A 55,209-nucleotide genomic window follows, 5' to 3' on the forward strand; every position below is an offset into this window, starting at 1 on the left:
ACTGGTACTAATAGGCCGAGGGCTTGTCCTCAGTTGCTCGCGTCCACTGTGTTGGTTCTGAAACCACGAACAACCCCGCGTTTGTCACAGAGCGTGGTGCGGTTGACAGTTTCATAGTGTTTCGGTGGTCATAGCATGAGGGAAACGCCCGGTTACATTCCGAACCCGGAAGCTAAGCCTCATAGCGCCGATGGTACTGCAGGGGGGACCCTGTGGGAGAGTAGGACGCCGCCGAACTATTTTTAGGGGAAACCCCCGCACCTTTTGGTGCGGGGGTTTTCTGCGTTCCGGGTCCTTTCCCGTACTCGGGGTCGGCCCTCTGCTTCTGCCTTCCGGGCCGGAAAGCCGGCCGTCAGCTGGGCCGTACGAGCTTCGTGTCGTACGCCAGGATCACCGCTTGCACCCGGTCCCTCGCCCCCGTCTTCGCGAGGATGCGGCCCACGTGTGTCTTCACCGTGGATTCCGCGAGGTGCAGACGCGCCGCGATCTCCGCGTTCGTCCAGCCCTGGCCGATGACGGTCAGGATCTCGCGTTCGCGGTCCGTCAGGGGCGTCAGACGGGGATGGCTCGCCGGGTCGGCGGGTGCGGCGCCCGATGCCGGGAGATGGCTCGCGTAGGTGTCGAGGAGGCGGCGGGTCAGGCTCGGGGCCACCACCGCGTCGCCCGAGGCGACCGCGCGGATGCCGGAGAGGAGCTCCTCGGGCAGCGCGTCCTTGATGAGGAAGCCGGAGGCGCCGGCGCGCAGGCCGTCGTAGGCGTACTCGTCCAGGTCGAACGTGGTGAGGATCAGGACGCGGGTGCGTTCCCCGGAGGCGACGATACGGCGCGTGGCCTCGATGCCGTCCAGGCCCGGCATGCGGATGTCCATCAGGACGACGTCCGGGTGGAGTTCGGCCGTCATGCGGACCGCCTCGCTGCCGTTGCCGGCCTCGCCCGCCACCGTCATGTCGTCCTGGCTCTCCAGGAGCATGCGGAAGCCGAAGCGCTGCATGGGCTGGTCGTCGACGATGAGCACGGTCGTCACGGTTTCTCGTTGCCCTTCACGGTTTCTCGGTGTCCTTCGGGAGATGGAGGTGGACCCGCCAGCCGCCCGCCGCGTGCGGGAGCGGGCCGGCCTCAAGTGTGCCGTCGTACAACGAGGTTCGCTCGCGCATTCCGGTCAGTCCGCGGCCTTGGCCCCTGTCCCACCCCCTGTCTCGGCCGCCGCCGTCGGGCGAGGGCTGCGGCCCGCCCCTGCCCGTGTCGGTGACGGTGACCGTGACGCCTTCGTCGGCGTAGGAGACCTCGACGGTGGCGGTCGCCTCGGGGCCGCCGTGCTTGAGGGTGTTGGTCAGGGCTTCCTGGACGACGCGGTACACGGTGAGCTGCCGGCCCGCGGCCACGCTGTCGGGATGCCCGCTGACCTTGCTGCGGACCGGCAGGCCCGCCGCCCGTACGCCGTCGATGAGCCGGGCGAGGTCGGTGAGGGCGGGCTGCGGGGAGCGCTCGGCCGCCGCGGGCGCGTCGTCGCGCAGGACGTCCAGGAGGCGCCGGAGTTCGGAGAGCGCCTGGCGGCTGGTGGTGCCGATGGCTTCGAGGGCCTGGGCGGCGCGCTCGGGTGACTTGGCGGCGGCATACGAACCGCCGTCCGCGAGGCCCGTGATGACGGACAGGTTGTGGCCGATGATGTCGTGCATCTCGCGGGCTATGCGGGTGCGTTCGGCGGCCGTGGCGAGCTGGGCCTGCTGGTCGCGCTCCACTTCGAGCTGGCGGGCGCGTTCCTCGAGGGCCCGGGTGTAGTCCTGCCGGGAGCGCACGGCGATGCCGAGGAGCGCGACGAGGGCGTACGCCCACAGGTTGGGGATGATGCGCTGGTCCCAGCTGTCGGCGGGATAGCGGATGGTGCCCACGACCAGCGGCGCCGTCATCATGAGGCCCGCCCAGCCCAGGGTGCGCAGAGGGAGGCGCAGCGCGACGTTGAAGAGGACGGCCATCTGGATCAGGGCGGCCTGGAGCATGGCGCCGCTCCAGTTGCTGACCAGGCCCATCGCCACCATGACGGCGAGGGCAGCCATCGGGTGGCGGCGCCGCCACAGCAAGGGGACCGAGAAGCCCACGCTCATCAGGAAGACCAGCCAGTCCGGTACGTCCGTGTCGGGCGCGGTGTTGCGCCAGCCGCCGCTCGCGTCGACGAGGGCGGCGAGGACGTAGAGAGCCGTGACCAGGACGTCCCAGACGAGCGGGCGGCGCCTGTCGAAGGCGCGGACCCGCTGCGTCATGCGCTGGATGAGGGGCGTGAGGGGCTGCGGCTCGGTCACGGCCTCATCCTCTCGCGCGCGGCTCTCGCCCGGTCGTCATACGTCGCGCCGCTTGAGCAGGACCGACGAGGCGGCGATGATCACGGCGGCCCAGAGGGCGAGGGTGAGCAGGGCCGTGCCGGGGGCGATGGTGTTCTCCACCCTGGCCACCGAACCGAGCGAGCTCGCCGCCTGGGCGGGGAAGTACCGGACGGCGGTGTCGATGGCGTCGAGGGGAAGCATCGCGGCGATCTCGGGCAGGATGATGACCCCGCCGACGAACGCGCCGATCGCGCCGGGCACCGAGCGGAGCAGCGCGCCGAGGCCGAGCGCGATGAGGCTGAGCAGGGTCAGGGAGGCCGCGCTCGTGGTGAGCGCCGCGAGGACGCCGTCGTCGGTGAGGGTGAGTTCCTTGTCGGAGCCGGCGAGCCAGATCTGGGCGGCGAGGAACGTCACGACGTTGGTCACGAGGGACACCGCGAAGGCGACCGCGGTGAAGATGCCGGCCTTGGACCACAGGACGCTCAGGCGGGTCGGCACGGCGGTGAGCGAGGCGCGGATCATGCCCGTGGAGTACTCGCCCGCGGTGACGAGGATGCCGAGGACGGCGAGGCAGATCTGGGAGAGCTGGGTGCCGAAGAGGGTGAAGACGATCGTGTCGATCTCGGCGTCGTCGCCGTCGTAGGTGGCTCCCATGGTGATGCCGACGGCGAGGACGAGGGCGACGCCTGCGGTGAGGGCGATCCAGGTGGAGCGGAGCGTCCACAGCTTGTGCCACTCCGAGCGCAGGACGCCCCTGGTGCTCAGCCGGTAGCCGGCGGAGGCGGTCGTGGCGGTCGTCGGGGCGGCCGAGGGCGGCGCGGGGTTCCTGGTGGGGGTGGGGCTGCTCATGCCGCGGCTCCTTCCGGCTGCGGGGCGCCCGTCGAGGCGACGTACTCGACGGAGTCCCGGGTGAGGTCCATGAACGCCTGCTCGAGGGAGGCGTTCTGCGGGGTCAGTTCGTAGAGGGGGATGCCGTGCGCGGCGGCGGTGCGGCCGATGTGCTCGGCGTCGGTGCCGCGGACGTCGAGGACGCCGGGGGTGTCGCCGGTGATGTGCACGGCGGGGGCGGCGAGCAGTTCGGCGAGGCGGCCGGCCTCGGGGGTGACGACCTTGACGGTGCCGGTGCCGGACTCGCGCACGAACCGTTCGACGGTGGTGTCCGCGAGCAGCCTGCCCCGGCCGATGATGATCAGGTGGTCGGCGGTCAGCGCCATCTCGCTCATGAGGTGCGAGGAGACGAGGACCGTGCGGCCCTCCGCGGCCAGGGACTTGAGGAGGTTGCGGACCCACAGGACGCCCTCGGGGTCGAGGCCGTTGACCGGCTCGTCGAGGATGACCGTGGCCGGGTCGCCGAGCAGGGCGGCGGCGATGCCGAGGCGCTGGCCCATGCCGAGGGAGAAGCCCTTGACGCGCTTGCGGGCGACCTCGCTGATGCCGGCGAGGCCGAGGACGGCCTCGACGCGGCTGCGGGGGATGGAGTGGGTGTGGGCGAGCGCCATGAGGTGGTGGAAGGCGGAGCGGCCCGGGTGGACGGAGCGGGCTTCGAGGAGGGCGCCCACCTCGTGCAGGGGGGCGGGGTGGCCCGCGTACTCGCGCCCGCCGATGGTGGCGCGCCCCCGGGTGGGGGCGTCGAGGCCGAGGAGCATCCGCATGGTGGTGGACTTGCCGGCGCCGTTGGGGCCGAGGAAGCCGGTGACGGTGCCCGGCAGGACCTCGAAACCGAGGTCGTCGACGGCCTTCTTGCCGGGCTTGCCGCCGTAGTGTTTGGTCAGTCCGTATGCCCTAATCATGTCTTCGATGCTGTCGGCCACGGGGGCGCGGATCGTCGGACCGGGGGCGGGACGTGGTGGCCGGGCGTAGTACCGGGGTATGACGGCGCCCCCCGAAGGACCCCGACGCGACCCGACCGCGAAACTACGATCACGGGCATGGATCACGGCATGGAACACGACTGCGTCGTACGGGCCGTCCGCGCCGAGGAGTGGCCGCGGGTCAAGGAGCTGCGGCTGGCCGCGCTGCGGGACCCGGCGGCGCCGGTCGCTTTCCTGGAGACGTACGAGCAGGCGGTCGCGGAGCCCGACTCCCACTGGCGGGCGCGGGCCGCGGGGAACTCGCACGCCACGCGTGCCCGGCAGTTCGTGGCGGTGGGGCCGGGTGACCAGTGGGCGGGGTCGGCGACGGTGCTCGTCGAGGAGCCGGCGTCGCAGGACATCTTCAGCAAGGAGATCACGCGGCGGCAGGCCCACCTCGTGGGGGTCTACGTGCGGCCCGAACACCGCGGCAGCGGGGTGACGGAGGCCCTGTTCGAGGCGGCGCTCGCGTGGGCGTGGTCCCTGGAGGGGCTTGAGCGGGCGCGGCTGTACGTCCACGAGCGCAATCCGCGGGCGATGGCCTTCTACCGGCGGTTCGGCTTCGTACGCGGCGCGGGTGTCGCCCGGTTGCCGGGCGACCCCCCTGCCGAGGAGTACGAGATGGTGCTCGACAAGCCCTGATACGGGGGCCTCAGACGAGGGGCAGTTCGCTGTCCGGCCAGCGGGATCTGCCCTGTTCGCGGGAGCGGAGCAGGGCCAGGGTCGGCAGGCCCTGGTCGGCGCCGGTCAGGAGCAGTTCGGGCAGCTGGGGCAGGGGGGCGACCGCGGCGGCGTCGTCGAGGACGAGGGTCATTGGTGGGTCGAGCCGACCGGAGGATGACCGTTCGGCCATGCGCCGGCCGTGCTCGACCACGCTGGAGGCGAGTGCCGTGAGGAGGGGCATGGCACCCGGGCCCTGGCGGGACTTGGGATCCTCGATCGCCTCACCCACCACAAAAAGCGTGCCCCCTTCATGCACAAAGGAATCCAAAGTGAGCGCATCAGTTCGGTTTGGGGTGCACGATTCCCGTACGTGGACGGTGAAGAGGGCCGACAGCGCGCGGGCCGTCAACTCCTGGGCGACGTCCCGTCGTTCCGGATAGGCGGTGAGGGCGGCCTCCAGTTCGCCGGCGGCCCCCGACGCGGCCCTGGGGTGCGTACGCAGGATGCGTACCGCCTCCTGGACCTGCGTGCCCTGCGACCAGCGGTGCACGTTCTTCATCGGCTTGTCGCCCACCGCGGCGGCGTGCAGGAAGCTGCGGAGCAGGAGTTCCGCCGTGTCGGCCATGGCGGCGTCGAGGCGGGCGGCCGGCCTGATCGGGGCGAGCAGGGCGGCGGCGCGCTGGGCGGCCGTGGCCTTGTCCTCGCAGCCGGAGGTGGGCGACCAGTGCATGCGGGCCGGGGTGTCGCAGAGGTGCGAGGGGTCGTACAGGAGGACCGGGCCGAGCTTCGCCCGCGCGTCCTTCGTCTCCTCCCACAGGGTGGGGTCGGAGGTCATCACCAGCGCGGCCCCCTCGGCGTCCCGCACGGCTTGCAGGGCGTGCGGCCGCCGGGCGTCGGGGCCACCGAGGACGAGGGGGGAGCGGGGGAGGGGGACGGCCGCCGCTGCCGCTGCGAGCGGAGCGGCCTCCGCCGCCGGGACGGCCTCTACGGGGGTGGCGACCGGGGCGGTGACAGGGGGCGGGGCGGCCGGCGTCTCGACGGCGGGAGCCACGGGAAAAGCGACCGGTGCCTCGGCGGCCGGGGCGGGAAGCGGGGCCTGCGGGGGAGCGACGGGGGCCCGAGTGGGACCGGCCGGGGCCTGCGCGGGACCGGCGGCCGGAGCCGCCGCAACCGCTGAAGCCCCCGCACCCGAAGCCGCATCCGCACCCGGAACCGAACCAGCGCGCGCACTCGCACCCGCACCTGCGCCCACACCCGTGCCCGCCCCCGCGGCCCGCCGCGCCGCCGCGTCCGGGCGGCGGGCCCTGCGCACCGCGCGCCACCGCGTGAAAGTGCCCACCACGAACACGGTCAGCACGAGGAGCACCATGAGCTGCCCGATGAACAGCCCCCAGAAGAGCCCGTACCCCGAGAGCTGTTCCGCCGGCGTCTCCGGCCAGGCGCCCGCGAGGTCCTGCGGGTTGCCGATCAAGTGGCGTACGGCGAGCGGCGTATGCCCGAAGGTCACGTTCTCCGGCCACGCGCCGTGCGCGAAGCGGCCGCCGAGACCCGTCGAGGACCAGGCGAGCACGGTGGAGCCGAGGAGGAAGCCGAGGAGGCCGAGCAGCAGCGCGTCGGGCACCCCTCGTTCGCTCCGCGCGCCCCGGCCGGGACCGCCGTGTCCGTAGCCGCCGGAACGGCCCCGCTCCCACTCATCCCGCATGCTGCTCCATGTACGCCGCCCGCTCCTCCGCCTCCAGCTCCGCCGCCCGCAGGGCGTCGTCGGCGAGGCGGTCGGACGACGACTCGGTCATGGCGCGGTCCGTGAAGACCAGCGGCCGTTCCGTCTCCGTGATGAGGTGCTTGACCACCTGGACGTTGCCGTTCACGTCCCAGACCGCGATGCCGGGCGTGAGGGTGGGGATGATCTCCACCGCCCACCGGGGCAGCCCGAGCACCCGTCCCGTCGCCCTCGCCTCGTCGGCCTTCTGGGCGTAGATGGTCCTGGTGGAGGCCATCTTGAGGATCGCGGCCGCCTCCTTGGCCGCGGCCCCGTCCACGACGTCGCTCAGGTGGTGGACCACCGCCACGAACGACAGGCCGAGGCGCCGGCCGAACTTCAGCAGTCGCTGGAAGAGCTGGGCGACGAACGGGGAGTTGATGATGTGCCACGCCTCTTCGACCAGGAAGATGCGCTTCTTGCGGTCGGGCCTGATCCAGGTGTGTTCGAGCCAGACGCCGACGATCGCCATGAGGATCGGCATGGCGATGGAGTTGCGGTCGATGTGCGAGAGGTCGAAGACGATCAGCGGGGCGTCCAGGTCGATGCCGACCGTGGTCGGGCCGTCGAACATGCCCCGCAGGTCACCGTCGACCAGGCGGTCGAGGACCAGCGCCACGTCGAGGCCCCACGCCCGTACGTCGTCTATGGCCACGTTCATGGCCTCGGCCGACTCCGGTTCCGGGTGGCGGAGCTGCTCGACGATGTCGGTGAGGACCGGCTGCCGCTCCACGATCGTCTCGTTCACGTACGCGTGCGCGACCTTGAGCGCGAAGCCCGAGCGCTCGTCCAGGCCGTGCCCCATCGCGACCTCGATGATCGTGCGTAGCAGCGCGAGCTGGCCGGTCGTCGTGATCGACGGGTCCAGGGGGTTCAGCCGGATGCCCATGTCCAGGGCGGCCGTCGGGTCGAGCCGGATGGGCGTTATCCCCAGCTCCTGGGCGATGAGGTTCCACTCGCCGACGCCGTCCTCGCCCTGCGCGTCCAGGACGACGACCTGCCGGTCCTTGAAGCGCAGCTGCCGCAGGACGTACGTCTTCTCCAGCGCCGACTTGCCGTTGCCCGACTCGCCGAGCACCAGCCAGTGCGGCGCGGGCAGCTGCTGCCCGTAGAGCTGGAAGGGGTCGTAGATGTACCCCTTGCCGGAGTACACCTCACGACCGATGATCACGCCCGAGTCGCCGAGGCCCGGCGCGGCCGTCGGGAGGTAGACCGCCTGGGCCTGCCCCGTCGACGTACGCACCGGAAGCCTGGTCGTCTCGACCTTCCCGAAGAGGAAGGACGTGAAGGCGTCCGTCAGGACGGTCATCGGATCCCGCATCGCAACAGCCTGCCTCTACGTCGATACCGTCTAGCGTCGGATGCCGGTCGCGAACGGCAGCGTGTTGACGAAGGCCCTGTGGTGCTCGCGGTCGCACCACTCCAGCTTCAGATACGACTTGCCGGCGGACGCCCTTATGGTGCGCTTGTCGCGCGCGAGGGCCTCGGGGGAGCGGGAGGAGACCGTGATGTAACCGACCAGGTTGACGCCGGCCGCGCCGCTCGCCAGGTCCTCGCCGCGCTGGTCGAGGCGGGAGTGCGAGGCGATGTCGCGGGGGTCGACCGTGCGGTTCATCTTGGCCTGGCGGCTGGCCTCCGCCTCGTCGTTCGTCTTCTCGGTCAGCATCCGCTCGATGGCGACCTCGGTGGGTTCGAGGTCCATGGTCACCGCGACCGTGCGGATCACGTCCGGGGTGTGCACGAGCAGCGGGGCGAGGAAGTTGACGCCGACGGGCGTCATCGGCCACTCCTTCACCCAGGCCGTGGCGTGGCACCAGGGGGCGCGGGTGGTGGACTCGCGGGTCTTGGCCTGGAGGTACGTGGCCTCCGTGGCGTCCAGCTCGGCCGGCCAGGCGTTGCGCTTCGTCATCGCCTGGATGTGGTCGATGGGGTGGTCCGGGTCGTACATGGAGTGGACCAGCGAGGACAGCCTGCCCTGGCCGAGCGGCTGCCGTACGCGGATGTCCGCCTCCTGGAGCCGCGAGCAGATGTCGGTGAGCTCGCGGGCCATGACGACGGCGAGCCCGGCGTCCTTGTCGAGCTTCCTGCCGCCGTGCGGGCGGGCCGCGCGGGCCATCGCCTGGGCCTCGGCGGCCAGCTCGCGGGAGTAGTGCATGCAGGCCACGAGGTAGGCGCGGTGCTGCTCGCTGCTGGTCGACACCATCGACTGGAGCTGGTCGTAGGAGTCCTGGAGCCAGGGCAGCGCGCGGTCGTCGCCGCGCACCGCGACGTCCTTGGCGTGGGCGTCGGGGTCGGCGGGCAGCGTGCGGGCGAGCATCTGGAGGCGGGTCACGAAGCCGTCGCCGTTCGCGACGTGCTTCAGGAGCGTCCCGAACCGGTCGACCAGCGCCTCCTGGTCCTCGGAGTCGCGCAGGCCGACGCCGGGGCCCTCGATCTCGATGGCGGCGGTGACGGTCCGCCGGTCGGCGTGGAGCAGCACGGCGATCTCGTCGGGGCCGAACGGCGCGGCCAGCCAGCTGATGCGGCCGATGCCCGGCGGCGGCCCGACCTCGACCTCGCGTCCGTCGAGCGCGACGCCGGCCTCGGCGGCGCCGGAGCGGTAGGTGCTGCCGCGCTTCAGGGACCGCTTGTAGCTGCGGTTGATCTCGAACCACTTGTAGAAGGTGCGGCCCTTGTACGGGACGTAGACCGCCGCGATGGCGAGCATCGGGAGGCCGGTGAGCAGCACGATGCGCAGGGACAGGACGGGGACGAGGAGCCCGCACATCATGCCGAGGAACGCCCCCACGATGATCAGGGCGATTTCCCCGGTCTCGCGGTTCTTGCCGACGATCGCGTTCGGCCGCGCGCGGCCGATCAGATACGTGCGGCGGGGCGCGACCGGCTGGGACACGTGGGACTGGGTCGTCAACGCCCTTCACCTCCCGTGCGGTTGGAGCTGCTGGTGCCTGGACCGCCGCGGCTGCCCGCGTGCGGGGTGTCCGTCGCGCTCTTGCGCGGCGGTGGTGCGGCGGAGGGCGCGGGCCCGCCGCCGTTCGCCGAGCCGCCGGAGGGGCGGCCGCTGTGGGCGGCGACGCCGCCGCCGACGGGGTTGGCGGGCCGTGCCTGGCTGGTGCCGCCTCCTCCGCCGTTCCCCCGGGAGCTGTGGGTCTTGATGCCCTGGGAGACGAGGGACGCGGGGGAGCTGATGACGGCGGCGGCCTTGTTCTCGGCGCCGCGCATGAGGCGGTTGTTGCGGGAGTTGGCGATGTCGTCGCCGAAGCCCGGAACGAACCGGTAGATCATCGCGCTGGCGAAGATGGCGAGCAGGATGATCGAGAGGCCGGAGACGACCGCGGAGAAGGAGTCGGGCCCGTCGTCGGCGGAGAGCGCCCCGGCGAGGCCGAGCACGATCACGATGATCGGTTTGACCAGGATGACCGCGATCATGATCCCCGCCCAGCGGCGGACGTGCGACCACAGGTTCTTGTCGACGAGGCCCGCGTAGACGACCGTGCCGAGGAGCGCGCCCACGTACAGCAGCGCGGCCCTGATCACGAGCTCCAGCCACAGGACGCCGGCGGCGAGGATCGACACGAGCGAGACGACGATCAGCATGATCGGGCCGCCGCCGATGTCGTCGCCCTTCTTCAGGGCCTCGGAGAACGTGCCGAAGAACTGGTCCGTCTGGCCGCCCGTCGCCTTCGCGATGACGTCCGACACGCCGTCGGCCGCCGACACGACCGTGTACAGGATCAGCGGCGTGAACGCGGAGGCGAGGACCGTTAGCCACAGGAAGCCGATGGCCTCGGAGACCGCGGTGGTCAGCGGCACGCCCCGCACCGCGCGCTTGGCCACGGCGAGCAGCCACAGGAGCAGGGTCAGGATCGTGGACGCGGCGAACACGACGGCGTACTGCTGGAGGAACTTGGAGTTCGTGAAGTCGACGCTCGCCGTGTCCTTCACGGCGTCGGAGAGCTTGTCGATGGTCCACGAGGCGGCTTCGGCGCAGCCCTTGGCCAGGGAGCTCAGCGGGTCGGCGCCGTCCGTGATGGGCGGCTCGGTGGGGTACTCCCCGCCGCCTCCGTCGTCGGAGCCGCCTTCTTGGCCTTTTTCGCAGTATTTCTTGGCGGGGCCGACGATGAGGTCACACCGGTCGTCCCCCGGGTCGGGGGCGGCATACGCACGGGACGCCAGCAGGACCGCCGCAGCCTGGACGGCTGTCACGGCGGCGGTGATTTTCAGCGGGCGACGACTACCGGGCATACGTGAACCCTCCGTACTCCTTGACGGCCTTCGCGATCTCGTCAGCCGTGGAGATCTTGTTGTCGCCGTTCACGGGAGCGGGGCCGTCCTTCGACCGGAAGCTCTCGACCTTCCAGTCGTCGTCCGCCCAGCGCAGCTTCAGCGTCAGCGTGAACCAGTCGTTGCTGACCGGGTTCGTCGTCTTCTCCCCGGCGGTGCCGAACGCGCCGGTGCACCAGACCTCCACCGTCGCCGCGCCGTCCGCGTAGTCGGTGACCTTGGTGCCGACGGGCACGGTGCGGGAGACGTACGTCTGTCCGGGAGCGGCGTCGCCGTTCTCGTCCAGGCCGACCTTGTCGAGGAACTCCTTGGAGTACGTCTTGTCGAACGTGTCCTCCAACTCGCTCACCTTGTCGGTGACGAAGAGCTGCTTGACGATCTCGGCCCGCCGGTCGGGTTTCAGGATGTCCGCCGAGACCAGCGAGACGGCGTAGTTGGACGCCGCGCTCTGCGCCCCCTGCTCGTCATGGCCGAACCCCGAGGGAATCCCTCCGTTCTTGCCCTCCACCGGCTTCTCCCCCGAAGGGGCCGTCGCCGCCGCGTCCGGCTTCTTCTCGTCGCCGGTCGCGCCGTCGGAGCCCCCGTCGCCCCGGTTGGCGAAGGCGATCGCCGCGATCAGCAGGACCACGACGCCGACCACTGTCACCAGGCTCCGCGAGGACGTCCGCCCCGGGCGGGACGTTCTGCGGATCTCCCCCTCCCCCTCGGGAAGCCTCGTCCTGGTCTCCCCCGAGCCGCCGAAGGGCCCGCTGTTCCGCTCGTCGTCGAGACTCATGCCACGTACGCCCCTTCGACCTCTCGCGTGACCGTCACCAAGGACACGTATGACGGTAGCCGTGCTGGTTCCCGCGTGGACGCGGTGTGGTGACTCGACATCAGGGAGCAGCAACCTCTGCCGGTGGGCACGACGGATGGATGAAGGAGGAGGGGACGTGGGGGAGAAGGGGAGGAGGGGGAGGGGAGACGTGGGGGATGGGGACGGGGACGTGGGTGGGGGGCGGGGGCGCTAGACCGCCATGCCGTACACGATGGTGAACAGCGTGCCCAGGGAACCGATGATGAAGACACCGGTCAGGCCCGCGATGATCAGGCCCTTGCCCTGCTCCGCGCTGAACGTGTCGCGCAGCGCCGTGGCGCCGATGCGTTGCTTCGCCGCGCCCCAGATGGCGATGCCGAGACAGAGGAGGATGGCGACCGCCATCACGACCTCGATCATCACGCGTGCTTCGTTGCCCAGGTTCCCGAAGGGCCCCCAGTCGGGGGCGATCCCGCCGATGATGGTGGTGATGTCGCCCTTTTCGGCTGCCATAAGCATGTGTAACTCACCGCCCCTAGTGGGTTGTTCTGGCACCTCTGCCTACCTCGGCGCAGAGGACAGTTCATTCTCGCCGACGATCGGGCCCGCGTATGCCGCCTTGGCGCCATTCGTTGGCTGATTCGTGCGTTTCCTCGTACGTGAGGCCTGGTCACTCTGTGTATCACGCGGTAGGACCCCGGGCAATGACGGACCGGCGTGGCCCCTGACCAGGAGTTAAGTAAGTCCGAGCCCAGCGGTCCCACGGGTCACGAAGGAGCAGTCGGTGTAGCGGTAGGCCGTGCTGAGCGTCGCGCCGTCGGCTCGATTGCGTACGGTGGCCCGCTTGTAGAGGAAGTGGTAGTCGCCCGCGGGTAGCCGCAAAGTGGTCCTCGGGTACTTCGATGTGCCCGCGCGGCACGCCTTGTCGCCCGCGGACCTGGTCGGGCAGGTCCGGCAGGACGCGCACGCCTTGAGCTCGACGGCGCCGGTGGTGGGGCCGATGTAGAGCACCTCCAGCTCGCCGGGGCCCAGGTTGGCGAGGACCAGCTCGACCTCGCCGCTGCCGCCGGGGCGGGACGGGGGCAGGCGGCGGCCTGCGCTCGGGCGTTCGGCCGCGATCTCGGCGGCGACGGCGATGTCCTCGGCGCGGTCGTGCCTCTTGTCGGCCGGGTAGTCCTCGGCGAAGCCGTTCAGGGTCTCGGCGGCCTCGGTGAAGCGGCCGTCCTCGAACTCGTCGACCCCGCAGGCGTAGACGCCTCTCCGCACGGCCCGATCGGCGGACCCGCGCAGGGCCTCGCCGTCGACCTTCCCGGCGGGCAGGGCGTCCGCGGTGGCGCCGATGGCGCGCAGTTCGTCGACGGCGGTGCAGGGGGCGGAGCCCTTGAGCGCGGCCTCGCGGCTCGTGACGGCCGCGCGGAGGGCGGGCCCGACCTCGCCGGCCTGGCGGGAGTCGGGGAAGGTGCGGAGCAGCGTGCCGAGGGCGTCCGCGTCCGCCGTGCGGCCGAGGCCCGCGACGCCGCACTCGTAGAGCGAGGTGGCGAGGCGGTCGTCGGGCCAGGCGGCGAGGGCGCCGAGGCGGTCCTTGCCGTAGGTGGCGGGGACGCCACCCGGGTGGGCATCCTCGCCGCCGGCGGTCCGGTTCTCGGCGGCCCGGCCCCCGGCGCCCCCGGCCGCGAGGTCCTGTCCCCCGACGTCCTGTCCCCCGACGCCCCGCCCGCCGACGCCCCCAGCCGCGAGGTCCCGCCCCCCGGCGCCCCCGGCCGCGACGTCCCGTCCCCCGAGGCCCCGTCCCCCTGGGTCCCGTTCCCCTGGGTCCCGCCCAGTCCCGCCCCCGCTGCCGGCGTAACGCCCCGCCGCGGCGTCCCCGTTCGGCTGCTCCATGGTCGGCTCCTCCCCCGGCCGTGCGTGCGCGGTGTGCCGCTCCGGGCGGCGGTCGCATGCCGTGCGACTCCTACGGTCCGCGCTGACGGCGAGGGCGTCAATCAGGCGTCCGGAACGAGCGCGCCCCCTGTGACCAGTGCGTCTCTCTGGGCGCTAGGGGGCGCTCCGGACGCTCTGGACGCAGGGGGCACTGTGCGCCGCTCAGCCCGCGGGGGAGTCGCTGACCTTGCCGACCGGGCCGACCGAGAGCTTCGGGCCCGAGGCCTCGCCGCTCACCGGGAGGGAGCCCGCGGGCCAGGCGACGGCGACGGTCTTCGTCTCGTTCGGCGGGGTCACCAGGAGCTTGGCGATGCGCACGCCGGAGCCGCCGCTGTTGTTGACCGGGAACGTGATGTTGAAGGCCGCGGTCTCGCCGTCCTTCAGGATCTCGCGGCGCGCCTGCTCGCCGTTGCGGTCGACGGACATCGTGTCGCCGTCGGCGGTCCGCAGGTCGACGCCCGCGTAGCCGTTGATGGCGCAGTCCCGGCCGCCTCCGTTCTTGAACACGACGGTGACGATGCCCTCCTCCTTGCCCGTCGTGTTGTCGGCGGCCGTGACCTCCAGCTCGTCGCTGCGGCAGATGCCTACCTCGCCGTTCTCGTTCGACCCGGTCCCCGCCGCGGTGCCCTCGGAGCCGTTGCCGGAGGAACCGGACCCGGGCCCGGAGCCGTTGCCCGCGGAGTCCGAACCCTTGTCCGAGGAACCGGAGCCGCCGTCCTGCCCGGAGTCCGCCGAGGCGCTCGCCGCGGGCTCGGGCCGCGGCCCCGCCGTGTCCGAGCCGTCGTCCCCGTTGTCGCAGGCGGTGAGTGCGAGCGTCCCGAGGAGCGCGAGGCCGGCGAGCAGGGTCTTCGAGGCGGTCTTCGAGGCGTGCGTGAGCTTCATGTCTGGTCCCCCGTGAGGTGCGTTCGTCTTGTCGGTACGAGGCCGTTGTCCGCGGCCCGCCAACAGAGAATCGCGTGGCGGTGGACGAGGACAAGGATTGCCGCCCGATCAGGGACGCTGGAACGCTCGCACGGCTCTGACCTGCGGAATCGACCATTCCCTGGGACGCCTCGGTGGGACGCGGGCCACGCGCGCGGCGTGCGGCGCACGGTGCCGCGCCCCCTTCGCGCGCGCCTCGCACCCCCGTGCTCCCGTGCCCCTGCCATGCGCCCGCGGGCGCGCCGGTGATCTGTGAATGATCACTGCCACTTCCGTCCGCGCCCTCTACACTGAGCGGCGGCGTAATCCCGGTCGGCGAGGGGTGGTTGACGGTGCGTAAGGCCTGGCTGATCGCCTCCCTCGGGATCGGCGGCGCCCTCAGCTTCATCGCGCTGCTCGTCCTCGGGACGTACATGGCCGCCGGGAGCCCGGCGGCCGGCGCGGGCGGCGGCGGTTCCGTGGGCCTCGCCAAGGGCGCCGTGCCCGCGACCTACCAGCCCCTCGTGCAGAAGTGGGGCAACCTCTGCAAGGCCATCAACCCCGCCCTGCTCGCCGCCCAGCTCTACCAGGAGAGCGGGTTCAACCCGCGGGCCAAGAGCCCGGCCAAGGCGGAGGGGATAGCGCAGTTCATCCCCGGCACCTGGGCCGCGCACGGCCTCGACGGCGACGGTGACGGCGACCGCGACGTCTGGGACCCCGAGGACGCCATCCCGTCCGCGGCCTCCTACGACTGCAAGCTCGCGGGCTACGTGAAGGACGCCCCCGGCGACCCCACGAAGAACATGCTCGCCGCGTACAACGCGGGGGCGTACGCCGTCATCAAGTACGGCGGCGTCCCGCCGTACCGCGAGACGCAGAACTACGTGCAGACCATCACCAACCTCGCCAAGAGCTTCGCGAAGCCCGTGGGGCGCGTGCAGCCTTCGCAGCAGGCGGCAGCCGCCATCTACTACGCGCAGAAGAAGCTCGGCACCCCCTATCTGTGGGGCGGCAACGGCACGCCCGAGCAGGGCGGGCGCTTCGACTGCTCCGGCCTGACCCTCGCCGCCTACCGCTCGGTCGACATCACGCTGCCGCGCGTCGCCAACGACCAGTACAACGCCGGACCGCACCCCAAGCGCGACGAGCTGCTCCCGGGCGATCTCGTCTTCTTCTCCGACGACCTGACCAACTCCCGCGCCATCCGCCACGTCGGGATCTACGTGGGCGGCGGCTACATGATCAACGCGCCGCGTGCGGGAGCCGTGATCCGATTCGACCCGATCGACACCCCCGACTATTTCGGCGCGACGAGAGTCACCGAAGATGGCGCGAAAGCGGCCCCCGTCAAGCCGACAGAGGTCTGAAAGAAGCCGGAAAGAGGCCGAAAAGAGGCCGGAAAAAGGTCGGCCGGAGGGGCGTGCGGAACGTGCGCCGGGGCGCGTGCACCGGGTGATGTGGCTTGAACCCTCCGTCAAAAGCACTCCCCTGAGCTGCGGCGATGCATCTCTCTTCGGTAACGTCTGGGTGATCTTTCGGTGGAGAGTGGAACGTAGGGGTGGGGACCGAGCGTTCCCTTGACTGGAGCGACCACGGGGGCTGATAGGGAATGGGTGCGCGGACGGTGCGCCCACGGGCTAAAGGACAAGGGGCCGCAGCGCCATGGCTGGACTCGATGAATCCGGGTCGAACCCCGACGTCAGCCTGCTCTACGACGTCAACGGCCTGACGCGGGACACCCCGCAGTGGCTCGACCGCGCCCTCGCGTTCGTCGGGGAGTACGGGCTGCTGATCGCTCTCGTGCTGCTCGTGGTGTGGTGCTGGTGGGGCCAGCGCAAGCGGGGCACCCTCGACGACGCCGCCTCCTCGGTCGCCGCCGTCGTCTGGGCGCCGCTCGCCGCCGGCATCGCCGTACTCGTCAACGTCCCCATCCGCGGCTTCGTGGAGAGACCGCGTCCCGCCAAGGACCACAGCGGGCTCGACGTCCTGGTCGACGGCAAGAACGACTTCTCGTTCGTCAGCGACCACGCGACGCTCGCCATGGCCCTGGGCGCCGCGCTCTTCGTCGCCCACCGCAGGTTCGGGCTCGTCGGCATCGCGCTCGCCGCGTTCGAGGGCTTCTGCCGGGTCTTCATGGGCGTGCACTACCCCACCGACGTCATCGGCGGTTTCGCGCTCGGCACCGCCGTCGCCCTGCTGCTCTCCCCGCTCGCCATGGCCGTGCTCACGCCGCTGGCCAAGGCCGTCGGGCGGTCGGGGCGCCTCGGGTGGCTGGTGCGCGACCGCCGGGTCGAGCCGGTGCCCGCGCCCCTCGGCGGCCCCGCCTCGTCCGCGCGGACCGCCGTGGACCCGGACGAGCGGGACCTGGCCGCCTGATCCGGCGAGCTGCCTGACCTTTCCTGGCCGTCAGCCTGGCGCAGTGTCAGGCCCGTCGCGGTGTCAGCCTGCCGCAGCGTCAGGCCCGGCGCGGCGTCAGGCATTCCACGGCGTCAAAGCTGCCAGGCCGTCAGGCTCGCCGCAGTGCCACGGGAAACGAACCCTGCCGGCCATCAGAGCGCCTGCGGGAAGTCGAAGAAGCGGTTCGGGTCATACCGCTTCTTCAGCTTCTTCAGGCGCGGCGCCGCGTCCCCGTAGTACGCCTCGCGCCAGTTCGTCAGCGTCGCGTCGGTGTAGTTCTGGTACGCCGCCCCCGACGCGTACCGCGCCATCGCCCCGTGCGCACCCTTCAGCCACGCCCGCGCGCCCGTGCCCGACGTGCCCGCGCGCCACGACGCGATGTACTGGGCCAGCATCCGCGAACGGCGGTGCACGAAGGCCGTCGCCGTCGGGTCGACGCGATTGACGGCGCCGCCCAGCGCGGTGAGCGCGATGCTGCCCGCGCTCGCGCCCGAGACGTTCTCGATCCGCGACAGCAGCGCGCGGATGCCCGCCGCCGACAGCGAACGGTCGAAGAAGTCCGAACTCGCCGCGTACGTCTCCCGCTGCAGCGCGCCCCGCGGGCTGCGGCCCGGCGTGGCCCCCGGCAGATGGCACTGGGCGTCCGCCGCGAAGGACGAGCAGCCCGCGTACACCTCCATGGACTCCTCGTACGTACGCCGCTTCAGGGAGACGCTGCGCGCCGACGCGCCGATCTTGTCGGCGAGGCGGTCGACGGCGTTCTGCAGTTCGCCGTAGGTGCCGAGCGAGAAGCAGGCGACGGAGACGGTCGGGGTGCCGCCGGGGCTGTTCGCCAGATGGGCGGAGGACCATATCTCGTCGGGCTGGTCCGGGCCCCACTCCTGCCAGGCCTTGATCACGGCGGCCGCCTTCGACCAGGGCCAGGACATGTACGCCGAGACGCCCTGCGGCGCCGGGTGCGTGCGGTAGGACAGCTCGGTGACGACGCCGAAGTTGCCGTTGCCCGCGCCGCGCAGCGCCCAGAACAGCTCCTTGTTCTCCGACGCGGAGGCCCGCAGCTCCTTGCCGTCCGCCGTGATCAGCTTCGCGGAGGTGAGGCTGTCGCAGGTCAGGCCGTACGCACGGGAGACAACGCCATGGCCGCCACCGAGGGTCAGACCGGAGATGCCGACGGTCGGGCAGGAGCCCGCGGGGATGGTGACGCCCTTGGCGGCGAGCGAGCGGTAGACGTCGATGAGTTTGGCGCCGCCGCCGATGGTCGCGGTGCGCCCGCTCGCCCGTGTCCTGCTCAGCTTCGACACGTCGATGACGAGCCGTCCGGTGCCGGACGACCAGCCCGCGTACGAGTGGCCGCCGTTGCGTATCGCGACCGGGGTGCGGTGCGCGCGGGCGTAGGCGAAGGCGGTGCGGATGTCGTCGGCGTGCGCCACGTAGGCGACGGCGGTGGGCTTCAGGTGGTCGAAGCGGGTGTTGTAGAGCTGCCGGGCCGCCGCCCACATCGCCTCGCCGGGCTGGACGAGGGTGCCGTCCAGGTCCCTGGCGAGCGCCTTGAGAGTGGCGGGGGAGGTGGCCGCCGCGCTGGTCGTTCTGATCGGGGTGCCGCCGGTGCGTGCCCCGCCGCCCGTCGTGGCGTCCGCGCCCGGCGCCGCCCCCGGGCCCCCGCTCGAACAGCCCGCGACCGTGGCGGCGGCCAGCGCGGCCGCCGTGCTGCCGATGAACGTACGTCGTTCCATGACGCCTCCCGTTGCTTCCCGGAGAACGAGACGGTGTGCGGGGCGGCCGGGTTCCCCGGAACGTGGGGCTCTACGTGTCCATGGTGAGCCTGTGTGCCGTACGGGGGCCCTTACGGCGCCGCCTCGTGTTCGGCGGCGTCGCTGCGGGCCTTGCTGCGAGCTCTGCGGGCCGGGCCGCGCCAGCCGCAGGAGCAGTGGGCCGCCACGAAACGGCCCTTTTCGACCGTCGTCGTGCGGTGGAGTGCGGTGTCTTCCTGATCGGCCACGCGGCCACGGTACCGACCGCGGGTGAACCCCGGGACCGCTGCGGGAAGGCCCCGCCGCCGGGGACCCGGCGTGACGGGTCAACGTACCGGTCGTTAGGGGAATCGACGGGGGATCGACGAGCGCGGACACGCTTGGGGGTACAAGCGATGGGTCAGCAGCGCAGGTGCACGGGCACAGCGGTCGCCGCGGTCGCGGTGGCGGGCCTGATGGCCGCCGCCACGGGGTGTGCGGGCGGCGGAGCGGCCGCCGACAGCGGCGGCGCCGGGGACGCCGAGGGCGCGCGGGAGGCGGTGCGGGGGGCCGCCGCGGCGCTGGTCGGCGCGGGCAGCGCCAAGGCGAGCACGTCGATGGAGATGGCCAGCGGCGGGACGCGCGTGACCATCAGGGGCGAGGGGCGCTACGACTTCGCACGGCAGCGCGGGGTGTTCGAGGTGGTGCTCCCCCAGGACGCGGTGGCCGGCGGCGTGCACCGGCCCATCACCGAGCTGCTGGCCGCGGGCGCGCTGTACATGAAGAACCGCGGGGCCGGGGTGCCGGCCGACAAGTGGGTGCGGATCGAGACACGTTCGCTCGCCGACGGGAACCTCGTCACCGGCGGCGCCACGGACCCCCTCGCGGCCGCCGAGCTGCTGCGGGGGGCGCGCGACGTGGTGTACGTGGGGGAGGAACGGGTCGGCGGCGTCGACGTGCGGCACTACCGCGGGGTCGCCGATCTGCGTGCCGCGGCCAAGGCTGCCTCCGCAGGTCAGCGCGGCGCGCTGCGGATCGCGGCGGCGAAAGGGTTCAGCAAGAAGGGGGTGCCCTTCGACGTGTACCTCGACGGCCGGGGGCTGGTGCGGAAGCTGCGGGAGCGGTTCACCGTGGCCGACGGCGACGTGGCGTCCACCACGCTGCTCCACGACTTCGGGGTGCCCGTGAGGGTGCGACTTCCGGCCGACGAGGACATCTTCGCCGGGGAGATCGCCGGTTCGTAGTCGCCTACGACTGGTGGAAATGGTCCGTCCGTGCCATGCGCGGTGTGTGGGCCGCTCCCTACTCTAGGAAGTCGGAACCGCGCCGGAGGGGACGGGGGCGCGGGCCGTGCGGATCAGGAAGAGGTGAGGAACGTGGCTCCGATGCGTGGTGGTACGGCGGTTCAGGACCACGTCGCCCTCGCCGAGATCGAGCTCTGCGGTGAACTCATCATCGCGGCGAGCGCGGCGGCCGAGCGGCTCAGCTTCGACCGGATCGACGAGGTGCTGCGGGTCCCCCGCCGACGGGAGGCCACCCCTCGCCCCGACGACCACGCCTAGCCCTCGCCGGGCGGTCCTGTGCGCCGCTGCCCCTCGCCGGGCGGCTCCTGTGCGCAACTGGGCGGTGGTCGCCCCGCCCGCCCGTTGACCGGCGGTCATGGCCCGCCCTGGATCTCGCCGCTCGACGCGGAGTGCCGGGCGGGTGGGTGGGAGAAGATGGCCGCGCAGCGGCGCACAGGCACCGCCCGCCGGGGAGAGCGCCGTCGCCCCGCAGGGCGGCAGGGAGGCCGTTACCCGCAGCGGGAGCGTCCGTTGCCCCGCAGCGGGAGCGTCACGTGCGGAGCATCCGCGCGATCGCCTTCGTCGCCTCTTCGACCTTCGCGTCGATCTCCGTGCCGCCCTTGACCGCCGCGTCGGCCACGCAGTGGCGCAGGTGCTCCTCCAGGAGCTGGAGGGCGAAGGACTGCAGGGCCTTCGTGCCGGCCGAGACCTGCGTGAGTATGTCGATGCAGTAGACGTCCTCCTCGACCATGCGCTGCAGGCCGCGGATCTGGCCCTCGATGCGGCGCAGGCGCTTGAGGTGCTCGTCCTTCTGCTTGTGGTAGCCGTGCACCCCGTGCGCGTGGTCGGAGGGCGCTTCGGGCTCCCCCGGGGTCGGCATGGCCGCGTCGGCCGCCTCGGTGGTCGTCATCGCGTCCTCCTCTGGGACTTATGTTGGGTTTCTGCAGTTCCGTATACCCCTGGTGGGTATATTCTAGCGGATTTCTCGGGGGGTGTGCTGATCACTGTGCCTGATGGGCGACACTGGAGAGCGGCCGGTTAGCCGTGGCCGGATGATGCGCCTAGCATCAGCCTGACCGCATCCAGAGCACCCCGAGGACCCCACGTGCGCTTTCGTCTGACCCCCAGGGAGACGAGCTTCTACGACATGTTCGCCGCATCCGCGGACAACATCGTCACGGGCTCGAAACTCCTCATGGAACTGCTCGGAGCGGACTCCTCCGCACGGGCCGAGATCGCAGAGCGTATGCGGGCCGCGGAACACGCGGGAGACGACGCGACGCATGCGATCTTCCACCAGCTGAACTCCTCGTTCATCACGCCGTTCGACCGCGAGGACATCTACAACCTCGCGTCGTCCCTGGACGACATCATGGACTTCATGGAGGAGGCCGTCGACCTCGTCGTCCTCTACCAGGTCGAGGAGCTCCCCAAGGGCGTCGAGCAGCAGATCGAGGTCCTTTCGCGGGCCGCCGAGCTGACCGCCGAGGCCATGCCGAACCTGCGGACCATGGAGAACCTCACCGAGTACTGGATCGAGGTCAACCGCCTGGAGAACCAGGCCGACCAGATCCACCGCAAGCTCCTCGCCCAGCTCTTCAACGGCAAGTACGACGCCATCGAGGTGCTGAAGCTGAAGCAGATCGTGGACGTCCTTGAAGAGGCTGCCGACGCCTTCGAGCACGTGGCGAACACTGTGGAGACCATCGCGGTCAAGGAGTCCTGAGCCTCGCCATGGACACCTTTGCTCTGATCGTGACCATTGGCGTCGCGCTCGGCTTCACGTATACGAACGGCTTCCACGACTCGGCGAACGCCATCGCCACATCCGTCTCCACCCGGGCGCTGACGCCCCGCGCGGCGCTCGCCATGGCCGCGGTGATGAACCTCGCCGGCGCCTTCATGGGCAGCGGCGTCGCCAAGACCGTGAGCGAGGGGATCATCGAGACCCCGCACGGCGACAAGGGGATGTGGATCCTCTTCGCGGCGCTCATCGGCGCCATCGTGTGGAACCTCATCACCTGGTACTTCGGCCTGCCCTCCTCCTCGTCGCACGCGCTCTTCGGCGGCATGGTCGGCGCGGCGCTCGCCGGCGGCATCGGCGTCATCTGGTCCGGGGTCGTCGACAAGATCGTCATTCCGATGTTCCTGTCGCCGGTCGTCGGCCTCGTCGTCGGCTATCTGGTCATGTGCGCGATCATGTGGATGTTCCGCAGGTCCAACCCGCACAAGGCCAAGCGCGGCTTCCGCATCGCGCAGACGGTGTCCGCCGCCGGCATGGCGCTCGGCCACGGTCTCCAGGACGCGCAGAAGACGATGGGCATCGTCGTGATGGCGCTCGTCATCTCCGACGTGCAGAGCGCCGACGCCCCCATCCCGATCTGGGTCAAGATCGCCTGTGCGCTGATGCTCTCGCTCGGCACGTACGCGGGCGGCTGGCGCATCATGCGCACGCTCGGCCGCAAGATCATCGAGCTGGACCCGCCGCAGGGTTTCGCGGCGGAGACGACCGGTGCGGGCATCATGTTCACCACCGCGTTCATGTTCCACGCGCCGATCTCGACGACCCACGTCATCACCTCCGCCATCATGGGCGTGGGCGCGACGAAGCGCGTCAACGCCGTGCGGTGGGGCGTCGCCAAGAACATCATCCTGGGCTGGTTCATCACCATGCCGGCGGCCGCGCTCGTCGCCGCGCTCAGTTTCTACATCGTGAACTTCGCGTTCCTGTAGCGGCCCCGGCAGCACCAGCCGTCACAGGGAAGGGCCCGCCCCCGGGAGCCAGGGGCGGGCCCTTCTTGTTGTCCCTGCGGTGGCACCGCCATGCAGCACCGCGGGGAGACCGGGGGGTGGGGCTCAGCCGAAGCGGCCCGAGATGTAGTCCTCGGTCGCCTGGACCGAGGGGTTGGAGAAGATGCGCTCGGTCTCGTCGATCTCGACGAGCTTGCCGGGCTGGCCGACCGCGGCCAGGTTGAAGAAGGCCGTGCGGTCCGAGACGCGGGCGGCCTGCTGCATGTTGTGCGTCACGATGACGATCGTGAAGCGCTCCTTCAGCTCGCCGATCAGATCCTCGATCGCGAGGGTCGAGATCGGGTCGAGGGCCGAGCACGGCTCGTCCATGAGGAGCACCTGCGGCTCGACCGCGATGGCCCGCGCGATGCACAGGCGCTGCTGCTGGCCGCCGGAGAGGCCGGAGCCGGGCTTGTTCAGGCGGTCCTTGACCTCGTTCCAGAGGTTCGCGCCCTTGAGGGACTTCTCGACGACGTCGTTCAGCTCGGACTTCTTGTACGAGCCGTTCAGCTTCAGGCCCGCCGCCACGTTGTCGAAGATCGACATGGTGGGGAACGGGTTCGGGCGCTGGAAGACCATGCCGATCGTGCGGCGCACGGCCACCGGGTCCACGCCGCTGCCGTAGAGGTCCTCGTCGTCCAGGAGGACCTTGCCCTCGACACGGCCGCCGGGGGTGACCTCGTGCATACGGTTCAGGGTGCGCAGGAAGGTGGACTTGCCGCAGCCGGACGGGCCGATGAACGCCGTCACGGAGCGGGGCTCCACGGTCATCGAGATGTCGTCGATCGCCTTGTGGGAACCGTAGAAGGCCGTCAGGCCCGATACGTCGATTCGCTTGGCCATGGGAATCACTGCTTCTTTCGGAAAGCTCTGGGGGCGGGGCGAGAGGGCGCTGGTCGAGGCATCCGGTCGGCGGAGCCGACGGGAGGGATGCCTAACGGCCCGTCTTGGGGGCCTTCCAGCGGGCTACGCCGCGGGCCGCCAGGTTGAGGATCATGATGAAGCCGATGAGCGCGAGAGCCGCGGCCCAGGCACGGTCGTACGAGGCGTCGGTGCCGGCGGCGTACTGCTGGTAGACGTACAGCGGCAGTGAGGCCTGTGAGCCGTCGAAGGGGTTCGTGTTGATCAGGGGGTTCACCCAGACCAGCAGCAGGACCGGCGCGGTCTCGCCGGCGATGCGGGCCACCGAGAGCATGACGCCCGTGGTGATGCCGCCGATCGCGGTCGGCAGGACGACCTTGAGGATGGTCCGCCACTTCGGCACGCCGAGGGCGAGCGAGGCCTCGCGCAGCTCGTTCGGCACGAGCTTGAGCATCTCCTCGGTGGAGCGGACGATCACCGGCATCATCAGGATGGCGAGCGCCATGGCGCCGGCCCAGCCGGAGTAGTCGAAGCCGAGGATCAGGATCCAGAAGCTGAGGACGAACAGGCCCGCGACGATCGAGGGGATGCCGGTCATGACGTCCACGAAGAACGTGATGACCTTGGAGAGCTTCCCGCGTCCGTACTCGACGAGGTAGATGGCCGTGAGCAGGCCGACCGGCACCGCGATCACGGAGGCCAGGAGCACCTGCTCCAGAGTGCCGATGAGGGCGTGGTAGATGCCGCCGCCGGTCTCCTCGTCGGCCACGACGCCCATCGAGTGGGTCAGGAAGTAGCCGTCGAAGACCTTCGCGCCGCGCTGCACCGTCTCGTAGATCAGCGAGGCCAGCGGAACGACGGCCAGCAGGAACATGACCCACACCAGTGAGGTGGCGAGGCGGTCCTTGGCCTGGCGGGTGCCCTCGACGGTCGCGGCGAGGACGTAGGAGCCGACGATGAAGAGGAGCGCGGCGATCAGGCCCCACTGGATGCGGCTCTCCAGGCCGGCCGCGGCGCCGATGCCGACGGCGACGGCGACCGAACCGGCGGCGACGGCCAGGGGCGACCAGCGGGGGAGGCTCGCGGCCTTGAGCGTCGCGGGGCGCTTGACGGGGGTGCGGGGCGGGGTGGGTGTCGTGGTGCTCATGCGTTGGCCCCCGAGTACTCCTTGCGGCGCGCGATGATCAGGCGGGCCGCGCCGTTGACCAGCAGGGTGATGAGGAAGAGCACCAGGCCGGAGGCGATGAGCGCGTCCTGGCCGTACTCGCTGGCCTCGTTGAACTTGCTGGCGATGTTCTGTGCGAAGGTGCCGCCGCCGTAGTCGAGGACCGAGGCGTTGATGAGGAAGTTCGGGGAGAGCACGGTGGCCACGGCGATCGTCTCGCCGAGCGCGCGGCCGAGGCCCAGCATCGAGGCGGAGATGATGCCGGAGCGGCCGAAGGGCAGCACCGACATGCGGATGACCTCCCAGCGCGTGGCGCCGAGGGCCAGCGCGGCCTCCTCGTGCATCTTCGGGACCTGGAGGAAGACCTCGCGGCTCACGTTGGTGATGATCGGCAGGATCATGATCGCGAGCAGGATGCCGACGGTCATCAGGGAGCGCGGGGCGCCGCCCTCGTACTCGAAGATCCCGGTCCAGCCGAAGTAGTCGTCGAGCCAGCTGTAGAGGCCGGTCAGGCTGGGGGCGACGACGAGGGCGCCCCACAGGCCGTACACGATCGAGGGCACGGCGGCCAGCAGGTCGATCACGTAGGCGATCGGGGAGGCCAGCTTGCGCGGCGCGTAGTGCGAGATGAAGAGCGCGATGCCGATGGCGACGGGGACGGCGATCGCGAGGGCGATCACCGAGCTCACGACGGTGCCGAAGACCAGGACCGCGATGCCGAAGTACGGCTTGCCGCCGGTGCTCACGCCGGCCGGGTCCCACTCGAAGGTGGTGAGGAAGTTGCCGGTGTTGTCGGCGAGCGCGAGGGTCGTGCGGTACGCGAGGAACAGCGCGATCGCGGCCATGATCACGAGGAGCGCGATGCCGGAGCCCCGGGAGAAGCCGAGGAAGATCCGGTCGCCCGGCCGGGTGGCGCCGCGTGCGGCGGCCTTGCTCGCGGGGGCGACGGGCTCGCGGTCGACGGGGGGTGGAGCGGGGGCTGTCGTGTTGCTGCTTGATATGTCCATGGGGTTCTCCGGTCTGCGGAGCTGCCGTGCGCGTGGCGCGGGCGCTCCGTGGCGGCGGTGCACCGGACGGTGCGGCCGGCCCGGCTCAGCGGGCCGGCCGCACTCGTTTCGCTGTTAGCTCAGGCCCGCGACGGTGGTGCGGACCTTGGAGATGATCTCGGCCGGGATCGGCGCGTAGTCGTTCTCCTTGAGGACGTTCTGGCCGTCCTCGCTGGCGATGTAGGTCAGGAAGGACTTCGTGGCCGCGAGCGTCTCGGCCTTGTTGCCCTTCTCGCAGACGACCTCGTACGTCACCAGGGTGATCGGGTAGGCGCCCTCGGCGGTCGGCTTGTAGTTCAGTTCGAGCGCGAGGTCCTTGCCCTTGCCGACGACCTTGGCCTCGGAGATGGCCTTGGAGGCGTTGTCGACGGTGGCCTTCACCGGCTCCTTGGCGTCCGTCTTCAGGTCGACGGTCTTGACGCCCTCGCCCGCGTAGGACAGCTCGAAGTAGGAGATGGCGCCGGGGGTCTGCTTGACCTGGCCCGCGACACCGGCGGAGCCGTTGGCGGACTGGCCGCCCTTGGGCTCCCAGGACTTGCCCGGCTCGTACGGCCAGGCGTCGGGGGCCGCGCCCTTGAGGTACTTGGTGAAGTTGTCCGTGGTGCCGGACTCGTCGGAGCGGTGGAAGGCCTGGACCTTGGTCTTCGGGAGCTTGGCGTCGGGGTTGAGCTTGGAGATCGCCTTGTCGTCCCAGGTCTTGATCTTGTTGTTGAAGATGTCGGCCAGGGTCTTGGCGTCCAGCGTCAGCTCGTCGACGCCGGGGACGTTGAAGCCGACGGCGATGGGGCCGCCGACCATCGGCAGGTCGATGGCCTGGCTGTCCTTGCAGACCTTCTTGGACTTCTCGATCTCGTCGGGCTTCAGCGCGGAGTCGGTGCCGGCGAACGCCGTCTGGCCCTGGAGGAACGCCGTGATGCCCGCGCCCGAACCCGTCGGGTTGTAGTTCAGCTGCACGTCCTTGCAGTTGGTCGTGTAGACCTTCCGCCAGGCGTCGACCGCGTTCTTCTGCGCGGACGAGCCCGAGGCCGCGAGCTGGCCCTTGGCGTCGTCGCACTTGATGTTGGCGTTGGCGCTGGTCTCCTTGCCGCCGTCGCCGGAGCTCGTGTCGTCGGAGCCGCACGCCGTGAGGGCCAGGGCGCCGGAGACGGCGAGGGCGCCGAGGGAGAGGGCGCGGAGCCGGTTCTTGCGCTGAAGCTTCACTTTCGGGTGTTCCTTCCGGGAGCCGCCGGCCCTTTGCTGGCGGCGTGCGATGTCTGTCTTGCGCTTCTCTGTCGTGCAAGGCCGAAATTAGGCAGAACAGGTGAAGCGGCCGACTGGCGCGAGTGAACGGGGGGTGAACCTCGGCGGTCGGCCTGGTTAGACAACGCGTGACGTAACGTACCGGAGTGGTTACGTGGAGTGGAAAACGGCGAGCAGGGCGTCGACGAGCTGCCTGTCGCGCACCTGCGTGAGCAGGTCACGGGCCTCGGCGGGCGGCAGCCACCGGACGCGGTCGACCTCGTCGCCGGGCTCGAAGTGACCGCCGGTGGCCTCGGCCGCCCAGTAGTCGACGCGCTTGGGGCGGCCCCGCACGGTGTAGTGCACCGTGGGCAGCCGGGCGCCGGGCGCGCAGCGCTGCCCGGTCTCCTCCTCGACCTCGCGCACGGCCCCCGCGAGGGCGTCCTCGCCCGGCTTCAGCTTGCCCTTGGGGAAGGACCAGTCGTCGTAGCGGGGGCGGTGGACCAGGCAGAGCTCGGGGCCGCCGCCGGCGGGGGAGCGGCGCCACAGGACGCAGCCCGCCGCCAGGACCGGCGCCCCGGGCTCGGGAGGCGTCATCGGGCACCCGCCGTGCCGTGCTGCCAGACCTGCTGGAAGGCGAAGCGCGCCGCCTCGACCTCGTGCCGCTGGTCGGCGTGGAGCACGCCGAGGGCGTACGCCGTCGCCGGGGCGATACGGGGTGTCCGCGCCGCGTGGGCCGCGGCCTGGGCGGCGGTCGCGGCCTCGCGGTGGACGTCCAGCGCGTGGCCCGCCTCAAGGACCCGGGGGTCGGGGCAGGTGTGGCCGAGAAGGACCTCCTGGGCGTACCGGTGCAGGCGCAGCAGGGAGCGGACCTTCAGCCACGGGGCGTCCTGGGCGTCCGGCGCGGCGTCCGAGGCCAGGCCGTGGGTCAGGGCGCCCGCGTTGTACGGGTGGCCCGCCTGGCCCAGGGGCAGCGCGGCGACGGCCTCCGCGAGCTCCGCCTCGGCTCCGGCCGCCAGGTGCTTCGGATCGTCCGGGGCGTCGATGAGCGGGACCTCGCTGGCCAGGACGGCGATGGTGTCCGCCACTGCGTGGAAGCGGGAGGAGCCGAGGTCCTGGAGGGCGGTGGAGTGGGCCCGCGTCCGCGCGAGGGTGAGCTGCCGCTCCAGGAGGGCGGCGGCCTTGGCGGCGCCCACCGTCAGGCCGCTGGAACCTCTGCCCGCCTCGGCGGCGCCCGGCGGCCACCCGCTCCCGCCCACCGCGCGCCCGCCCATGGTGGCGGTGGACCGGCCGCCGGGGGCGAAGCCGCCCCCGGCGGCCGTGAGCGGGGCCAGGGCGGGGCCCGGCACTGACGGTGTCCCCGAGAGGCGGTGCAGGGCGTCCAGGAGGCGGCTCAGGCGCGCGGCGCAGGCGTGCTCCTGGGAGAGCGTGGCGCGCAGCCAGGCCAGCTCGGGGCGGAGCGCCGCCGCCCACTCGGGATCGAGCAGCGGGCGGAACGTGTGCAGCGCGGCGCTGATCCTGCGGGCAGCGCGGCGCAGGGCGCGGGCCGCCTCGAGGGACTCCTCCGCGCCCCGCGCGTCCGTCGTGGACTCACGGTGCAGCCGCAGCGAGCGCAGGAACTCCGTGGCCTGGCCGCGCAGGTAGACCGGCAGGGCCTCGTCCGCCGCCCCGGTCGTCGCCACTGTCATCTCATGGTGTTGCTGTGCCACGCCGGCGCCTCCGGGCGTCTATGAGCATCTCCTGTACGTTGCGCAGCGGCTGGCCTTCCGGATCCAGCGAGTGACGGGTCCAGTTGCCGTCGGCGCCCAGGTGCCAGGAGGCCGTGGTGTCCGACATGCCGGTCTCCAGGAGCCGGCTGAGGGCCGCGCGGTGCGCCGGGTCCTGGACTCTGACGAGCGCCTCGATGCGGCGGTCGAGATTGCGGTGCATCATGTCGGCGCTGCCGATCCACACCTCCGGCTCGCCCCCGTTGCCGAAGGCGAAGACGCGGGAGTGCTCCAGGAAGCGGCCGAGGACGGACCGGACGCGGATGTTCTCCGAGAGCCCCGCGACGCCGGGCCGCAGCGCGCAGATCCCGCGCACCCACACGTCCACCTCGACGCCCGCCTGCGAAGCGCGGTACAGCGCGTCGATGACGCCCTCGTCGACCATCGAGTTGACCTTGACGCGGACGTAGGCGGGGCGGCCGGCGCGGTGGTGCTGCGCCTCCTTCTCGATACGGGCCACGAGCCCGTCGCGCAGGGACTTGGGGGCCACGAGCAGCCGGCGGAAGGTCTCCCTGCGGGAGTAGCCGGAGAGGCGGTTGAAGAGGTCGGAGAGGTCCGCGCCGACCTCCGCGTTCGACGTGAGGAGGCCCAGGTCCTCGTAGAGCCGTGCCGTCTTGGGGTGGTAGTTGCCGGTGCCGACGTGCGAGTAGCGGACCAGGGAGTCGCCCTCCTGGCGCACGACCAGGGAGAGCTTGCAGTGGGTCTTCAGGCCGACGATGCCGTAGACCACGTGGCACCCCGCCTCCTCCAGCTTCCTCGCCCACTTGATGTTGGCCTGCTCGTCGAAGCGGGCCTTGATCTCGACGAGGACGAGGACCTGCTTGCCGGACTCGGCGGCGTCGATGAGCGCGTCGACTATGGGGGAGTCGCCCGAGGTGCGGTACAGCGTCTGCTTGATGGCGAGGACGTCCGGGTCGGCCGCCGCCTGCTCCAGGAACGCCTGCACGGAGGTGGAGAAGGAGTCGTAGGGGTGGTGCAGGAGCACGTCGCGCTCGCGGAGGGCGGCGAAGATGTCGGGCGCGGACGCCGACTCGACCTCGGCGAGGTCGCGGTGGGTGCCCGCCACGAACTTGGGGTACTTCAGCTCGGGCCGGTCCAGCTTGGCGATGCTGAAGAGCCCGGTGAGGTCGAGCGGGCCCGGCAGCGGATAGACCTCGGCCTCGCCGATCTTCAGCTCGCGCACCAGGAGGCTGAGGACGTTCGGCGCGATGGACTCCTCGACCTCCAGGCGCACCGGGGGCCCGAAGCGGCGCCGCATCAGCTCCTTCTCCAGGGCCTGGAGGAGGTTCTCGGCGTCGTCCTCCTCGACCTCCAGGTCCTCGTTCCTGGTGAGCCGGAACATGTGGTGCTCCTGGATCTCCATGCCCGGGAACAGCTCCTGGAGATGCGCGGGAGCGGCGATGACGTCCTCTATGGGGACGTAGCGCTGGGGCGAGGCCTCCAGGAAGCGCGAGAGCAGCGGCGGGACCTTGACGCGGGCGAAGTGCTGGTGCCCCGAGACGGGGTTGCGCACGACGACGGCGAGGTTGAGCGAGAGCCCCGAGATGTAGGGGAACGGGTGCGCGGGGTCCACGGCCAGCGGCGTCAGGACGGGGAAGATCTGCTGCCGGAAGAGCGTGAAGAGGCGGGACTGCTCCTTGTCGGTCAGCTCGTGCCAGCGGACCAGCTGGATGCCCTCGTCGGCGAGGCCGGGCGCGACGTCGTCCTGGTAGCAGGCGGCGTGCCGGGCCATGAGCTCGCGGGAGCGGTTCCAGATCAGTTCGAGGACCTCGCGGGGCTGGAGCCCCGAGGCCGAACGGGTGGCGACGCCGGTGGCGATGCGGCGCTTGAGGCCCGCCACGCGGACCATGAAGAACTCGTCCAGGTTCGAGGCGAAGATCGCGAGGAAGTTCGCCCGTTCGAGGAGGGGGGTGTGCGGGTCCTCGGCGAGTTCGAGCACCCGCTCGTTGAAGGCGAGCCAGCTGCGCTCCCGGTCGAGGAACCGCCCCTGGGGCAGCCCTTCGCCGTTGTGCCCCGGCTGGGCGTCCTCGTCGTAGGAGTCGAGGTCGGCGTCGATGTCGGGGGCGAGGTCGGAGACGGTGGCGGCGATGGTGTGCGGCCGGTGCGCGGCTATGGAACCGACGGAGGGCTGGGCGTGCTGTACCTGTCCCGGCGTGTTCTGCTGGCTCATGGAGCCATTCTTCCGCGAGGACCCGCCGATAGGCGCGTCGGAGAGCGCGGGAGTGAGACGGCGCTTCCCCTTCTTCGAGGACGGCTTCGCGTCCTCCGAGGACGGCTTCGCGTCCTTGGGGGACGGCTTCCCGTTCTTCGGCGACGGGTCGGGCACGGCGGGCTGCATTGCCCGAGCCTCGCAAGGCAGTCTGAATCAGCGGTTACGGCGACATGACGTGCGGGACATGGACCGAAGGCCCCCGGGGGTCCCGGCGGCTCCCGGCGGGGGCCTTCGGTGCGATTCCTCCCCTGACGGTACGGGTCAGGCGGCGCGGCGGCGCAGGACGCGGAAGGCGGCGTACACGACGGCCGCGGTGAGGGCGAGGAGGATGCCGGTCTCCATCAACTGGGTGTGCCAGAAGTGGGATCGGGGGTGGTACTGCATGTACCAGCCGGTGACCTCGGTGTCGTCGGGGCAGGAGAAGCCGGGCTGCGGCTTCGGCAGGCACTGCCCCACGTAGAACCGGTCACCGGCGGCGTTGGTGACACCCTGGTCCATGGAGAAGGAGCCGGCGGGGTACTGGTCGGGAAAGGAATGGTCGGCGGACACGGGTCCCGTGGCGGTCCGTACGGGCGCCAGGCGCCAGCGGACGTTGCCCATCCCCCACAGGAGGAGGCCGGTGACGAGGCCGGTGGCGGCCATCGCGGGCAGCGTGCGCCGCACGACGAACCCGATGAGCGTGCCGAGGGCCACGGCGAACAGGGAGTACGCGACCAGGGTGGGGCCGGTCGCCTCGTAGACGCCCCGGTCGGCCCAGTGGAGGTTCGCGCGGTGGCCGAGGGCCTTGGAGGCGCCGAGCCGGAGGGCCCCCATGAGAACGAGCGTCACGCCGAGGGCGATCGCGGCGGCCGTGGTCAGCCGTGAGGCGAGCCATCGTGCCGGGGAGATGGACTGGGTCCAGGAAAGCGCGTACACCCCGCTCTCCATCTCGCGGGCGATGTACGGGCCCGCGACGAAGGCGCCGATGAGCACGGGCAGCAGGAGCAGCGCGAGGGCGCCGTTCTCCATGCTCGCGTAGAGCAGTTCGCGCGCGCTGGCGAAGCCGAGGAACGTCTCGCAGGACTTGTCCGCCAGGCAGTCGCCCACGGGTTCCGGATAGGCGTCGGCCGCCCAGCGGAGCCAGCCGGTGTAGACGAGCGCCGCCAGGAGAGCGGCGCCGCTCGTCCACAGCGTCGTCCGGTGCAGCCGTATGTCCACCCAGCGGGGACCCCGGAGCGTCGGCAGGCTCATGCCGTCACCCCCTGCGCGGGACGCGCCGTCGTGCCCGGCGTCAGCAGGACCGGTGCGTCCGGGGAGCGGAGATGGGCCAGCAACAGTTCCTCCAGGGATGGTTCTTCGACGTCCCAGCCGTCGCCGAGGGGGCCCTCGGGGCGGATCAGGGCGGTCACGCCGCGCCCGGTGGCGCGGGATTCGACGACGGTGTGCGGGGCGAGGCCGGCGACGGGGTGCGCCCCGGTCACCAGGGCGTGTGCGGTGAGCAGGTCGTCGATGCCGCCGCCGAGCCTGACCCGCCCGTCGGAGACGAGGAGCAAGTGGTCGCAGGCTTCGGCGAGTTCGCCGACGATGTGCGAGGACATCACGACGGTCGTCCCGTGCTCGGCGGCCTCGGCCATGAGCGTGCCCATGAGCTGGTGGCGCGCGAGCGGGTCGAGGTCGGCCATGGGCTCGTCCAGGAGCAGGAGCTCGGCCCGCTTGCCCAGCGCGAGGGCGAGCGCGACCCGGGTGCGCTGCCCCCCGGAGAGCGTGCGGACGCGCGCCGCCATGTCGAGCCCCGCCCCGGCCACGACGCGCTCGGCCGCGGCCATGTCCCAGCGCCCGACGTTGAGTTCGGCCCCGAGCCGCAGCGTGTCGGCGACGCTGAGCCGCGGATGCAGCGGCTTGTCCTGGGCGACGTACGCCACGCGGGCGCGGGCCTCGGCGGGGCCGGCGCCGAGGACGGTCAGCGTGCCCGCGCTGGGGCGGCCGAGCCCGGCGGCCAGGGCGAGCAGGGTGGACTTGCCGGCGCCGTTGGGGCCGACGACCGCGCAGACGCGCCCCTCGGGCAGCCGGAACGTGCAGTCGCGCAGGGCGTGGCGGTGCCGGCCGTACTGTTTGCTCAAGGCGTGCGCCTCGATGGCGGTGCCGGTCATGCGGGGTCCCCCTCGGTGGCTGCTGACGGTGCGAACTGTTCTTCCAGTACGGCGCTGAAGAGCGCCGCCACGTCGTCCTTCTCCAGGCCCGCCGCACGGGCCCGCGCGGCCCACTCGACGAGCTCCCCCCGCAGCGGCGAGTCCGCCGGTGCGCTGCCCAGTGACTTCCGCACGAAGGTGCCGAGGCCGCGGCGGGCCTCCACCAGGCCCTCGCGCTCCAGCTCCCGGTAGGCCTTCAGGACGGTGTTGGGGTTGATGGCGGTGGCTTCGACGACCTCGCGGGCCGTGGGCAGCTTGTCGCCGGGTTCCAGCAGGCCGAGGCGGAGCGCCTGGCGGGTCTGCTGGACGATCTGGAGATAGGTGGCGACGCCACTGCGCCGGTCGATGCGGAACTCGACCACTGCTGCACCACCCTTTCACTAATTGAGTAGTGAAAGGGTGGTGCAAGAAGGGGGCGGCGTCAAGTGACGCCGCCCCCTTCGGGTCTTGGCCGGCCCCGCGCTCGGCGGAACGGCGCGGTCAGGTCTCCGTGCGGTACATCAGGTCCGTCTCGTGGGTGACGAAGCCGAGGCGTTCGTAGACGCTGACGGCCGCCTTGTTGTCCGCGTCCACGTAGAGCATCGCGGTCGGCAGGCCGGCCGCCGCGAGGTGGCGCAGGCCCGTCGTGGTCAGGGCCTTGCCGAGGCCGCCGCCCTGGGCGCCGGGGCGCACGCCGACCACGTACACCTCGCCCAGGCGCTCCTCCTCGTGCACCTTCGTCCAGTGGAAGCCCACCAGCTCGCCGTCGGCCACGCGCTCGGCCAGGAAGAAGCCCGCCGGGTCGAACCACGGCTCGGCCTTGCGGTCGTCCAGGTCGCGCTGGGTGAGGGAGCCCTGCTCGGGGTGGTGCGCGAAGGCCTCGGCGTTCACCGCGAGCCAGGCCGCGTCGTCCCGGCCGGGGACGAAGGCGCGTACGGAGACGCCTTCGGGCAGGACCGGCTCCGGCAGGTCCAGGTCCGCCAAGGGGCGCCGCATCTGCCGCAGTTCGCGGAAGAGGGTCAGGCCGAGCACCTGCGCGAGGTGCCGGGCCGCGGAGTGCCCGCCGTGCGCCCAGACGCGCAGCCGCCGTCCGGACTGCGCGAGCAGCGCCGAGCCGAGCGCCCTGCCGTGGCCGCGCCCGCGATGCGAGGGGTGCACGACCAGCTCGGCCGCGGGGGCCTCCACGGGGTCGGTGTCCTCCAGTTGCGCGTAGCCCACGAGGGTGTCGCCGACGCTGAGCAGCAGGTGCCCGACGCCCTCGCGCGCGCCGCCGCGCAGCTGGAGCCGGCCCTGCTCGGACACCGCCTGCTGGCCGTCGTTGCGCGCGGCCTCCGCGAGGAGGGCGAGCACGGCGTCGGCCTGCGCGGAGGTGAGCGTGGCGAGGGTGTCGATCTTCCGGAGTGCGGCGGGCGCCGGGGCCTCGGCGGGGCGGTCGTCAGTCATACCTCAGACGGTAACCGGCGCGGATGCCTTTGCGGGGGTCCGGGCCCGGCGGCGCCCGTCGGCGCCCGGCGGCGGCTCCGGGGTCGCTTTCCCTGCCGCGCAATCAGGCTGTGACCCGTTACCCCCTGTTGCGCTACGCGCGTTGACTCTAGGCTGCCGAGCGTTTCGTATCTCTCCGCTCCGACCCCCGGGGGAACGCGTGTCCGCCAGATCCACGAACCGACGGCCCAGGCGCCGTGCCACCCGTGTCCTCGCCGCGGCGGCGGGGCTCGCCACCGCGGGGGCGCTGGTCGCCGCGTTGCCCGCGAGCGCGGGACAGGAGCACGCGGGCCACGGCAAGGGCGGCAAGAAGCGCACCGTCGATGTGCAGCTGCTGTCCTTCAACGACTTCCACGGCAATCTGAAGCCGCCCGCGGGCTCCTCGGGCCAGGTGACGGAGAAGCAGGCCGACGGGACCGAGAAGAAGATCGACGCCGGCGGCGTCGAGTACCTCGCGACCTCCCTGCGCACCGCCCGCAAGGCGCACCCCTACAGCGTGACCGCGGCCGCCGGCGACCTCATCGGCGCCAGCCCGCTGCTCTCGGGCCTCTTCCACGACGAGCCCACCGTCCAGGCGATGAACAAGCTGGACCTGGACGTCACGAGTGTCGGCAACCACGAGTTCGACGAGGGCGCCAAGGAACTGGCCCGCATCCAGAACGGCGGCTGCCACCCCAAGGACGGCTGCTTCGAGAAGGACGGGCGGGGCAAGGACAAGAAGTTCGAGGGCGCGGACTACCCCTACCTGGCGGCCAACGTCACGGACGAGAAGACCGGCAAGCCGATCCTCGAGCCCTACCACGTGTGGAAGCACAAGGGCGTCAAGATCGGATTCATCGGCGTGACCCTTGAGGGCACCCCCGACATCGTCTCCGCCGAGGGCATCAAGGGCCTGAAGTTCCACGACGAGATCGAGACGGTCAACAAGTACGCCGACATCCTCGACAAGCAGGGCGTGAAGTCCATCGTCACACTCATCCACGAGGGCGGCGTGCCCGCGAGCCAGACGTACGACTACGACTGCGACTCCCCGGCCGCCGGCGACGGCGTCTCCGGGCCGATCACCGACATCGCCAAGGGCATCACGCCCAAGGTGGACGCCCTGGTCACGGGCCACACGCACAACGCGTACGTCTGCACGATCCCCGACCCGGCGGGCAATCCCCGCATGGTGACCTCGGCGTCCTCGTACGGCAAGCTCTACACCGACACCACGCTGACGTACGACCGCGGGACCAAGGACATCGTCCGCACCAGCGTGAAGTCCGCGAACCACGTCGTGAGCCGCGAGCAGGCCAAGGCGCCCGACATGACCTCGCTGATCTCCCGCTGGGACAAGCTGGCCGCGCCCATCGCCAACAAGGCCGTCGGCCACGTCTCCGCCGACATCCCCGGCCGCGGCGCCACCACCCCCGAGTCCCCGCTCGGCGACCTCATCGCCGACGCGCAGCTCGCCCACGCCAAGTCCCTGGACCCGGAGGCCGATCTGGCCCTGATGAACCCGGGCGGCATCCGCTCCGACATCGTTCACAAGGCGAGCGGCAGCGAGGGCGACGGTGTCGTCACCTACGGCGAGGCGTTCACCGTGCAGCCGTTCAGCAACACGGTCAACCTCGTCGACCTGACCGGCGCTCAGCTCATCACCGCCCTGAAGCAGCAGGTCAGCGGGGCCAACACCGACTCCCCGAAGATCCTGCAGATCTCGGACGGCTTCACGTACACGCTCGACCTGACCAAGACCGGCGCCGACCGCGTCGTCGCCGACTCGGTCGAGCTGAACGGGAAGGCGCTCGACCCGCAGGCCACGTACCGCGTCGCGCTCAACTCCTTCCTGGCCGGTGGCGGCGACGGGCTCCCCGAGCTCGGCAAGGGCACGAAGCCGCTGGTGGGCGCGGACGACCTGAAGGCGTTCAACGACTACCTGAGCGCCAACTCCTCGGCGGACAAGCCCCTCGCCCCGCCGAAGGCCGACCGCATCACCGTCGTGAAGTGACCGCTGCGAAGTGAGCGCTCCGCAGTGAGCGCCGTGACGTGACGTAGATGACGTCCCGGTGAACTCCGGCGCCTTGACCAGGGGCGGGGCCGGCTCAGTAAGCGGCCGAAACCGATGCTTACCGGGAGTCAGGCTTGGGGTGGGGTGTGAACGTATGGTGAGATCGGCCGATGCGTTCCCCCCACCGCATAGCCACGCATCCTCCGGGTGCCCCTTTTGACCGCACCGACGTCCCTCCCGGCCCCGACGGCCGCAGACACGACACCGCGCCGCTCCCGGCCGCCACATACACCAATCCGTACGAGGAGCTGGCCGCCCTCGCGCCCAGCCCGCTGGAGGATTTCCTCCACGAGGACGAGGCGTCCAAGGGGGCGGACGACGACGACGCCTGGTCCCCGCCCAACCACCGCCGGCGTCGCCGCGGCCGTCGCCGCAGCCGCTTCGCCGGCCTGCCGATGGCCGCGAAAGCCGTGGTCGCGCTGGTCGTCCTCGCCGCCTTCCTCGCCCTCGGCGACCGCTGGGCGCTGCTCTACGCCGAGCACGAGGCCGCCGACCGGCTCAAGGACCAGCTGAAGCTGAGCGCGGCGCCCGAGGTCGACATCGAGGGCTTCCCGTTCCTCACCCAGGTCCTCGACAAGCGCCTGGACCGGGTGAAGGTGACCGTCCCCGACGTCGCGGCCGACCGCGTCTCGCTCGCCAAGGTCTCCGCGACCGCCAGCGACGTCAGGATCGACGGGGACGGGCCCACCTCGGTCAAGGGCGCGCGGATCGGCGCCATGGACGGCGAGGTGCTGCTCTCCTTCGAGGACCTCAACCGCGAACTGGGCGCTTCCCAGGTCACGTTCACCGGCCAGGGCCGCGACCGGGTCCTCGCGCGCGGCACGCTGCCCGTGGCGGGGCACGACCTGAAGCTGCGCGCCGACGCCCGCATCCAGCGCAACGGCGACCGGGGCATCTCCACCGACATCGGCGGCATGAGCCTCCAGCTCGGCGATCTGGCGACGTACCGCCCCGGCACGCGCGAGAAGGAGGGCCTGCACCTGTCGAAGCGGTCCGCCGACCGCGTCGCCGAGGAGACGGCGAAGGCGAAGGCGCTGCTCTCCGTCCCCGCGATCGTCGAACGGCTCGGGGTCCCGCAGAGCGTGGTCCGCGAGGCGCTGAGGAGCGACACCAAGCTGAACGAGCTGACCGGTTCCGCCCGTTTCGTCGACGACGTGATGAGCCTCAACCTCATCGACGTCGCGATGGGCCACCCCTGGCTGCTCAAGAAGCTCGGCCTCGACCCCGCCCTGCTCAAGGGCCTCGCCGGACTCACCCGCCCCGTCCTCGCCGACCGCCTCACCCTCGCCTTCCGGCTCCCGGAGCCGCCCGGCGAGGGGATGATGACGCTGCGGGACGTGACGGTGGAGAAGGAGGGCATCCGCGTACGGCTGACCGGCGCGGGGCTGGGCATCGGGGGCTAACTTCCGGGGACCGGGCGTCCGTCCCGCAGGGCGAGGCGCCGACCCCGGAAGCCGGACCGGAGCCGCCTGTCGTGGCTGACGATCACCAGCGTGCCCCGGTAGGCGGCGAGCGCGGCCTCCAGCTCCTCGACCAGGGCGGGCGCCAGGTGGTTCGTGGGCTCGTCCAGGAGGAGCAGGTCCAGGGGGCGGGTGACCAGCTCGGCCAGTTCGAGGCGGCGGCGCTGGCCCACCGAGAGGGCCCGCACCGGCAGGGCGAGGTCCGCCTCGCGGAACAGTCCGAGGGCGAGCAGCTCCTCGCGCCGTTCGACGCCGAAGACGGAGAGCGCCGACCGCCCCTCGTCCCAGCGTGCACCGTCCTGCCGCAGCCTGCCGACCCTCGCGGGCCGGCGGACCTCGCCGCACTCGGGGGCCAGGTCCCCGGCGAGGAGTGCCAGCAGCGTGGACTTGCCCGCGCCGTTCGGGCCGGTCACGAGCAGCCGTTCGCCCGCCTCGATCCGCAGCGTCCCCTCGACCGCCAGCCGTCCCGGCACCCGTACGCCGGTCAGCTCCACCGGGCCCGCGGCCTCCCCTTCGACCGGCGCCTCGAAGCGCAGGGGGCGCGGGGGCGGCGGCACCGGCCGCTCGGTCAGGCGGCGCAGCCGCTCGCGGGCGCTGCGGATGCGGCCCATCGCGCCGTGCGCCCGCGACCTGGCCCGGAAGGCGCCCGCCCCGCTGAACGCGCTCGGGGCCTTGCGGGGGATCGCCGAGAGCAGCCCGATGTTGGACTCGGCGAGCCGGGTCTGCCGGGCCACCTCGGCGCGCCACTCCTCGTACTCCCGGGCGTGCCGGGCGCGTTCGGCGGCCCGGGCGGTGAGGTAGCCCGCGTAGCCGTCGCCGTAGCGGCGCACGGAGCGCGTGTCGCCGTCCACCTCCAGGACGGCCGTGGTGACCCGGTCGAGGAAGGCGCGGTCGTGGGTGACGGCGATGACCGTGCCGCGGTGGGCCCGCAGCCGGTCCTCCAGCCAGCGCACGGCCTCGTCGTCCAGGTCGTTCGTCGGCTCGTCGAGCAGGAGCAGCTCCGGCGAGGACGCCAGGGTGGCGGCCAGGGCGAGGCGTGAGCGCTGCCCGCCGGAGAGCGTGGCCAGCGGGCGGGCGCGGTCCAGCGGCTCCCGCTCGCCGAGGTGGCGCAGCGTGATCTCCACGCGGCGGTCGGCGTCGTGGCCGCCGCGCGCGTCGAACTCGGCGGTCAGGGCGGCGTACCGCTCGTACGCCGCCGTGTCCGCGCCTTCGAGGGACGTCTCCGCGGCCCGGATGCGCCGCTCCAGGGAGCGCAGTTCCGCGAGGGCCACGTCGACGGCGTCCCCGGCGGTCGCGGCGCCCGGCAGTTCGAGCGCCTGGGCGAGGTAGCCGGTGCCGCCGGGGGCGGCGACGGTGAGGGCGCCGTTGTCGGGCAGCTCGCGTCCGGCGATGAGGCGCAGCAGCGTCGACTTCCCCGACCCGTTGTCCCCGATGACCCCGGCCCGCTCGCCGGGCCGGACGGTGAGGGAGACCCGGTCGAGGACGACACGGTCCTCGTAGCGCTTGGTGACGTCGGTGAGGACGAGCTGGGAGTGGGCGGGGGCGGAGGTCGTCGCGGGTGCTGGGAACAAGTGGGCGGCCTTTCGTCGGCTACGGGGGACTCGCGAGCCATGCGAGACGGCGCGTCTCGTACGGCGATGGGTCGACGGTAGCGACTGGGGCGCGGTTTGGCAAGACGTATCGTCTCGTTGGGGTGGGGCGGCGTCAGGGCAGGTCGCTCGGGGGCGGGGTCGCCGCCCCCGGCAGCCGCACCGTCGCCACCGTGCCGCCGCCGTCGGCGGGGCCGAGCGTCACCTCGCCGCCGGACTGCCGCACCGTGCGGGCCACGATGGACAGCCCGAGGCCCGAACCCGGCAGGCTCCGGGCCGACGGCGAGCGCCAGAAGCGGTCGAAGACGTGGGGCAGCTCCTCGGCGGGGATGCCGGGGCCGTGGTCGCGCACCGTCAGCTCGCCGTCCCGCAGGGCGACTTCGATGGCGGAGCCCGCGGGGCCGAACTTCACCGCGTTGTCGAAGAGGTTGACCACCGCGCGCTCCAGGGCCGCGGGCTCCCCGCGGACGTACCAGGGCGCGATGTCCGCCTCGAAGGCCAGCTCGGGGCCGCGCAGCCGGGCCCGCTCAAGGGCCGTGTCCACGATGTCGTGCAGGGCGATGACCTGCACCTTGCCGCTCGCGTGGCCCGCGTCGGGGCGGGACAGCTCCTGAAGGTCGCCGATCAGCGCGGCAAGCTCCGTCATCTGCGCCTTGACCGAGGCGAGCAGGGCCCTGCGGTCGTCGGGCGGGATGGCCCGGCCCGTGTCGTCGCTGCGGGCCAGCAGCTCGATGTTCGTGCGCAGGGAGGTCAGCGGGGTGCGCAGCTCATGGCCCGCGTCGGCGATGAGCTGCTGCTGGAGGTCGCGGGACGTGGCCAGCGACGCGGTCATGGAGTTGAAGGACGCGGAGAGCCGGGCGATCTCGTCGTCGCCCTCCACGGGGATGCGCAGACCGAGGTCCTCCGTGCGCGCCACGTGCTCCACGGCCTCGGTGAGCCGGTCCACCGGGCGCAGGCCGGTACGGGCCACCCAGAGGCCGGCCGCGCCCGCGCCGACGATGCCGACACCGCCCACCACCGACAGCAGCAGGGTGAGGTTGTCGAGGGTGTCGTGCATCTCGGTGAGGGGACGGGCCGTGGAGACGGCGTACGCGGTGCCGTCCAGCGGGTAGGTGAGCACGCGGTACTCGGTGCCGTCGGCGGCGGTCGCGTCGTGGATGGTCGCCGGTGACTCGCGGCGGGCGATCTCGGTGTCCACCGGTTCGAGCCCGATGCTCTGCTCGCCGAAGACGACGCAGCTGCCACCGCTCTGGTCGACCACCTGCACCGTCTGCTCCAGCAGGTTCGGCGCGCCCTCGTTCTGCTTGACGATCGTGCGGCGGCACTGGCCGTGATCGTCGACCATGCCGCGCACCCAGTCCTCGGTGACGGGCCTCTCGTTCAGCGAGTCGTCCAGCGAGTCGACCAGCGCGTCCCGCACCACGAACCAGCACACCGCCGCCGCCAGGGCCACCGCGACCGCCACGGCCGTGGCGACGAGCAGCGCGAGCCGGGAGCGCAACGGCAGCCCGCGGAACCGTCGTACGGGGCTGCTCACTCGCCGCCCCGCAGCACGTACCCCACGCCCCGCACCGTGTGCACGAGGCGCGGCTCGCCGGCCGCCTCCGTCTTGCGGCGCAGGTACATCACGTACACGTCGAGGGAGTTGGACGACGGCTCGAAGTCGAAGCCCCAGACGGCCTTGAGGATCTGCTCGCGGGTGAGGACCTGCCGGGGGTGGGCGAGGAACATCTCCAGGAGGGTGAACTCCGTACGGGTCAGCTCGACCGTGCGTCCGCCGCGGGTGACCTCGCGCGTCGCCAGGTCCATCCGCAGGTCGGCGAAGGCCAGGGTGTCGCCCTCCTCGGCCCGGCCCGCGCCGGCCGCGTACGAACTGCGGCGCAGCAGGGCCCTGATGCGGGCGAACAGCTCGTCCAGCTCGAACGGCTTGACCAGGTAGTCGTCGGCCCCGGCGTCGAGGCCGGTGACGCGGTCGCCCACGGTGTCACGGGCGGTCAGCATGAGGATCGGGGTCGTCGAACCGGTGGCGCGGAACCTGCGCGCGGCCGTGAGGCCGTCCATACGCGGCATCTGGATGTCGAGGACCACGAGGTCGGGGCGGTACGCGGCGGCCTTGTCGAGCGCGTCGGCGCCGTCCACGGCGACCTCCGTGCCGTACCCCTCGAAGGCGAGGCTGCGCTGGAGCGCCTCCCGCACGGCGGGTTCGTCGTCCACGATCAGGATGCGCTGCTGCTCGCGGTCACCATCGGCGGGGCTCATCGTGGCAGTCCTCGGAGGTAGTGGTCGGGCGGGGCGGCAGGTATCAGCCTCGCACGCGGGCGCGCGCGGCGCGGCGTGTGGCGGACCGTACGGCGCCGGCGGTGGACCGGGGCGTCACGACTGCGATCCCGACCGCAGCTTGGCGAGGTCGTCCTTGACCGTGTTGACCGGGATGGCGAAGCCGAGGCCGACGCTGCCGGAGCCCGAGTCGGCGCCCGCCTGCGAGGAAGCGGGCGAGTACATCGCGGAGTTGATCCCGATGATGTTGCCGTTCATGTCGATGAGGGCGCCGCCGGAGTTCCCGGGGTTGAGCGAGGCGTCGGTCTGCAGCGCCTTATACGTGGTCTTCGACGACCCCGTGTCGCCGTTGAACTCCTGCCCGCCGAACTCGAACGGCCAGCCGCCCTGTTCCTGCTGGGGCTGCTGCTGCCCCTCGCCCGTCGACACGGTGACGTCCCGGTCGAGCGCGGAGATGATGCCGCTGGTCACGGTGCCGGTCAGGCCCTCGGGGGAGCCGATCGCGACGACCTCGTCGCCGACCTTGACGTTGTCGGAGTCGCCGAGCGTCGCGGCCTTGAGGCCCGAGGCGTCCTTCAGCTGGATGAGCGCGAGGTCCTTCTTGCTGTCGGTGCCGACGACCTCGGCGTCGTACGTCTTGCCGTCGTTCGTCCGCACCGTGATCGAGGAGGCGCCGGAGATCACGTGGTTGTTCGTGATGATCTCGCCGTCGCTCTTGATGATCACTCCGGACCCGGTCGACTTGCCCTGGCCCGTGGTGGCGCTGATCTCGACGATGCTGGGGCTGACCGCCTGCGCGACGCCGGAGACCGTGCCCCTCTGGCTCGTCGGCACGACGTCCGTGCTGGTGGCCGAGGAACCGCCGCCCTGGTCGGTGAGCGTCTGCACCGCGTACGCCGTGCCGCCGCCGACCGCCGCCGCCGCGATCGCCACGGCCGCGAGCAGGGCCGCCGGGCCCCTGGCACGGCGGCGCCTCGGGGGCTGTGCCGCCGGTGCCGCCTCCGGCGCGAAGCTCGGCGGGGGCGGATACGTGCCGTGCTGGTACGCGCCCTGTGTACCGCCGTGGTGCACAGGCGCGGACGGCTGCTGCTGGGGGTACTCGCCGCTCGGGCGGAAGGTCTCGGTCATGTCATCGAGACTGGCCCGCGTACATGAGAACTGCCTGAGTACGTCCTGAGAAGCCCGGCAGAAGTGCGTATGCCCCTTATAAAGGCGCGCGGGGGATCCCGTGACCCGGCGGTCTGCCTCGCTACTCGCACCCGCACGACTGGCGTACCACCAGTCGTGACGGGAACAGCTTCAGGCGTTCCCTTCGCGAGCCCGCGACCCGCAGGCCGTCGTCCAGGACCAGGTCCACCGCCGCGCGGGCCATCGCCGGGCGGTCGGAGGCGACCGTCGTCAGGGGCGGGTCCGTCAGGCCGGCCTCCTTGACGTCGTCGAAGCCGGTGACGGCCAGCTCGCCCGGCACGTCGATGCGCAGCTCGCGCGCGGCCCGCAGGATGCCGATGGCCTGGTCGTCCGTGGAGCAGAAGATGGCGGTGGGCCGGTCGGGCCGCGCCAGCAGCTCCAGGCCGACCTGGTACGCGTCGTAGCGGTTGTACGGGGCCTCGAACAGCCGCCCCTCCACCGACCTGCCGGCCTCCCGCATCGCGCGCCGCCAGCCCTCGATGTGGTCGGAGACCGGGTCGCCGACGGTCGGGGTGTCGGCCGTGCCGCCGACACAGGCGACGTACTCGTGGCCGTGTTCGAGCAGATGCCGGGTGGCGAGCTGCGCGCCGCCGAGGTCGTCCGTGACGACCGCGACGTCGTCGATGGCCTCGGGCCGCTCGTGCAGGAGCACCACGCGCGCGTCCCACGCGTCGATCTCGGCGGCGGCCTGGTCGGTCAGGCCGTGGCTGACGAGGATGAGGCCGGAGACCCGCATGCCGAGGAAGGCGCGCAGGTAGTGGGTCTCGCGCTCCTCCACGTAGTCGGAGTTGCCGACGAGGACCATCTTCCCGCGCTCGGACGCCGCCTGTTCGACGGCGTGCGTCATCTCCGCGAAGAACGGCTGGCGCGCGTCCGGCACGATCATGCCTATGAGGTCCGTGCGCCGGGAGGCCATGGCCTGCGCGACCCGGTCCGGGCGGTAGCCCAGCTCCTTGATCGCGGCGAGTACACGCTCGCGCGTGGCCGGGGCGACCGGCCGGGGTCCGTTATTGATGACATAACTGACAACAGCGGTCGAAGTACCCGCCAGTCGCGCCACATCGTCCCGCGTCACCTTGGCCACGCGCGCAGTCTACGCGGATGGACCCCACCGGCCCACGAGAGTTCCTACGCGGACTTCCCGGCCGGCTTCGCCGCCTGCGCCGCCCGCTTCTCGCCGCTCTCGGCCCGGGGCGTGGCGGCCTTCGCCTTCTCCTCGTCGGCCCCGCGTTCGACCTTCTCCGGGGTGACGAAGCGATATCCGACATTGCGGACGGTGCCGATCAGCGACTCGTGCTCGACGCCGAGCTTCGCGCGCAGCCGCCGCACGTGGACGTCGACCGTGCGCGTGCCGCCGAAGTAGTCGTAGCCCCAGACCTCCTGGAGCAGCTGGGCGCGCGTGAAGACCCGGCCCGGGTGCTGCGCCAGGTACTTGATCAGCTCGAACTCCTTGAAGGTCAGGTCCAGGACCCGGCCCTTCAGCTTCGCGCTGTACGTCGCCTCGTCCACGGAGAGGTCGCCGTTGCGGATCTCGGTGGGCAGCTCGTCGGCGGTGATCTGCCGGCGGCCCATCGCGAGCCGCAGCCGCGCCTCGACCTCGGCGGGGCCCGCCGTGTCGAGGAGCACGTCGTCCACGCCCCACTCGGCGGTGACGGCGGCGAGACCGCCCTCCGTCACGACGAGGAGCAGCGGGCAGCCGGGCCCGGTGGAGCGCAGGAGCTGGCAGAGGCTCCGCACCTGCGGCAGGTCGCGGCGGCCGTCGATCAGGATGACGTCGGCGCCCGGGGTGTCGACGAGGGCGGGGCCCTCCGCCGGGGCGACGCGCACGTTGTGCAGGAGCAGGCCGAGGGCGGGGAGCACCTCCGCCGAGGGCTGGAGGGCGTTGGTGAGGAGCAGCAGGGAACTCATCGCGTGGCGCCCCCGGTCCGGTGGCCTCGGTCTGTCCTGCGGTCGTGCACGTTTCGCCCGCCCATGGTTCCTCCTCGGTCCCTGCGGAGGGGGGTGCCCCCGCTCGTCGGAGCCGGGGCGTCTCGGCACTGCTTCGTACGTGTGCTGCTGTGTGCTGCGTGTGAAAGCACAAAAGGACCCGGGGGCTTCGCTGCCCGGATCCTCTGCCCAGCAGAATAGCCCACATGAGTTCCGGTCCGGCAGGTCGAGCGGCGCGATCTTCTGTGCAGCCGCTCACGCGCGCGCAGTCTCCCGTTCGGCAGCGCGTCACGCTGCGTACACAGGACGGGGTCGCCATCGAGGCCGCGTACGAGCCGGGACAGGGGGCTCCCGGAGGCACGGCGATCGTCCTCGCGCACGGATTCAGCGGGGCCGTGGACCGGCCGCACGTACGCCGGATCGCCGCCGTCTTCGCCCAGCGTGCGGCGGTGATCACCTTCTCCTTCCGGGGCCACGGGGCCTCCGGCGGGCACTCCACGGTGGGCGACCGCGAGGTGCTCGACGTGGCGGCGGCCGTGGAGTGGGCGCGTTCGCTGGGCCACGCACACGTGGTGACCGTCGGGTTCTCGATGGGCGGTTCCGTCGTGCTCCGGCACGGTGCGTCGCACAGGGGGCGCATGGAAGCGCGGGCGGACGCGGTGGTGGCGGTCAGCGCCCCCGCACGCTGGTTCTACCGGGGCACCGCCCCGATGCGACGGCTCCACTGGATCGTGACGCGGCCAGCGGGGCGGGTCGTCGGCCGCTTCGGACTGCGCACGAGAATCCACCCGCACGAGTGGGACCCCGTGCCCCTCTCCCCGGTCGAATCCGTCCCCCTCATCGCGCCCGCGCCGCTGCTCGTCGTGCACGGCACCCGGGACCCGTACTTCCCCGTCGACCACCCCCGGATGCTGGCCGCCGCCGCGCGGGAGGGCGCCGAACTGTGGCTGGAGGAGGGCATGGGGCATGCGGAGCACGCGGTCTCCGACGAGCTGGCCGGACGGATCGCCGCGTGGGCCACGGCATCATGGACGTCGGCAACCGCCGACTGAAAGGGGAGTCGCATGGTGAACGGCACCATTCGTTACTGGGCCGCTGCCAAGGCGGCGGCAGGCGTCGCCGAGGAGCCCTACGCCGCGGCGACGCTCGCCGAAGTGCTGGACGGCGCCCGCGAGCGGCACCCCGGAGAGCTCGTCCGGGTCCTCATGCGCTGCTCCTTCCTCGTCGACGGCGACCCCGTAGGCACTCGCGGGCATGAGACCGTACGGCTGGCCGAGGGCGGCACGGTCGAGGTGCTCCCGCCGTTCGCAGGAGGATGAGCACCATGTCCAGTCAGCCGTACGAGGGCCATGAGGGCCACGAGGGCCATGAGAGCCAGGTGAACCGTGAGGGCCACCAGGGCTATCAGCAGAACTACCAGCAGGGCCACCAGCAACAGGGCCCTCAGCAGGGGTACGAGGGTCAGGGGTACGAGGGTCAGGGGTACGAGGGTCAGGGGTACGGGGGCCGGCAGCACACCGGGCAGCAGGCGCATCCCGGCCAGCAGTACGCGGGCCGCCAGCAGGCCGGGCAGCAGCACACCGGTCAGCAATACACCGGGCAGCAGCACACCGGCCAGCAGTATCCGTACCCGGAGCAGCAGCAGTACGCCCAGCCGTATGCCCAGCAACAGCAGCCGCAGCAGTACGCCGCGTACCCGGAGCCGCAGCAGTACCAGCAGCCGCAACCGCAGCAGTACCAGCAGGCCCAGTACCTCCAGCCGTACGCGCAGGACCAGTACACCCAGCAGTGGGAGGGCCAGACCTGGGAGACGCAGGTGCAGCCGCCCATCGCCGCGGTGGACGTGACGGAGACCGCGTACCTGCCCGCGCAGACACCCCAGTCCCAGCCGCAGCCGCAGGCCCACGCTCCCCAGCCGCAGCCGCAGCCGCAGCCGCAACACCACACACCCCAGCACCACGCGCCTCAGCGCCAGGCGACGCAACCCCACCCCCAGGCGACCCAGGAGCCCGCGGCGGCCACCCCCGCCCCGGCCCCCGCGGACCACGGTCCCTCCTACGGCCCCGCCACCACCACCGGCAACACCCGCGTCACCGACGCCCAGCGCGCCCGCGCCGAGGGGCGCTCGCCCGTCATAGAACCGGGGATGCAGCCCGCGGCCCTGACCGCGCTGCTCGGGCTGCTGCTCGCGGGCGGCGCCGCCGCCGGGCAGTACGCGCTGCTCGTGCCGCTGGTCATCCTCCAGGCCGTGACGGCCGCGGGCTGGTTCCGGCTGAACGGCATGTGGCCCGCCCGGCAGGGCATCGCGCTCGCCTTCCTCGGCGGTGTCGTCGCCGACGCCGTGCTGCTCACCGTCGGCGAGGGGCACGGGCCCGCCGCCATCCTCGGCACCCTCGGCGTCTGGGTGCTGCTGGTGCTCGTGCTCCAGCTGCGCAGCCGCGCCGGCGCCGACGAGCGGATGTACGGGCTCATGGCCACCGTCGTCTCCGCGGCGCTGGCGATCATCGCCGCCGGGCACCTCGCGGCCGTCCCCGACGCGGTGACCGTCGGCGGCGTGGCGGTCGCCGTGGCGGTCCTGGCCCGCGCGCTCCCGCTGCCCACGCCCGCCTCCGTCGTCGTCGCGCTGCTCGCGGCCACCGGCGGCGGGGTCGCCGTCGGCGGCATGACGGACCTCGGCGGCGGCGACGCCGCGCTGCTCGCCCTCGGCGCGGGCGTCTGCGCGCTGATTGGTCACCGCGTGGCGAGCTACGACTACCCGTCCAGGTTCGTGCACATGACGGCGGGCGTCGCGCTGCCGCTCGCGGCGGCCGCCCCCGCCGTGTACCTCTTCGGCCGCGCCTTCGGCTGAGAACCCGTGGGCGCGTGCCCACACCTCGTACGCGATCGTCACAGCTGTTCGACAGGTCCCCGGCCGGGCCCGGCCGCCGGGGACCTGTCCTTTAGGCTCGCGGCATCGACAGTCGAGGCGGGGGACAACGTGGGGGAACTCCGGACATGAGCAAGCGCGCGATACGCACACTCCTGATCGTCGTGGTCATCCTGGGAGGCCTCTTCGTGGCGGCCGACCGGCTCGCCGTGAACTTCGCCGAGGACGAGGCGGCCGAGAAGCTGCGCTCGAACGAGGGGCTCAGCGAGGCGCCCGACGTCTCCATCAAGGGATTCCCCTTCCTGACCCAGGTCGTGGGCGGTGAGCTGGACGACGTCGAGGTCGGCATCAAGGACTACGACGCGAGGTCCGGCTCCGACTCGATCCGCATCGCCGACCTGAACGCCCACATGAAGGGCGTGAAGTTCTCCGGCGACTACAGCTCCGCGACCGCCGCGACCGCCTCGGGCACGGCCCACGTCACGTACGACGAGCTGCTGAAGGCGGGCAAGTCCGAGCCGGTGGACCTGCCGCTCGGCGCCAAGGGCGAGGTCGTCGGGCTCTCCGACGGCGGCAACGGCAAGATCAAGCTGGAGGTCGAGGTCAGCAGGGGCGGCACGAAGCTCCCGAAGCCCGTGTACGTGCTCAGCTCGGTCCGCGTCGAGGGCGACCGCATCAAGGTCCACGCGGACGAGATCCCGAAGAAGATCGAGGTGCTCGGCATCTCCATCCCGCTCCCCGAGGACACGGCGCGCGACGTGACGGACTTCGAGCAGAAGATCGACGACCTGCCCGCCGGCATCAAGCTGGAGAAGGTCGAGGCGGCGTCGGACGGTGTGGACATGACGGTGACGGGCGAGAACGTCAGCCTGACCGGCTGAACCACCGCCTCCGAGAGCCGGGCCGACACGGCCCGGCCCTTGTCGTGGGCACGGTCCCGGTTCCGGTCATGGGCGCGCCCGGCCCTTGTCGTGGGTACGGCCCCGGCTCCCGTCGTGGGTACGCCCGACCCCCGTCGTCGGTGCGCCCGGCCCCCGTCGTGGGCGCGCCCCGGACCCACCACGAGCACGTTCGTCCGAGGCGCGAGACGGGGGCGTCCGGCGGGCGGATGCGAGGGCGTCGGGGCCGGGCGCGGCGGGCCCCGGGGCGGCTCCGGGGTTCAACCATTCTCATATCGTGGACGATCGCGTCTCAGTATGCGGAGCGCCGGTGACACACCCGCCTCCGCGTCCCTACGATCGGCACCATGAAGCGACAGGCGGACCTCACGAAGCGGCGGGCAGTAGACCTGTGCCGCGTCGCCGCCATGCTCTGTCGCCCCTTCTAGCGGGAGCTCCGACTCCCGCTTTCCCCAGGCCCGTCGACGACGACTTCGGCCGGGCCGCCCCGTGCCACGTACGCCGCGCCTCCCCGCGCTCCTGAGCCGTACCCGCACGTCCCCTCGCAACGCCGCACCGCCGTAACTGCCCCGGAGGAGATCAGCATGAGCCGCAGCGACGTCCTGGTAGACGCCGACTGGGTCGAGGCCCACATCGAGGACCCGAAGGTCGTCATCGTCGAGGTCGACGAGGACACCTCCGCGTACGACAAGAACCACATCAAGAACGCGATCCGCATCGACTGGACCAAGGACCTCCAGGACCCGGTCCGCCGCGACTTCGTCGACCAGGAGGGCTTCGAGAAGCTCCTGTCGGCCAAGGGCATCGCCAACGACTCCACCGTCGTCCTCTACGGCGGCAACAACAACTGGTTCGCCTCGTACGCCTTCTGGTACTTCAAGCTCTACGGCCACCAGGACGTGAGGCTCCTCGACGGCGGCCGCAAGAAGTGGGAGCTGGACTCCCGCGACCTGGTCGACGGCTCCGAGGTCCCGAACCGCCCCGCCACCGAGTACAAGGCGAAGCCGCAGGACACCTCGATCCGTGCCTTCCGCGACGACGTCGTGGCGGCCATCGGCGCGCAGAACCTCGTCGACGTCCGCTCGCCCGACGAGTTCAGCGGCAAGCTGCTCGCCCCGGCCCACCTCCCGCAGGAGCAGTCGCAGCGCCCCGGCCACGTGCCGAGCGCCCGCAACATCCCGTGGTCGAAGAACGCCAACGACGACGGCACGTTCAAGTCCGACGAGGAGCTGAAGGCCCTCTACGAGGACGAGCAGGTGGACCTCGCCAAGGACACCATCGCCTACTGCCGCATCGGTGAGCGTTCGGCCCTGACCTGGTTCGTCCTGCACGAGCTGCTCGGCCAGACCAACGTGAAGAACTACGACGGCTCGTGGACCGAGTACGGCTCGCTCGTCGGTGTGCCGATCGAGCTCGGCGCCAACAAGTAAGCCTCCCGACCTCCCCCTCATCCCAGGAGTACGACATGTGTGGAGCAAAGGCCGGCGGCCCCGACGCTTCGACGATCAAGCCCGGCGAGACCACGATCCAGGGCCAGGTGACCCGCGACGGCGAGCCCGTCACCGGTTACGTGCGCCTGCTCGACTCGACCGGCGAGTTCACCGCCGAGGTGCCCACCTCGGCCACCGGGCAGTTCCGCTTCTACGCCGCCGAGGGCACGTGGACCGTCCGGGCGCTGATCCCCGGCGGCACGGCGGACCGTACGGTCGTCGCCCGGACGGGCGGTCTCGCGGAGGTCGCGATCGCGGTCTGACCCGCGACGCGCAGTGATCGGCCGGAGGGCCGCACCCCAGGGGGTTGGACGCCACTGGAACGGGGTGCGGCCCTTCGGCTACCGACGGCCCACCGGCTACCGACGGTGCTTCCCGTCCAGCTCGTCCCACCACTCGTCGGACCTCGCATCGCCATGGGGGTCCCCCGTGCTCGAGCGAAGCCGAGAGCTTGGGGGAGGATCGTCCCACCAGCGGTCGTCGGGGCCGCGCCGGTTCGCCACGACGGCGGCCAGCGGTGGGATCACCATCGCCACGACGCACATCCCGACGGCGACGGGGACCGACCACAGCCGCACCACGCCCCACGCCAGGACGAACAGGGCGACGCACGTCCCCATCATGGCGAAGTACACATGGCGCCTGCGCGCGTACATGTGTCCAGCGTACGACCGTGCGGGTTCAGTAGACGAGCGCCTGGACCCCGTCCGTCATGGCCTCCTGCACGAACACCTGCGCGCCCGCGATCCGCACGCCCGCGAGGACGTCCTTCTCCGTGATGTCGCGCCGGGCGGCGCACTGCGTGCACAGCGTGATGCGGCCCGCCGCGATGATCGAGTCGATGAGGTCCGGCAGCGGGGCGGCCTGCGGAAGCTCGAATTCCGCCGCGCGGCCCGGCAGCGCGAACCACGACGACTCGCCGGTCAGCCAGAGCGAGACCTCCACCCCGCTGGCCACGGCCACGGCCGCCACCGTGAAGGCCTGCGAGCAGCGCTCGGGGGCGTCGGTCCCGGCGGTCACCTTGATCACGAGCTTCTTCGCCATGGCCGCATCGTAAGGCCCCTCGCCAAGAGCCACGGGCGTCGCCCGACTACAGTGGGACCGGCTCTGAATACCTGCCCCGACCGCTCACCGAGGAGCACCCCGTGCTTGAGGCCTTCTTCTCCGCCCTGCTGGTTCTTGTCTGCGTCGCCGTTCTCGCCTTCGCCGGGCTCACCGTGAAGAAGCTGTACCAGGGCCAGCGCTGACCCCCACCCGTCGCCCGCACCGAACAGATCGCCTGAGCATCCCATGATCGAGATTCCGTCCGACCTGAACCCCCGCCTCGTCCCCCTCGCCTTCCTCCTCGGCAACTGGGCGGGCGCCGGCGTGACCGACTTCCCCGGCGCCGAGAAGGCGAACTTCGGCCAGGAGGTCTCCTTCACGCACGACGGGCGGGACTTCATCGAGTACCGCTCGCACACCTGGGTGCTCGACTCCGAGGGCAACAAGGTGAAGCCGCTGGAGTCCGAGTCCGGCTTCTGGCGGATCGACGAGGACCGCAAGGTCGAGGTCGTGATGGTCCGCGACGACGGGGTCGTCGAGGTCTGGTACGGCGAGCTCGCCGACAAGAAGCCGCAGATCGACCTGGCCACGGACGCCGTCGCGCGCACCGCCGCCTCCGGCCCCTACACCGGCGGCAAGCGGCTCTACGGCTACGTCAAGGGCGATCTGATGTGGGTCGGCGAGAAGCAGACCCCCGAGGTGCCGCTGCGGCCGTACATGTCGGCCCAGCTGAAGAAGGTCGTCACGCCCGAGGAGGTCGCCGACATGGCGCGCAACCTCGGCGATCTGCCGGACGACGGCATCGCCTTCTTCAAGTAGACCCGAGGGGACCTAGAATCTGGGGTGTGGCGAGCACCGATTCCGACTGGAAGAGCGACCTGCGGCAGCGCGGCTACCGGCTGACGCCGCAGCGCCAGCTCGTCCTCGAAGCCGTCGACACCCTGGAGCACGCGACTCCCGACGACATCCTCTGCGAAGTGCGCAAGACGGCGTCGGGGGTCAACATCTCCACGGTCTACCGCACCCTTGAGCTCCTGGAGGAGCTCAAGCTGGTCTCGCACGCCCACCTCGGGCACGGCGCCCCGACGTACCACCTCGCGGACCGCCACCACCACATCCACTTGGTGTGCCGGGACTGCACGGGCGTCATCGAGGCGGACACCGGGATCGCCGCGGAGTTCACCGCCAAGCTGCGCGAGACCTTCGGCTTCGACACCGACCTGAAGCACTTCGCGATCTTCGGGCAGTGCGGGGAGTGCCGCACGAAGCAGCGGTCGGAGCCGCCGGGGACGGCCGCGGAGCGCGGGCAGAAATAAAAGCCGCCGCCCGCTGGTCGTAGTCTTTGTGAACATGAAGAGCCCCCTGTTGTCCCTGCCCGGCGCCGTCCCCGCCGAGGGCGTGGACGAAGGCGTCGCCGCCCACTACGGCGACCTGTTCCGCGAGCAGCGCGCCCTCGCCGACGGCACCGGCTTCGTCGACCTCTCCCACCGCGGCGTGGTCACCGTCACCGGCTCCGACCGGCTGAGCTGGCTGCACCTCCTGCTCACCCAGCACGTCAGCGAACTGCCGGCGGGCCGGGCCACCGAAGCCCTGATCCTCTCCGCCAACGGACACATCGAGCACGCCCTGTACCTCGTCGACGACGGCGAGACCATCTGGGCGCACGTCGAGCCCGGCACCCAGGACGCCCTCCTCGCGTACCTGGAGAGCATGAAGTTCTTCTACCGCGTGGAAGTCGCCGACAGAACGGACGACTACGCGGTCGTCCACCTGCCCGCGGGCTCGATCGCCGCCGTCCCCGAGGGCGTCGTCGTACGCGAGACGCCGCACGGACGCGATCTGTTCCTGCCGCGCGCCGACCTGGAGGCCTACGCGGCGGGGAACGGCCCCGCGGCCGGTCTCCTCGCGTACGAGGCGCTGCGCGTGGAGTCCCACAGGCCGCGCCTCGGCTTCGAGACCGACCACCGCACGATCCCGCACGAGCTGGGCTGGATCGGCGCCGCCGTCCACCTGCAGAAGGGCTGCTACCGGGGGCAGGAGACCGTCGCCCGCGTCCACAACCTGGGGAAGCCGCCGCGCCGCCTGGTCTTCCTGCACCTGGACGGCAGCGAGGTGCACCTGCCGCCCGCCGGGACGCCCCTGCACCTCGCGAGCGAGGGCGCCGAGGGCCGCAAGCTGGGCTTCGTGACGACCTCCGTACGCCACCACGAGCTGGGGCCGATCGCCCTCGCGCTGGTCAAGCGCAACGTCCCGGTGGACGCGGAGCTGGTCGCGGGGGACACGGCCGCCGCGCAGGAGGTCGTGGTCGAGCCGTAGGCCGGCCGCCGGCGGCTCCCCGGCCGCCGGTCACATCTCCAGCAGGACCGTGAAGGGGCCGTCGTTGGTCAGCCCCACCCGCATCTGCGCCCCGAAGCGGCCGGTGGCCACCGTCGCGCCCAGCGAGCGCAGCCGGGCGACGACCTCGTCGACCAGGGGCTCGGCGACATCGCCGGGGGCCGCCGCGTTCCAGGTGGGGCGGCGGCCCTTGCGGGCGTCCCCGTAGAGGGTGAACTGGCTGATGACCAGCAGCGGCGCGTCGACGTCGCTGCACGACCGCTCATCGGTGAGCATCCGCAGCGACCACAGCTTCGCGGCCATCCGCGCGGCCTTCTCCTTGGTGTCGTCGTGCGTGACGCCCACCAGGACGCACAGGCCCTCGCCGCTGATCTCGCCCACCGTCTCGGGGCCGTCCTCGCCCTCGACGACCACGCTCGCCCCGTCGACCCTCTGCACCACAGCTCGCATACGGTCATCATGCCGTGCCCCGCGGCGTGGTCCGGCCGGGGCCTCGGCGGCGCTCGATCCCCCCATCTGGGGCTGATTGCGGGCACTCGCTCCCATAGCGGCCACTTCGAGTGGCACGATGCTCGCACGCGGTGCACCGCGTCGGCCGGTCGAGGGGACGGGTAGAGCACATGAGCACACCAGGTGCGGGGCAGTCGCCCGGAGGCATCATCTCGCTGCGGCGCACGGCGGTTCCGCGTCCGCCCGCACAGCGCACGACGGGCCCGCGGCTGCCCGACGTGCCGGACATCGACCTGGCCGCACGGCGTCTCGGCGAGCTCCGCGGACTGCGCAGGGCGGCGCAGCGGGACGAGGCCGACCTCAGCTACGTACGGCGGCTGCTCCAGGGCCGCATCGACATCCTGCGGGCCGAGCTGGCGCGCCGGAAGGACCCGAGCGATCCGCAGGCCCCGGCGCCGGACGCGGCGGTCGTGAACCGGCTCTCGGAGATCCTCGCCGACGCCCCGGCCAGGCACCGCTCGTCGGCACGGCACGTCACGCTCGGCACCCCGCAGGGCGAGGAGTACCGCCGCCTGGCCACGGACATGCTCGCCGAGGTCGAGCTCTCCGACCTGGCGGCGCGCACGGACGAGGAGCTGCACACGGCCATGGGCCGCCTCGTCGGGTACGAACAGCAGGTCTCGCGCCGCCGCCAGCTCCTCCAGCGCACGGCGGACGACTGCAGCGCGGAGATCACCCGGCGCTACCGCGAGGGCGAGGCGCAGGTGGACGACCTCCTGGTGTGAGGCCGCTGCGGGGCCGGTGCGGGATCGTCGGGGCCCGGCGCCGCGGCCGGGCCGGGGGAAAACGCGTGCGGCGCCGGGGCCCGCTGCCTAGCGTTGGCGCATGAACGACGACGTTGAGATACGGACGATCACCGACGCCGAACTGCCGGCCTGGCTGCGCGCCGTCCAGGCCGGGTTCCTCCGCTCACGGGCCGCGATGTCGGACGAGGCCATCGCTCACGCACGCGCGCGTGAGGACGCCCAGACCCTGCGGGGCGCCTT

55 protein-coding genes, 1 rRNA gene and 1 pseudogene (1 of these 57 only partly in view) are annotated in these 55,209 nt (G+C 71.8%); 22 read left to right on the forward strand and 35 right to left on the reverse strand.

Annotated elements, in window-relative coordinates:
- The first annotated feature begins 120 nt into the window (after positions 1-120).
- Positions 121-237, forward strand: a 5S ribosomal RNA gene (rrf, locus tag DCW30_RS21680).
- Between the two features lie 115 nt (positions 238-352).
- On the opposite strand, the gene DCW30_RS21685 is transcribed toward rrf, so the two are convergent.
- The 4 genes from DCW30_RS21685 to DCW30_RS21700 form a co-directional block, all read right to left on the reverse strand.
- Positions 353-1,024, reverse strand: a complete 672-nt coding sequence (locus DCW30_RS21685; RefSeq protein WP_076685457.1) for a response regulator — start codon at positions 1,022-1,024, stop codon at positions 353-355.
- A gap of 16 nt (positions 1,025-1,040) precedes the next feature.
- Positions 1,041-2,258 carry a sensor histidine kinase gene (locus DCW30_RS21690; RefSeq protein WP_076689117.1) on the reverse strand — a complete coding sequence of 406 codons (1,218 nt, stop codon included), beginning with the start codon at positions 2,256-2,258 and terminating at the stop codon, positions 1,041-1,043.
- A 75-nt stretch (positions 2,259-2,333) separates the two neighbouring features.
- Positions 2,334-3,167, reverse strand: a complete 834-nt coding sequence (locus DCW30_RS21695; protein WP_076685458.1) for an ABC transporter permease — start codon at positions 3,165-3,167, stop codon at positions 2,334-2,336.
- Positions 3,164-4,108 carry an ATP-binding cassette domain-containing protein gene (locus DCW30_RS21700; RefSeq protein ID WP_076689119.1) on the reverse strand — a complete coding sequence of 315 codons (945 nt, stop codon included), beginning with the start codon at positions 4,106-4,108 and terminating at the stop codon, positions 3,164-3,166. Before DCW30_RS21700 ends, DCW30_RS21695 begins: the two co-directional genes overlap by 4 nt.
- A gap of 138 nt (positions 4,109-4,246) precedes the next feature.
- Here DCW30_RS21700 and DCW30_RS21705 point away from each other — a divergent pair, with 138 nt between their 5' ends.
- Entirely contained in the window at positions 4,247-4,810 is a 564-nt protein-coding gene (locus DCW30_RS21705) for a GNAT family N-acetyltransferase (protein ID WP_237283412.1), read from the forward strand.
- Positions 4,811-4,820: 10 nt separating this feature from the next.
- On the opposite strand, the gene DCW30_RS21710 is transcribed toward DCW30_RS21705, so the two are convergent.
- The 8 genes from DCW30_RS21710 to DCW30_RS21745 form a co-directional block, all read right to left on the reverse strand.
- Positions 4,821-6,533 (reverse strand): type VI secretion protein, encoded by a 1,713-nt coding sequence (locus DCW30_RS21710; RefSeq protein WP_076685460.1) that lies wholly within the window; start codon positions 6,531-6,533, stop codon positions 4,821-4,823.
- Complete coding sequence (locus tag DCW30_RS21715) at positions 6,523-7,911, reverse strand: ATP-binding protein (protein ID WP_062773289.1); 1,389 nt, start codon at positions 7,909-7,911, stop codon at positions 6,523-6,525. Before DCW30_RS21715 ends, DCW30_RS21710 begins: the two co-directional genes overlap by 11 nt.
- A gap of 30 nt (positions 7,912-7,941) precedes the next feature.
- Positions 7,942-9,501 (reverse strand): SCO6880 family protein, encoded by a 1,560-nt coding sequence (locus tag DCW30_RS21720; RefSeq protein ID WP_062773286.1) that lies wholly within the window; start codon positions 9,499-9,501, stop codon positions 7,942-7,944.
- A complete protein-coding gene (locus DCW30_RS21725) occupies positions 9,498-10,835 on the reverse strand; it encodes a hypothetical protein (RefSeq protein WP_076685461.1) in 1,338 nt (445 codons plus the stop codon). Before DCW30_RS21725 ends, DCW30_RS21720 begins: the two co-directional genes overlap by 4 nt.
- Positions 10,825-11,649, reverse strand: a complete 825-nt coding sequence (locus tag DCW30_RS21730) for a DUF8175 domain-containg protein (RefSeq protein WP_076685462.1) — start codon at positions 11,647-11,649, stop codon at positions 10,825-10,827. Before DCW30_RS21730 ends, DCW30_RS21725 begins: the two co-directional genes overlap by 11 nt.
- A gap of 231 nt (positions 11,650-11,880) precedes the next feature.
- A complete protein-coding gene (locus DCW30_RS21735; protein WP_030795286.1) occupies positions 11,881-12,189 on the reverse strand; it encodes a hypothetical protein in 309 nt (102 codons plus the stop codon).
- 216 nt (positions 12,190-12,405) lie between these two features.
- Positions 12,406-13,551 carry a hypothetical protein gene (locus tag DCW30_RS21740; RefSeq protein WP_076685463.1) on the reverse strand — a complete coding sequence of 382 codons (1,146 nt, stop codon included), beginning with the start codon at positions 13,549-13,551 and terminating at the stop codon, positions 12,406-12,408.
- 201 nt (positions 13,552-13,752) lie between these two features.
- Positions 13,753-14,472, reverse strand: coding sequence for a DUF4232 domain-containing protein (locus DCW30_RS21745; RefSeq protein ID WP_076685464.1), 720 nt, complete (start codon positions 14,470-14,472; stop codon positions 13,753-13,755).
- A 371-nt stretch (positions 14,473-14,843) separates the two neighbouring features.
- Between DCW30_RS21745 and DCW30_RS21750 the strand changes: the two genes are divergently transcribed.
- Positions 14,844-15,857: a C40 family peptidase gene (locus DCW30_RS21750; RefSeq protein WP_076689121.1), complete on the forward strand. Its 1,014-nt coding sequence runs from the start codon at positions 14,844-14,846 to the stop codon at positions 15,855-15,857.
- 295 nt (positions 15,858-16,152) lie between these two features.
- Positions 16,153-16,866, forward strand: coding sequence for a phosphatase PAP2 family protein (locus tag DCW30_RS21755; protein WP_076685465.1), 714 nt, complete (start codon positions 16,153-16,155; stop codon positions 16,864-16,866).
- A 173-nt stretch (positions 16,867-17,039) separates the two neighbouring features.
- Here DCW30_RS21755 and DCW30_RS21760 read toward each other — a convergent pair whose 3' ends face one another.
- Complete coding sequence (locus DCW30_RS21760) at positions 17,040-18,620, reverse strand: FAD-binding oxidoreductase (protein WP_076685466.1); 1,581 nt, start codon at positions 18,618-18,620, stop codon at positions 17,040-17,042.
- Positions 18,621-18,730: 110 nt separating this feature from the next.
- Complete coding sequence (locus DCW30_RS36760; RefSeq protein ID WP_162933575.1) at positions 18,731-18,886, reverse strand: hypothetical protein; 156 nt, start codon at positions 18,884-18,886, stop codon at positions 18,731-18,733.
- A gap of 147 nt (positions 18,887-19,033) precedes the next feature.
- Between DCW30_RS36760 and DCW30_RS21765 the strand changes: the two genes are divergently transcribed.
- Together DCW30_RS21765 and DCW30_RS36765 are read left to right on the forward strand one after the other, a co-directional pair.
- Positions 19,034-19,861 carry an SCO4651 family lipoprotein gene (locus tag DCW30_RS21765; protein ID WP_076685467.1) on the forward strand — a complete coding sequence of 276 codons (828 nt, stop codon included), beginning with the start codon at positions 19,034-19,036 and terminating at the stop codon, positions 19,859-19,861.
- A gap of 141 nt (positions 19,862-20,002) precedes the next feature.
- Positions 20,003-20,179 (forward strand): hypothetical protein, encoded by a 177-nt coding sequence (locus DCW30_RS36765; RefSeq protein WP_162933576.1) that lies wholly within the window; start codon positions 20,003-20,005, stop codon positions 20,177-20,179.
- Positions 20,180-20,450: 271 nt separating this feature from the next.
- Here the strand turns inward: DCW30_RS36765 and DCW30_RS21770 are convergent, their stop codons facing one another.
- Complete coding sequence (locus DCW30_RS21770; RefSeq protein WP_062773260.1) at positions 20,451-20,810, reverse strand: metal-sensitive transcriptional regulator; 360 nt, start codon at positions 20,808-20,810, stop codon at positions 20,451-20,453.
- 195 nt (positions 20,811-21,005) lie between these two features.
- On the opposite strand from DCW30_RS21770, the gene DCW30_RS21775 reads away from it, so the two are divergent.
- Both DCW30_RS21775 and DCW30_RS21780 read left to right on the forward strand, forming a co-directional pair.
- Positions 21,006-21,626 carry a DUF47 domain-containing protein gene (locus DCW30_RS21775; RefSeq protein WP_030784908.1) on the forward strand — a complete coding sequence of 207 codons (621 nt, stop codon included), beginning with the start codon at positions 21,006-21,008 and terminating at the stop codon, positions 21,624-21,626.
- Positions 21,627-21,634: 8 nt separating this feature from the next.
- Complete coding sequence (locus DCW30_RS21780; protein ID WP_062773257.1) at positions 21,635-22,633, forward strand: inorganic phosphate transporter; 999 nt, start codon at positions 21,635-21,637, stop codon at positions 22,631-22,633.
- Positions 22,634-22,756: 123 nt separating this feature from the next.
- Here DCW30_RS21780 and pstB read toward each other — a convergent pair whose 3' ends face one another.
- From pstB to mshD, 11 genes are all read right to left on the reverse strand, one after another.
- Positions 22,757-23,533 (reverse strand): phosphate ABC transporter ATP-binding protein PstB, encoded by a 777-nt coding sequence (pstB, locus tag DCW30_RS21785; protein ID WP_062773254.1) that lies wholly within the window; start codon positions 23,531-23,533, stop codon positions 22,757-22,759.
- A gap of 91 nt (positions 23,534-23,624) precedes the next feature.
- Positions 23,625-24,698, reverse strand: a complete 1,074-nt coding sequence (gene pstA, locus DCW30_RS21790; RefSeq protein WP_076685468.1) for a phosphate ABC transporter permease PstA — start codon at positions 24,696-24,698, stop codon at positions 23,625-23,627.
- Positions 24,695-25,723 carry a phosphate ABC transporter permease subunit PstC gene (gene pstC, locus DCW30_RS21795; protein WP_062773248.1) on the reverse strand — a complete coding sequence of 343 codons (1,029 nt, stop codon included), beginning with the start codon at positions 25,721-25,723 and terminating at the stop codon, positions 24,695-24,697. Before pstC ends, pstA begins: the two co-directional genes overlap by 4 nt.
- Positions 25,724-25,837: 114 nt before the next feature.
- Positions 25,838-26,962 carry a phosphate ABC transporter substrate-binding protein PstS gene (gene pstS, locus DCW30_RS21800; protein ID WP_076685469.1) on the reverse strand — a complete coding sequence of 375 codons (1,125 nt, stop codon included), beginning with the start codon at positions 26,960-26,962 and terminating at the stop codon, positions 25,838-25,840.
- Between the two features lie 189 nt (positions 26,963-27,151).
- The gene (locus DCW30_RS21805) at positions 27,152-27,577 is read right to left on the reverse strand and encodes an NUDIX hydrolase (protein ID WP_076685470.1); all 426 of its coding nucleotides are present in this window, start codon (positions 27,575-27,577) and stop codon (positions 27,152-27,154) included.
- Complete coding sequence (locus tag DCW30_RS21810) at positions 27,574-28,668, reverse strand: CHAD domain-containing protein (RefSeq protein ID WP_205576606.1); 1,095 nt, start codon at positions 28,666-28,668, stop codon at positions 27,574-27,576. The genes DCW30_RS21805 and DCW30_RS21810 overlap by 4 nt, the downstream gene beginning before the upstream one ends.
- 1 nt (position 28,669) lies before the next feature.
- On the reverse strand, positions 28,670-30,916 hold the full coding sequence (locus tag DCW30_RS21815; RefSeq protein ID WP_062773323.1) for an RNA degradosome polyphosphate kinase: 2,247 nt from the start codon (positions 30,914-30,916) through the stop codon (positions 28,670-28,672).
- Between the two features lie 303 nt (positions 30,917-31,219).
- Positions 31,220-32,188 (reverse strand): ABC transporter permease, encoded by a 969-nt coding sequence (locus tag DCW30_RS21820; RefSeq protein ID WP_076685472.1) that lies wholly within the window; start codon positions 32,186-32,188, stop codon positions 31,220-31,222.
- Positions 32,185-33,087 (reverse strand): ABC transporter ATP-binding protein, encoded by a 903-nt coding sequence (locus DCW30_RS21825; protein ID WP_076685473.1) that lies wholly within the window; start codon positions 33,085-33,087, stop codon positions 32,185-32,187. The genes DCW30_RS21820 and DCW30_RS21825 overlap by 4 nt, the downstream gene beginning before the upstream one ends.
- The gene (locus DCW30_RS21830) at positions 33,084-33,488 is read right to left on the reverse strand and encodes a GntR family transcriptional regulator (RefSeq protein WP_062773226.1); all 405 of its coding nucleotides are present in this window, start codon (positions 33,486-33,488) and stop codon (positions 33,084-33,086) included. The genes DCW30_RS21825 and DCW30_RS21830 overlap by 4 nt, the downstream gene beginning before the upstream one ends.
- Before the next feature lie 118 nt (positions 33,489-33,606).
- A complete protein-coding gene (mshD, locus tag DCW30_RS21835; protein WP_062773223.1) occupies positions 33,607-34,548 on the reverse strand; it encodes a mycothiol synthase in 942 nt (313 codons plus the stop codon).
- 199 nt (positions 34,549-34,747) lie between these two features.
- Between mshD and DCW30_RS21840 the strand changes: the two genes are divergently transcribed.
- Positions 34,748-36,580 (forward strand): bifunctional metallophosphatase/5'-nucleotidase, encoded by a 1,833-nt coding sequence (locus tag DCW30_RS21840; protein WP_076685474.1) that lies wholly within the window; start codon positions 34,748-34,750, stop codon positions 36,578-36,580.
- A gap of 170 nt (positions 36,581-36,750) precedes the next feature.
- On the forward strand, positions 36,751-38,043 hold the full coding sequence (locus DCW30_RS21845) for a DUF2993 domain-containing protein (RefSeq protein WP_076685475.1): 1,293 nt from the start codon (positions 36,751-36,753) through the stop codon (positions 38,041-38,043).
- Here DCW30_RS21845 and abc-f read toward each other — a convergent pair.
- The 6 genes from abc-f to DCW30_RS21875 form a co-directional block, all read right to left on the reverse strand.
- Entirely contained in the window at positions 38,040-39,671 is a 1,632-nt protein-coding gene (gene abc-f / locus DCW30_RS21850; protein WP_076685476.1) for a ribosomal protection-like ABC-F family protein, read from the reverse strand. The two genes, DCW30_RS21845 and abc-f, sit on opposite strands and share 4 nt — an antisense overlap.
- Before the next feature lie 133 nt (positions 39,672-39,804).
- Positions 39,805-41,226 (reverse strand): sensor histidine kinase, encoded by a 1,422-nt coding sequence (locus DCW30_RS21855; RefSeq protein WP_076685477.1) that lies wholly within the window; start codon positions 41,224-41,226, stop codon positions 39,805-39,807.
- Positions 41,223-41,948 carry a response regulator transcription factor gene (locus tag DCW30_RS21860; protein ID WP_076685478.1) on the reverse strand — a complete coding sequence of 242 codons (726 nt, stop codon included), beginning with the start codon at positions 41,946-41,948 and terminating at the stop codon, positions 41,223-41,225. The genes DCW30_RS21855 and DCW30_RS21860 overlap by 4 nt, the downstream gene beginning before the upstream one ends.
- 114 nt (positions 41,949-42,062) lie before the next feature.
- Positions 42,063-43,094, reverse strand: coding sequence for a S1C family serine protease (locus DCW30_RS21865; RefSeq protein ID WP_076685479.1), 1,032 nt, complete (start codon positions 43,092-43,094; stop codon positions 42,063-42,065).
- 121 nt (positions 43,095-43,215) lie between these two features.
- Entirely contained in the window at positions 43,216-44,238 is a 1,023-nt protein-coding gene (locus DCW30_RS21870) for a LacI family DNA-binding transcriptional regulator (protein WP_076685480.1), read from the reverse strand.
- Between the two features lie 44 nt (positions 44,239-44,282).
- A complete protein-coding gene (locus DCW30_RS21875) occupies positions 44,283-45,062 on the reverse strand; it encodes a response regulator transcription factor (RefSeq protein WP_062773199.1) in 780 nt (259 codons plus the stop codon).
- Positions 45,063-45,286: 224 nt separating this feature from the next.
- On the opposite strand from DCW30_RS21875, the gene DCW30_RS21880 reads away from it, so the two are divergent.
- The 7 genes from DCW30_RS21880 (at position 45,287) to DCW30_RS21905 (ending at position 50,598) form a co-directional block, all read left to right on the forward strand.
- Positions 45,287-46,132: an alpha/beta hydrolase gene (locus DCW30_RS21880; protein ID WP_076685481.1), complete on the forward strand. Its 846-nt coding sequence runs from the start codon at positions 45,287-45,289 to the stop codon at positions 46,130-46,132.
- Between the two features lie 12 nt (positions 46,133-46,144).
- Positions 46,145-46,399, forward strand: coding sequence for a MoaD/ThiS family protein (locus DCW30_RS21885; RefSeq protein WP_076685482.1), 255 nt, complete (start codon positions 46,145-46,147; stop codon positions 46,397-46,399).
- Positions 46,400-46,458: 59 nt separating this feature from the next.
- The gene (locus DCW30_RS21890; RefSeq protein ID WP_076689123.1) at positions 46,459-47,928 is read left to right on the forward strand and encodes a hypothetical protein; all 1,470 of its coding nucleotides are present in this window, start codon (positions 46,459-46,461) and stop codon (positions 47,926-47,928) included.
- 146 nt (positions 47,929-48,074) lie between these two features.
- A complete protein-coding gene (locus DCW30_RS21895; protein ID WP_076685483.1) occupies positions 48,075-48,827 on the forward strand; it encodes an LmeA family phospholipid-binding protein in 753 nt (250 codons plus the stop codon).
- Between the two features lie 365 nt (positions 48,828-49,192).
- A complete protein-coding gene (locus DCW30_RS38260; protein WP_350751515.1) occupies positions 49,193-49,273 on the forward strand; it encodes an Ms5788A family Cys-rich leader peptide in 81 nt (26 codons plus the stop codon).
- Positions 49,274-49,429: 156 nt separating this feature from the next.
- Positions 49,430-50,275, forward strand: coding sequence for a sulfurtransferase (locus DCW30_RS21900; protein WP_062773193.1), 846 nt, complete (start codon positions 49,430-49,432; stop codon positions 50,273-50,275).
- A 35-nt stretch (positions 50,276-50,310) separates the two neighbouring features.
- Positions 50,311-50,598, forward strand: a complete 288-nt coding sequence (locus DCW30_RS21905) for a DUF1416 domain-containing protein (protein ID WP_062773190.1) — start codon at positions 50,311-50,313, stop codon at positions 50,596-50,598.
- 96 nt (positions 50,599-50,694) lie between these two features.
- On the opposite strand, the pseudogene DCW30_RS21910 reads toward DCW30_RS21905, so the two are convergent.
- Both DCW30_RS21910 and DCW30_RS21915 read right to left on the reverse strand, forming a co-directional pair.
- Positions 50,695-51,009: pseudogene (locus DCW30_RS21910) on the reverse strand (DUF3099 domain-containing protein); the annotation flags it as partial.
- A 7-nt stretch (positions 51,010-51,016) separates the two neighbouring features.
- A complete protein-coding gene (locus DCW30_RS21915; RefSeq protein ID WP_062773186.1) occupies positions 51,017-51,379 on the reverse strand; it encodes a DsrE family protein in 363 nt (120 codons plus the stop codon).
- Positions 51,380-51,625: 246 nt separating this feature from the next.
- Between DCW30_RS21915 and DCW30_RS21925 the strand changes: the two genes are divergently transcribed.
- From DCW30_RS21925 to ygfZ, 3 genes are read left to right on the forward strand one after another with little or no spacing between them, the layout of a single operon-like run.
- Positions 51,626-52,198 (forward strand): heme-binding beta-barrel domain-containing protein, encoded by a 573-nt coding sequence (locus DCW30_RS21925; protein ID WP_076685485.1) that lies wholly within the window; start codon positions 51,626-51,628, stop codon positions 52,196-52,198.
- A 26-nt stretch (positions 52,199-52,224) separates the two neighbouring features.
- Positions 52,225-52,695: a Fur family transcriptional regulator gene (locus DCW30_RS21930; RefSeq protein WP_076685486.1), complete on the forward strand. Its 471-nt coding sequence runs from the start codon at positions 52,225-52,227 to the stop codon at positions 52,693-52,695.
- Between the two features lie 34 nt (positions 52,696-52,729).
- On the forward strand, positions 52,730-53,695 hold the full coding sequence (ygfZ, locus tag DCW30_RS21935; RefSeq protein WP_076689124.1) for a CAF17-like 4Fe-4S cluster assembly/insertion protein YgfZ: 966 nt from the start codon (positions 52,730-52,732) through the stop codon (positions 53,693-53,695).
- Between the two features lie 30 nt (positions 53,696-53,725).
- On the opposite strand, the gene dtd is transcribed toward ygfZ, so the two are convergent.
- Positions 53,726-54,163, reverse strand: a complete 438-nt coding sequence (gene dtd, locus DCW30_RS21940) for a D-aminoacyl-tRNA deacylase (RefSeq protein WP_076685487.1) — start codon at positions 54,161-54,163, stop codon at positions 53,726-53,728.
- Between the two features lie 170 nt (positions 54,164-54,333).
- Here dtd and DCW30_RS21945 point away from each other — a divergent pair, with 170 nt between their 5' ends.
- Both DCW30_RS21945 and DCW30_RS21950 read left to right on the forward strand, forming a co-directional pair.
- Entirely contained in the window at positions 54,334-54,948 is a 615-nt protein-coding gene (locus DCW30_RS21945) for an RsiG family protein (RefSeq protein WP_076685488.1), read from the forward strand.
- 100 nt (positions 54,949-55,048) lie between these two features.
- Positions 55,049-55,209: the 5' portion of a GNAT family N-acetyltransferase gene (locus DCW30_RS21950; protein ID WP_076685489.1), read on the forward strand. The gene runs 1,102 nt beyond the window's last position; only the first 161 of its 1,263 coding nucleotides appear in the window; the start codon lies at positions 55,049-55,051; its stop codon lies beyond the right edge, outside the window.

Source organism: Streptomyces alfalfae (genome assembly GCF_004127445.1).
GTDB lineage: Bacteria > Actinomycetota > Actinomycetes > Streptomycetales > Streptomycetaceae > Streptomyces > Streptomyces alfalfae.

What these genes read in the sequence shown, in the direction of transcription:
- DCW30_RS21690 (WP_076689117.1), bottom strand. Translation starts at nt 2,258, where the DNA reads ATGACGCAGCGGGTCCGCGCCTTCGACAGGCGCCGCCCGCTCGTCTGG.
- DCW30_RS21695 (WP_076685458.1), bottom strand. Translation starts at nt 3,167, where the DNA reads ATGAGCAGCCCCACCCCCACCAGGAACCCCGCGCCGCCCTCGGCCGCC.
- DCW30_RS21700 (WP_076689119.1), bottom strand. Translation starts at nt 4,108, where the DNA reads ATGATTAGGGCATACGGACTGACCAAACACTACGGCGGCAAGCCCGGC.
- DCW30_RS21705 (WP_237283412.1), top strand. Translation starts at nt 4,247, where the DNA reads ATGGATCACGGCATGGAACACGACTGCGTCGTACGGGCCGTCCGCGCC.
- DCW30_RS21710 (WP_076685460.1), bottom strand. Translation starts at nt 6,533, where the DNA reads ATGCGGGATGAGTGGGAGCGGGGCCGTTCCGGCGGCTACGGACACGGC.
- DCW30_RS21715 (WP_062773289.1), bottom strand. Translation starts at nt 7,911, where the DNA reads ATGCGGGATCCGATGACCGTCCTGACGGACGCCTTCACGTCCTTCCTC.
- DCW30_RS21725 (WP_076685461.1), bottom strand. Translation starts at nt 10,835, where the DNA reads ATGCCCGGTAGTCGTCGCCCGCTGAAAATCACCGCCGCCGTGACAGCC.
- DCW30_RS21730 (WP_076685462.1), bottom strand. Translation starts at nt 11,649, where the DNA reads ATGAGTCTCGACGACGAGCGGAACAGCGGGCCCTTCGGCGGCTCGGGG.
- DCW30_RS21735 (WP_030795286.1), bottom strand. Translation starts at nt 12,189, where the DNA reads ATGCTTATGGCAGCCGAAAAGGGCGACATCACCACCATCATCGGCGGG.
- DCW30_RS21740 (WP_076685463.1), bottom strand. Translation starts at nt 13,551, where the DNA reads ATGGAGCAGCCGAACGGGGACGCCGCGGCGGGGCGTTACGCCGGCAGC.
- DCW30_RS21745 (WP_076685464.1), bottom strand. Translation starts at nt 14,472, where the DNA reads ATGAAGCTCACGCACGCCTCGAAGACCGCCTCGAAGACCCTGCTCGCC.
- DCW30_RS21755 (WP_076685465.1), top strand. Translation starts at nt 16,153, where the DNA reads ATGGCTGGACTCGATGAATCCGGGTCGAACCCCGACGTCAGCCTGCTC.
- DCW30_RS21760 (WP_076685466.1), bottom strand. Translation starts at nt 18,620, where the DNA reads ATGGAACGACGTACGTTCATCGGCAGCACGGCGGCCGCGCTGGCCGCC.
- DCW30_RS21765 (WP_076685467.1), top strand. Translation starts at nt 19,034, where the DNA reads ATGGGTCAGCAGCGCAGGTGCACGGGCACAGCGGTCGCCGCGGTCGCG.
- DCW30_RS36765 (WP_162933576.1), top strand. Translation starts at nt 20,003, where the DNA reads ATGCGTGGTGGTACGGCGGTTCAGGACCACGTCGCCCTCGCCGAGATC.
- DCW30_RS21770 (WP_062773260.1), bottom strand. Translation starts at nt 20,810, where the DNA reads ATGACGACCACCGAGGCGGCCGACGCGGCCATGCCGACCCCGGGGGAG.
- DCW30_RS21780 (WP_062773257.1), top strand. Translation starts at nt 21,635, where the DNA reads ATGGACACCTTTGCTCTGATCGTGACCATTGGCGTCGCGCTCGGCTTC.
- pstB (WP_062773254.1), bottom strand. Translation starts at nt 23,533, where the DNA reads ATGGCCAAGCGAATCGACGTATCGGGCCTGACGGCCTTCTACGGTTCC.
- pstA (WP_076685468.1), bottom strand. Translation starts at nt 24,698, where the DNA reads ATGAGCACCACGACACCCACCCCGCCCCGCACCCCCGTCAAGCGCCCC.
- pstC (WP_062773248.1), bottom strand. Translation starts at nt 25,723, where the DNA reads ATGGACATATCAAGCAGCAACACGACAGCCCCCGCTCCACCCCCCGTC.
- DCW30_RS21805 (WP_076685470.1), bottom strand. Translation starts at nt 27,577, where the DNA reads ATGACGCCTCCCGAGCCCGGGGCGCCGGTCCTGGCGGCGGGCTGCGTC.
- DCW30_RS21810 (WP_205576606.1), bottom strand. Translation starts at nt 28,668, where the DNA reads ATGACAGTGGCGACGACCGGGGCGGCGGACGAGGCCCTGCCGGTCTAC.
- DCW30_RS21815 (WP_062773323.1), bottom strand. Translation starts at nt 30,916, where the DNA reads ATGAGCCAGCAGAACACGCCGGGACAGGTACAGCACGCCCAGCCCTCC.
- DCW30_RS21820 (WP_076685472.1), bottom strand. Translation starts at nt 32,188, where the DNA reads ATGAGCCTGCCGACGCTCCGGGGTCCCCGCTGGGTGGACATACGGCTG.
- DCW30_RS21825 (WP_076685473.1), bottom strand. Translation starts at nt 33,087, where the DNA reads ATGACCGGCACCGCCATCGAGGCGCACGCCTTGAGCAAACAGTACGGC.
- mshD (WP_062773223.1), bottom strand. Translation starts at nt 34,548, where the DNA reads ATGACTGACGACCGCCCCGCCGAGGCCCCGGCGCCCGCCGCACTCCGG.
- DCW30_RS21845 (WP_076685475.1), top strand. Translation starts at nt 36,751, where the DNA reads ATGCGTTCCCCCCACCGCATAGCCACGCATCCTCCGGGTGCCCCTTTT.
- DCW30_RS21860 (WP_076685478.1), bottom strand. Translation starts at nt 41,948, where the DNA reads ATGAGCCCCGCCGATGGTGACCGCGAGCAGCAGCGCATCCTGATCGTG.
- DCW30_RS21865 (WP_076685479.1), bottom strand. Translation starts at nt 43,094, where the DNA reads ATGACCGAGACCTTCCGCCCGAGCGGCGAGTACCCCCAGCAGCAGCCG.
- DCW30_RS21875 (WP_062773199.1), bottom strand. Translation starts at nt 45,062, where the DNA reads ATGAGTTCCCTGCTGCTCCTCACCAACGCCCTCCAGCCCTCGGCGGAG.
- DCW30_RS21880 (WP_076685481.1), top strand. Translation starts at nt 45,287, where the DNA reads ATGAGTTCCGGTCCGGCAGGTCGAGCGGCGCGATCTTCTGTGCAGCCG.
- DCW30_RS21885 (WP_076685482.1), top strand. Translation starts at nt 46,145, where the DNA reads ATGGTGAACGGCACCATTCGTTACTGGGCCGCTGCCAAGGCGGCGGCA.
- DCW30_RS21895 (WP_076685483.1), top strand. Translation starts at nt 48,075, where the DNA reads ATGAGCAAGCGCGCGATACGCACACTCCTGATCGTCGTGGTCATCCTG.
- DCW30_RS38260 (WP_350751515.1), top strand. Translation starts at nt 49,193, where the DNA reads ATGAAGCGACAGGCGGACCTCACGAAGCGGCGGGCAGTAGACCTGTGC.
- DCW30_RS21900 (WP_062773193.1), top strand. Translation starts at nt 49,430, where the DNA reads ATGAGCCGCAGCGACGTCCTGGTAGACGCCGACTGGGTCGAGGCCCAC.
- DCW30_RS21905 (WP_062773190.1), top strand. Translation starts at nt 50,311, where the DNA reads ATGTGTGGAGCAAAGGCCGGCGGCCCCGACGCTTCGACGATCAAGCCC.
- DCW30_RS21915 (WP_062773186.1), bottom strand. Translation starts at nt 51,379, where the DNA reads ATGGCGAAGAAGCTCGTGATCAAGGTGACCGCCGGGACCGACGCCCCC.
- DCW30_RS21925 (WP_076685485.1), top strand. Translation starts at nt 51,626, where the DNA reads ATGATCGAGATTCCGTCCGACCTGAACCCCCGCCTCGTCCCCCTCGCC.
- ygfZ (WP_076689124.1), top strand. Translation starts at nt 52,730, where the DNA reads ATGAAGAGCCCCCTGTTGTCCCTGCCCGGCGCCGTCCCCGCCGAGGGC.
- dtd (WP_076685487.1), bottom strand. Translation starts at nt 54,163, where the DNA reads ATGCGAGCTGTGGTGCAGAGGGTCGACGGGGCGAGCGTGGTCGTCGAG.
- DCW30_RS21945 (WP_076685488.1), top strand. Translation starts at nt 54,334, where the DNA reads ATGAGCACACCAGGTGCGGGGCAGTCGCCCGGAGGCATCATCTCGCTG.